At 26.7% G+C, this 42,021-nt stretch carries 57 protein-coding genes; 13 read left to right on the top strand and 44 right to left on the bottom strand.

What is annotated here, in order from left to right; all coding sequences use genetic code 11:
- Nucleotides 1-878 precede the first annotated feature (878 nt).
- On the top strand, nucleotides 879-1,208 hold the full coding sequence (locus I4U89_RS14365) for an HTH domain-containing protein (RefSeq protein WP_195940973.1): 330 nt from the start codon (nucleotides 879-881) through the stop codon (nucleotides 1,206-1,208).
- A gap of 173 nt (nucleotides 1,209-1,381) precedes the next feature.
- On the opposite strand, the gene I4U89_RS15900 is transcribed toward I4U89_RS14365, so the two are convergent.
- From I4U89_RS15900 to I4U89_RS14165, 42 genes are all read right to left on the bottom strand, one after another.
- Nucleotides 1,382-1,504, bottom strand: coding sequence for a hypothetical protein (locus tag I4U89_RS15900; protein ID WP_279311333.1), 123 nt, complete (start codon nucleotides 1,502-1,504; stop codon nucleotides 1,382-1,384).
- A gap of 1,219 nt (nucleotides 1,505-2,723) precedes the next feature.
- Complete coding sequence (locus I4U89_RS14360) at nucleotides 2,724-3,554, bottom strand: N-acetylmuramoyl-L-alanine amidase (RefSeq protein WP_195940972.1); 831 nt, start codon at nucleotides 3,552-3,554, stop codon at nucleotides 2,724-2,726.
- Between the two features lie 49 nt (nucleotides 3,555-3,603).
- Complete coding sequence (locus I4U89_RS14355) at nucleotides 3,604-3,858, bottom strand: BhlA/UviB family holin-like peptide (protein WP_195940971.1); 255 nt, start codon at nucleotides 3,856-3,858, stop codon at nucleotides 3,604-3,606.
- Between the two features lie 72 nt (nucleotides 3,859-3,930).
- Nucleotides 3,931-4,071, bottom strand: coding sequence for an XkdX family protein (locus I4U89_RS14350; RefSeq protein WP_195940970.1), 141 nt, complete (start codon nucleotides 4,069-4,071; stop codon nucleotides 3,931-3,933).
- Nucleotide 4,072: 1 nt separating this feature from the next.
- Nucleotides 4,073-4,507 carry a hypothetical protein gene (locus I4U89_RS14345; protein WP_195940969.1) on the bottom strand — a complete coding sequence of 145 codons (435 nt, stop codon included), beginning with the start codon at nucleotides 4,505-4,507 and terminating at the stop codon, nucleotides 4,073-4,075.
- An 11-nt stretch (nucleotides 4,508-4,518) separates the two neighbouring features.
- The gene (locus tag I4U89_RS14340) at nucleotides 4,519-5,064 is read right to left on the bottom strand and encodes a hypothetical protein (protein ID WP_195940968.1); all 546 of its coding nucleotides are present in this window, start codon (nucleotides 5,062-5,064) and stop codon (nucleotides 4,519-4,521) included.
- 16 nt (nucleotides 5,065-5,080) lie between these two features.
- A complete protein-coding gene (locus tag I4U89_RS14335) occupies nucleotides 5,081-5,749 on the bottom strand; it encodes a phage tail protein (protein ID WP_195940967.1) in 669 nt (222 codons plus the stop codon).
- Entirely contained in the window at nucleotides 5,746-6,405 is a 660-nt protein-coding gene (locus I4U89_RS14330; protein WP_195940966.1) for a phage tail protein I, read from the bottom strand. The genes I4U89_RS14335 and I4U89_RS14330 overlap by 4 nt, the downstream gene beginning before the upstream one ends.
- Nucleotides 6,405-7,565, bottom strand: a complete 1,161-nt coding sequence (locus tag I4U89_RS14325) for a baseplate J/gp47 family protein (protein WP_195940965.1) — start codon at nucleotides 7,563-7,565, stop codon at nucleotides 6,405-6,407. Before I4U89_RS14325 ends, I4U89_RS14330 begins: the two co-directional genes overlap by 1 nt.
- On the bottom strand, nucleotides 7,558-7,860 hold the full coding sequence (locus I4U89_RS14320; RefSeq protein WP_195940964.1) for a hypothetical protein: 303 nt from the start codon (nucleotides 7,858-7,860) through the stop codon (nucleotides 7,558-7,560). The genes I4U89_RS14325 and I4U89_RS14320 overlap by 8 nt, the downstream gene beginning before the upstream one ends.
- Nucleotides 7,860-8,480 (bottom strand): phage tail protein, encoded by a 621-nt coding sequence (locus I4U89_RS14315; protein ID WP_195940963.1) that lies wholly within the window; start codon nucleotides 8,478-8,480, stop codon nucleotides 7,860-7,862. The genes I4U89_RS14320 and I4U89_RS14315 overlap by 1 nt, the downstream gene beginning before the upstream one ends.
- The gene (locus tag I4U89_RS14310; RefSeq protein ID WP_195940962.1) at nucleotides 8,471-8,668 is read right to left on the bottom strand and encodes a hypothetical protein; all 198 of its coding nucleotides are present in this window, start codon (nucleotides 8,666-8,668) and stop codon (nucleotides 8,471-8,473) included. Before I4U89_RS14310 ends, I4U89_RS14315 begins: the two co-directional genes overlap by 10 nt.
- A 1-nt stretch (nucleotide 8,669) precedes the next feature.
- Nucleotides 8,670-9,578 (bottom strand): phage late control D family protein, encoded by a 909-nt coding sequence (locus tag I4U89_RS14305; RefSeq protein WP_195940961.1) that lies wholly within the window; start codon nucleotides 9,576-9,578, stop codon nucleotides 8,670-8,672.
- Nucleotides 9,579-9,582: 4 nt separating this feature from the next.
- On the bottom strand, nucleotides 9,583-9,792 hold the full coding sequence (locus I4U89_RS14300; RefSeq protein WP_195940960.1) for a tail protein X: 210 nt from the start codon (nucleotides 9,790-9,792) through the stop codon (nucleotides 9,583-9,585).
- Complete coding sequence (locus I4U89_RS14295) at nucleotides 9,770-11,056, bottom strand: hypothetical protein (protein WP_207744198.1); 1,287 nt, start codon at nucleotides 11,054-11,056, stop codon at nucleotides 9,770-9,772. Before I4U89_RS14295 ends, I4U89_RS14300 begins: the two co-directional genes overlap by 23 nt.
- 444 nt (nucleotides 11,057-11,500) lie before the next feature.
- On the bottom strand, nucleotides 11,501-12,127 hold the full coding sequence (locus I4U89_RS14290) for a hypothetical protein (RefSeq protein WP_195940958.1): 627 nt from the start codon (nucleotides 12,125-12,127) through the stop codon (nucleotides 11,501-11,503).
- A gap of 172 nt (nucleotides 12,128-12,299) precedes the next feature.
- Complete coding sequence (locus I4U89_RS14285) at nucleotides 12,300-12,617, bottom strand: phage tail assembly protein (protein ID WP_195940957.1); 318 nt, start codon at nucleotides 12,615-12,617, stop codon at nucleotides 12,300-12,302.
- Nucleotides 12,618-12,857: 240 nt separating this feature from the next.
- On the bottom strand, nucleotides 12,858-13,367 hold the full coding sequence (locus I4U89_RS14280; RefSeq protein ID WP_195940956.1) for a phage major tail tube protein: 510 nt from the start codon (nucleotides 13,365-13,367) through the stop codon (nucleotides 12,858-12,860).
- 1 nt (nucleotide 13,368) lies between these two features.
- Nucleotides 13,369-14,808 carry a hypothetical protein gene (locus I4U89_RS14275; RefSeq protein ID WP_195940955.1) on the bottom strand — a complete coding sequence of 480 codons (1,440 nt, stop codon included), beginning with the start codon at nucleotides 14,806-14,808 and terminating at the stop codon, nucleotides 13,369-13,371.
- A 12-nt stretch (nucleotides 14,809-14,820) separates the two neighbouring features.
- Nucleotides 14,821-15,315, bottom strand: coding sequence for a hypothetical protein (locus I4U89_RS14270; RefSeq protein WP_195940954.1), 495 nt, complete (start codon nucleotides 15,313-15,315; stop codon nucleotides 14,821-14,823).
- A complete protein-coding gene (locus I4U89_RS14265) occupies nucleotides 15,312-15,881 on the bottom strand; it encodes a phage tail protein (RefSeq protein WP_195940953.1) in 570 nt (189 codons plus the stop codon). The genes I4U89_RS14270 and I4U89_RS14265 overlap by 4 nt, the downstream gene beginning before the upstream one ends.
- Nucleotides 15,881-16,189, bottom strand: coding sequence for a hypothetical protein (locus I4U89_RS14260; protein WP_195940952.1), 309 nt, complete (start codon nucleotides 16,187-16,189; stop codon nucleotides 15,881-15,883). Before I4U89_RS14260 ends, I4U89_RS14265 begins: the two co-directional genes overlap by 1 nt.
- A complete protein-coding gene (locus I4U89_RS14255; RefSeq protein ID WP_195940951.1) occupies nucleotides 16,189-16,509 on the bottom strand; it encodes a DUF2190 family protein in 321 nt (106 codons plus the stop codon). The genes I4U89_RS14260 and I4U89_RS14255 overlap by 1 nt, the downstream gene beginning before the upstream one ends.
- Nucleotides 16,510-16,543: 34 nt before the next feature.
- Nucleotides 16,544-18,472, bottom strand: a complete 1,929-nt coding sequence (locus I4U89_RS14250; RefSeq protein ID WP_195940950.1) for a prohead protease/major capsid protein fusion protein — start codon at nucleotides 18,470-18,472, stop codon at nucleotides 16,544-16,546.
- Nucleotides 18,438-19,862, bottom strand: coding sequence for a phage portal protein (locus I4U89_RS14245; protein ID WP_243279223.1), 1,425 nt, complete (start codon nucleotides 19,860-19,862; stop codon nucleotides 18,438-18,440). The genes I4U89_RS14250 and I4U89_RS14245 overlap by 35 nt, the downstream gene beginning before the upstream one ends.
- A gap of 56 nt (nucleotides 19,863-19,918) precedes the next feature.
- Nucleotides 19,919-20,113, bottom strand: a complete 195-nt coding sequence (locus I4U89_RS14240) for a peptidylprolyl isomerase (protein ID WP_195940948.1) — start codon at nucleotides 20,111-20,113, stop codon at nucleotides 19,919-19,921.
- Nucleotides 20,113-21,951 (bottom strand): phage terminase large subunit family protein, encoded by a 1,839-nt coding sequence (locus I4U89_RS14235; protein WP_195940947.1) that lies wholly within the window; start codon nucleotides 21,949-21,951, stop codon nucleotides 20,113-20,115. Before I4U89_RS14235 ends, I4U89_RS14240 begins: the two co-directional genes overlap by 1 nt.
- Entirely contained in the window at nucleotides 21,917-22,456 is a 540-nt protein-coding gene (locus tag I4U89_RS14230) for a hypothetical protein (protein WP_195940946.1), read from the bottom strand. Before I4U89_RS14230 ends, I4U89_RS14235 begins: the two co-directional genes overlap by 35 nt.
- Nucleotides 22,457-22,588: 132 nt before the next feature.
- Nucleotides 22,589-22,849, bottom strand: coding sequence for a hypothetical protein (locus tag I4U89_RS14225; protein WP_195940945.1), 261 nt, complete (start codon nucleotides 22,847-22,849; stop codon nucleotides 22,589-22,591).
- A gap of 366 nt (nucleotides 22,850-23,215) precedes the next feature.
- Entirely contained in the window at nucleotides 23,216-23,788 is a 573-nt protein-coding gene (locus I4U89_RS14220; protein ID WP_195940944.1) for a hypothetical protein, read from the bottom strand.
- Nucleotides 23,789-24,169, bottom strand: coding sequence for a VRR-NUC domain-containing protein (locus tag I4U89_RS14215; protein ID WP_195940943.1), 381 nt, complete (start codon nucleotides 24,167-24,169; stop codon nucleotides 23,789-23,791). It abuts the gene before it with no gap.
- Nucleotides 24,170-24,188: 19 nt separating this feature from the next.
- A complete protein-coding gene (locus I4U89_RS14210) occupies nucleotides 24,189-24,350 on the bottom strand; it encodes a hypothetical protein (RefSeq protein WP_195940942.1) in 162 nt (53 codons plus the stop codon).
- Nucleotides 24,351-24,480: 130 nt separating this feature from the next.
- Entirely contained in the window at nucleotides 24,481-24,606 is a 126-nt protein-coding gene (locus I4U89_RS15895; RefSeq protein WP_279311332.1) for a hypothetical protein, read from the bottom strand.
- Between the two features lie 31 nt (nucleotides 24,607-24,637).
- Complete coding sequence (locus I4U89_RS14205) at nucleotides 24,638-24,799, bottom strand: DUF6906 family protein (RefSeq protein WP_195940941.1); 162 nt, start codon at nucleotides 24,797-24,799, stop codon at nucleotides 24,638-24,640.
- Between the two features lie 10 nt (nucleotides 24,800-24,809).
- Nucleotides 24,810-25,067 carry a hypothetical protein gene (locus I4U89_RS14200; RefSeq protein WP_195940940.1) on the bottom strand — a complete coding sequence of 86 codons (258 nt, stop codon included), beginning with the start codon at nucleotides 25,065-25,067 and terminating at the stop codon, nucleotides 24,810-24,812.
- 2 nt (nucleotides 25,068-25,069) lie between these two features.
- Nucleotides 25,070-25,210, bottom strand: coding sequence for a hypothetical protein (locus I4U89_RS14195; RefSeq protein ID WP_195940939.1), 141 nt, complete (start codon nucleotides 25,208-25,210; stop codon nucleotides 25,070-25,072).
- The gene (locus I4U89_RS14190; RefSeq protein WP_195940938.1) at nucleotides 25,203-25,517 is read right to left on the bottom strand and encodes a hypothetical protein; all 315 of its coding nucleotides are present in this window, start codon (nucleotides 25,515-25,517) and stop codon (nucleotides 25,203-25,205) included. The genes I4U89_RS14195 and I4U89_RS14190 overlap by 8 nt, the downstream gene beginning before the upstream one ends.
- A gap of 17 nt (nucleotides 25,518-25,534) precedes the next feature.
- On the bottom strand, nucleotides 25,535-25,771 hold the full coding sequence (locus tag I4U89_RS14185) for a hypothetical protein (protein WP_195940937.1): 237 nt from the start codon (nucleotides 25,769-25,771) through the stop codon (nucleotides 25,535-25,537).
- A 113-nt stretch (nucleotides 25,772-25,884) separates the two neighbouring features.
- Entirely contained in the window at nucleotides 25,885-26,661 is a 777-nt protein-coding gene (locus tag I4U89_RS14180; RefSeq protein WP_195940936.1) for a hypothetical protein, read from the bottom strand.
- Between the two features lie 1,934 nt (nucleotides 26,662-28,595).
- Entirely contained in the window at nucleotides 28,596-28,781 is a 186-nt protein-coding gene (locus I4U89_RS14175; protein WP_195940935.1) for a hypothetical protein, read from the bottom strand.
- Nucleotides 28,782-28,918: 137 nt separating this feature from the next.
- Complete coding sequence (locus tag I4U89_RS14170; RefSeq protein ID WP_195940934.1) at nucleotides 28,919-29,791, bottom strand: rolling circle replication-associated protein; 873 nt, start codon at nucleotides 29,789-29,791, stop codon at nucleotides 28,919-28,921.
- A gap of 120 nt (nucleotides 29,792-29,911) precedes the next feature.
- Nucleotides 29,912-30,055, bottom strand: coding sequence for a hypothetical protein (locus I4U89_RS14165; RefSeq protein WP_195940933.1), 144 nt, complete (start codon nucleotides 30,053-30,055; stop codon nucleotides 29,912-29,914).
- A 157-nt stretch (nucleotides 30,056-30,212) separates the two neighbouring features.
- On the opposite strand from I4U89_RS14165, the gene I4U89_RS14160 reads away from it, so the two are divergent.
- Entirely contained in the window at nucleotides 30,213-30,572 is a 360-nt protein-coding gene (locus I4U89_RS14160; protein ID WP_195940932.1) for a helix-turn-helix domain-containing protein, read from the top strand.
- Between the two features lie 103 nt (nucleotides 30,573-30,675).
- Here I4U89_RS14160 and I4U89_RS14155 read toward each other — a convergent pair whose 3' ends face one another.
- Nucleotides 30,676-30,801, bottom strand: coding sequence for a site-specific DNA-methyltransferase (locus tag I4U89_RS14155; RefSeq protein WP_195940931.1), 126 nt, complete (start codon nucleotides 30,799-30,801; stop codon nucleotides 30,676-30,678).
- Between the two features lie 375 nt (nucleotides 30,802-31,176).
- On the opposite strand from I4U89_RS14155, the gene lexA reads away from it, so the two are divergent.
- The 10 genes from lexA (at nucleotide 31,177) to I4U89_RS14105 (ending at nucleotide 38,107) form a co-directional block, all read left to right on the top strand.
- Nucleotides 31,177-31,809, top strand: a complete 633-nt coding sequence (gene lexA / locus I4U89_RS14150) for a transcriptional repressor LexA (RefSeq protein ID WP_195940930.1) — start codon at nucleotides 31,177-31,179, stop codon at nucleotides 31,807-31,809.
- 246 nt (nucleotides 31,810-32,055) lie between these two features.
- Nucleotides 32,056-32,868 (top strand): hypothetical protein, encoded by an 813-nt coding sequence (locus tag I4U89_RS14145; protein WP_195940929.1) that lies wholly within the window; start codon nucleotides 32,056-32,058, stop codon nucleotides 32,866-32,868.
- 11 nt (nucleotides 32,869-32,879) lie between these two features.
- Nucleotides 32,880-33,059, top strand: coding sequence for a CopG family transcriptional regulator (locus I4U89_RS14140; RefSeq protein WP_195940928.1), 180 nt, complete (start codon nucleotides 32,880-32,882; stop codon nucleotides 33,057-33,059).
- A gap of 136 nt (nucleotides 33,060-33,195) precedes the next feature.
- Nucleotides 33,196-33,405: a hypothetical protein gene (locus I4U89_RS15750; protein ID WP_243279222.1), complete on the top strand. Its 210-nt coding sequence runs from the start codon at nucleotides 33,196-33,198 to the stop codon at nucleotides 33,403-33,405.
- A 12-nt stretch (nucleotides 33,406-33,417) separates the two neighbouring features.
- On the top strand, nucleotides 33,418-34,062 hold the full coding sequence (locus I4U89_RS14130) for a hypothetical protein (protein ID WP_195940927.1): 645 nt from the start codon (nucleotides 33,418-33,420) through the stop codon (nucleotides 34,060-34,062).
- A gap of 313 nt (nucleotides 34,063-34,375) precedes the next feature.
- Complete coding sequence (locus I4U89_RS14125) at nucleotides 34,376-35,518, top strand: replication initiation protein (RefSeq protein ID WP_195940926.1); 1,143 nt, start codon at nucleotides 34,376-34,378, stop codon at nucleotides 35,516-35,518.
- A 186-nt stretch (nucleotides 35,519-35,704) separates the two neighbouring features.
- Complete coding sequence (locus I4U89_RS14120; RefSeq protein WP_195940925.1) at nucleotides 35,705-35,875, top strand: AbrB/MazE/SpoVT family DNA-binding domain-containing protein; 171 nt, start codon at nucleotides 35,705-35,707, stop codon at nucleotides 35,873-35,875.
- 69 nt (nucleotides 35,876-35,944) lie between these two features.
- On the top strand, nucleotides 35,945-36,697 hold the full coding sequence (locus tag I4U89_RS14115) for a ParA family protein (RefSeq protein ID WP_195940924.1): 753 nt from the start codon (nucleotides 35,945-35,947) through the stop codon (nucleotides 36,695-36,697).
- The gene (locus I4U89_RS14110) at nucleotides 36,697-37,860 is read left to right on the top strand and encodes a ParB/RepB/Spo0J family partition protein (RefSeq protein WP_195940923.1); all 1,164 of its coding nucleotides are present in this window, start codon (nucleotides 36,697-36,699) and stop codon (nucleotides 37,858-37,860) included. The genes I4U89_RS14115 and I4U89_RS14110 overlap by 1 nt, the downstream gene beginning before the upstream one ends.
- A gap of 19 nt (nucleotides 37,861-37,879) precedes the next feature.
- Nucleotides 37,880-38,107, top strand: a complete 228-nt coding sequence (locus tag I4U89_RS14105; RefSeq protein ID WP_195940922.1) for a hypothetical protein — start codon at nucleotides 37,880-37,882, stop codon at nucleotides 38,105-38,107.
- 515 nt (nucleotides 38,108-38,622) lie between these two features.
- On the opposite strand, the gene I4U89_RS14100 is transcribed toward I4U89_RS14105, so the two are convergent.
- The gene (locus tag I4U89_RS14100; protein ID WP_195940921.1) at nucleotides 38,623-40,191 is read right to left on the bottom strand and encodes a P-loop ATPase, Sll1717 family; all 1,569 of its coding nucleotides are present in this window, start codon (nucleotides 40,189-40,191) and stop codon (nucleotides 38,623-38,625) included.
- 290 nt (nucleotides 40,192-40,481) lie between these two features.
- Between I4U89_RS14100 and I4U89_RS14095 the strand changes: the two genes are divergently transcribed.
- Nucleotides 40,482-41,258, top strand: a complete 777-nt coding sequence (locus I4U89_RS14095; RefSeq protein ID WP_195940920.1) for a hypothetical protein — start codon at nucleotides 40,482-40,484, stop codon at nucleotides 41,256-41,258.
- The last annotated feature ends 763 nt before the right edge of the window (nucleotides 41,259-42,021 follow it).

The raw sequence follows: 42,021 nt of genomic DNA, 5'->3' as shown, positions 1-42,021 counted from the left end.
TAAAAAAGGAGCAAGAGTTATACTTTTGCTCCTTTTTCATGATGAAAATTTTAGAGTAATAAAAAATTTAAATGTATAATATCAAAAAAAATTTAAAAAATCAAATAAAACTACCTATAGTTATAAAATATTTTTTATTAAATTTATACTATGTCAAAAAGTCTACTTTATGAAATGCTTTATTTTTTATAAAGTTTATATTTCAAAAAAACTAGAAAAAATATATGAAATATTTCAAAAATAATAATACTATTTTTGACACAAAAATATAAATAAAAAAGGTAAATGAATTCATCAGAACTCATTTACCTTTTTGAGAAAAAAATAGATTAAATAATACATTTAATAAAACGACATTTATTTTGATAGTTAGCAACTATTTATTTAACATAATATCAAAATAAAATTTTAATGTCAAATGATTAAAAGGATCAGGTATATTACCTAATCCTTTTAATCACTTAACTATTTAAACGTATATGTTATGGAGATTTAGACTATTTTATTTTATATTAAAAAAAAATTAAATTCAATTAAAACAACATATCAAAAAAATAAAAAGGAAAATAAATCTTTAAACTTATTTTCCTTTGAAGTAAAAATCCATAGAAGATAATTCAAAAGTGACTTTAAATTACAATTTTAATACTATCAAAAAATACTTTTAAAGTCAAATACATTGAAATGACTAGATGATATACCAAATCTTTTATAAGATGTGTAAATATATAAAGTTCACATTATTTTATTATATAAAAAATCAATGAAATTAATATATTAATTTCAATTGTCAATAATTGTAATTAAAAATAATTTACTGTAAAAATTTGTAATGTTATACTTTTTTATAATAAAAATAAACTATAGGAGGATTTATTATGATTGATGATGAACGATTTTTATTTAAAAAAGATGAAGAAATAGCAATAAGTTTTTTAGAGAAACTTTATTATTTCATTGAAGAGTATAAATTTTCATTAGAAACTATTTCAAGACTAACTAGAATTGATTTAAAAAAATTAAATGAGTTTTATTATAATTCAGGTAAATTACATTATGATGAATTAAGCTTGATAAAGAAAGTTGTTGTATTACCATTTGAAAATGTTTTTGAAATTGCTGAACATAATTATGTACATGTTATAGAAATACAGAAAGAATTAAATAATTTGAAAAAACTAAATAGTTTAAAAGGAGAATTATCATGAAAAAATAAAAAGCACTAAGAATATTATTAGTGCTTTTTAATCTAAAAACTATAAAAATAAGAATATATTATAAAATAACTAGCATAAATATATTTATCTAGTGTATAATATAATCATAAAAGAAATTACAATCTTTTAGCCTAGAGTGTGATTTCTATTTAATTAGTTAAAAATTATTTTTCAGAATCACTCTTATTGCCAGTAAGAGTGATTTTTAATATATCATATATAAAAGCTCCAAGTATACTAATAAGTATAGCATCAGAGTTTTTTAAAAATAATATTAATATTTCCATACTTCCTCACCTCCTTCCTGTAAAGAAGTAGGTGATTTTTCTTTAGTATAGAAACCATCACTCTTAGATTGTAATTTCTATGTGTATTATATCATAAACATTATAATAAATAGAATATAAAATATTTCTATACATATAATATATATATCATTGCAAAGGACTTCGCCATTTGAAGTAAAAAGGACTAGGGGTGTACGACCTAGTCCTTTTTGTATTTATGTTAATTCGCAAATTTTGGGCTTAAGTATATTTTAGAGTATAAATATATATAGTTCAATGAAAACTACTTATAAAAAATAAAAAGGAGTAAAAATCATAACTTTTACTCCTTTTAGCCTATTACTAAATTTCAAAATACTACATTTTACTTCTATAGTTTGAAGGTTGATAAGTTCATTCTTATCAGGTTTCTCAAAATATATTATCCAAAATAGTATCTAATATTTATTTTAACTTCAAATATTCAATATGTACATACTAAACATATATTTTTAATAAAAAAGAGACTATACAATATATGGATAGTCTCTTTTTACTACATATACTTATGCAAAATACTTATAGCAAAAAATTACATCAAGATTATATACATAATATAACAACATTTTACAAAAAACAATAATATAAAGTTATTTATATATATTCTTTTTATAATATAATTATTTATAAAAAAATAAATGACTACCCTATTTAGGATAGTCATTTATTCCTCATAACAAATTAAGAAAGTATATAGTATGATTTAAAAAATACTATAAAAAATAAATAATGATTGTCTACAATATTATCAAAAGAATATTTTAAAGTCAAATGTTTTAACCTATTTTAAGATGCACAAAAAAAGGCTCGGTATATAAATATAATACCGAGCCTTTTTTTGAGAATATTTTCTAAAAAGATTTAATTTTTATATATAAAATAATATTATATTCTTAGATATTATTCAAGCAAAATAATAAACAAAAATAAAAAGGAGCGAGAGTTGGGCTCTCTGCTCCTTTAATGTTAGTTACTAGGTCTAACAACTACTACATTTTATTTCTGCAGTTCGAAAAAAACAATTCACCTTAGTTATAGATATTATTATAACTTATATAAAATAAAAAAGACTACTATTATATAATAGCAATCCTTTTTATTTTAATAGTTAAAATTAACTAATGTAGGAATATAATATTATCAAAAAAATATTTTTAAGTCAAATATTTTAACCTATGATCTATAACAATTCTATATAGTCTGTATGGATGTACCCAAGGCCTTTATTTCCTTTGTATCCTTCTATGCTTACCCATCCACTCATACAATAATTTAATTTAACAACATCATTTTTTTTCAATTTACCTATAATATTAAAATTAGTTCCTCTATCCCATCTAACATTTAATACATTTGCTGTAACTCTAGCTTTCTTACCTGTATAATCTCCATTTTTAAACTTATTTGTTGATGATACTTGACTAGTGTTACTATTTATTTTATTATCTAATTTTTCATTTAATATACCTTCAACTATTGCTTTTGCCATTGCTTTATATCCTACCTTTTTGTATAGTAAAACATCATCCTTATCATCTATAAAACAACATTCTATAAGTATTGCTGGTGCTTTTGTTTTTCTTAATACATAGTAATCTTTTTTAATTTTAACTCCTCTATTATCAAAACCTAATTTTGATATATTTTTACATATTCTTTCTGCAATATCTTTAGTTTTTTCATCATAGCAATATACTTCAACCCCTGCATTATCACCATCTCCGTCTTCATCATCTCGTCCAGAGTTAAAATGTATAGATACGTCTAAATCAACATCATGTGCATTACATTTGGCAACAATTTGAGATAAATTTTTATCCTGTGTTCCTGCTGAATCTACAGTACAATCATATGTAATATTATTTTCTTCTTTTAATAATCTTATAACTTCATCTTTTACATTTCTATCTTCAATAGATTCATGTATCCATCCGATACCATCGATATAAGAACTAGCTCCACTTGCTCCTTTTCCTTGTGCATCATGTCCTGCATGTATATTAGACTTCATAATCAATTACCTACCTTTTCTAAAATTTTATTTATTAAAAAAGAGCTACTTAATTAGTAGCTCCATCTAATTTATTTATTATTTCTTTAACATCTTCTTTTACTTCTTCTACAGTTTTAAGTTTCTCTGCCATTTCTTGCATTATTTTTTGATTATTAAATATTATACTTTGTAATTTATCTTCTCTTTCTTGTGCTTTTAATTCTCTTTCTTTATCTTCTTTTTTACTATAAAACAATAACCAACAGAACAGTATTGCAAAAATACCTTGTGTTAGCACAACATCATTAAAAAACTTATCCATAAATAAATTTACCCTCTCTACATCGTATTTAAAAAGGCTAGAAATTTAATAATTCTAGTCAATAAAAAAAGACTATGCTATGTAGTCTTCTCCTGTAATTTCTTTATATTCTTCCTCTGTTATTTTTCCACTTATAACAAACATTTTTACTTCTTCTTTAGTATATTTCTTTTTATCATAATATCTTTTTACTTTTTCAAACCAATCAATCATTTTAATTACCTCCCATCATAGCTATTTCTAAAGTTAAATCTGCTAAATCATTTTCTAGTGTCTCTAATCTTAAATCTTTCATTGCATTATCTAATAATAAATCAGCATTTTCTTCTTCTAAAGCAGATAGTTTATTATTTACCTCATTCTCCCAAGTTAAATTAGATGAATTATCAGGCATTGAAGGAGTTAAAAATATTAATTCTTTAGTTTCTAAATTAACACTAGTACACTCTTTACCATTAGCTAATTTATTAAATTCTCCATAGTTTAATTGTATTGATGATATTGTGTTTTTGTTTCTTTCACTAAGCTCAGGATATATACAACAATCTTCATCGAAAGTTGTATCTCTTGAAACATTAACTAAATCACCTATTACTAATAATGTATTTCCTGTTATGTTACAATAATATATTTTTGTTCCTACATTCATAAGTTACCTCCTTATTCAACTGCAATCCATTTTACAGTTATTTTTTTAGGACTATCTCCTCCAAAGCAAACAGGTATTTTAAATCCACCTTTAAATAAAGTTTCCTGTGTAATATTATATTTATGAAACAACATATACTGATTATCTGTATATGTTATGTAGCTATAATTTGAGTTTATATCTAGATCAAGGTAACATATAAGTATTTCTTCATAAATTGCCCCTAAAGGAGGTATTGTATAAAAGTAAACTTTACTAGGCTTAAAATCTAAATTTGTTACATTAGCTATATAAACATTCCTATTTATGTTACCTGAATCAGGACGTGAGTACGTTTTTCCTATAGTTAATGAACCTGTTGCTACTTTTTTTCTAGTATTAATTTCTTCCCTAACTTTTTCAATTAATACACTTAATTTTGAACCTGGTACAACATTCACACTTTTACCAATAAGTATACTTTCAAGTGTATCTCTATCTGCATTAGCTCGTGCAGCCTTTTTATCTATAGCAACAAGAACATCTTTCAAAGGTGTACTTATATCTAATTGAGCCACAATTATCACCTCCCTATTATAAGCATTTATCTAACTTATTGTGTATTGTTATAGCCTTTAATCTTTGACCGTTTAAATCTTCTTCAATTTGGTTAGATTTATTAAATAATTTTATTAATGCTTGATTTATATTAGCATCTTCTCCAAGTTCAAAGAGATTACCTAGGTCAGTTAATTTAACTTTTGTATCAACTAATTCAATATTATTTATTTTTTCCTCTAAATCTAAGATATCTTTTTTAGTTGCTAGTATAACTGTAGGATCTATTTTAAGAGTTACACTAGAGGTATTTGAGATTTCTAATACCATTTTAAGTATTAAATCTTTTACACTTCCATCTCCAGCAATAGGTTTATATGTTTCAGGAAACTTTCCTATAGCTATTAAGTTACCGTCTGAATCGACAGCCCCTACTTCCCTAACCATAAATCCACCATCAGAACCTGGTATTACAGCCTCTAATATTACCCAATTTGGGTTTTCGTCATCAATTCGTATTGAGCTAATATTACCTTCCCATAGTTTATTTTTTAGTTGTGTTTGTTCTTCAGTAGGATTATAATATGATCCATTACCATCTCCTACATGAAATTTAACTATATTTAGTTGTGTTCCTAATGCTGTAGCATTTGCTATCTTAGCTTTACCTATCTTAGTTAGAATTGTATAAAATTGCTCATTCATTTAATCACCTCTTTCTTAGGATATATAGTTGTGTTTTCTATACCACCATTATTACCTATAGCTATATGTAAAGTACCTTTTGAGTCTAAGTCCTTAGGGGACCAAGGAAAAGTAGTTACTTTTTCTCCAGATAGCAAAGAAGATGCTATATAAGTTGTATTTCTAGACACAGAGTATAGTTCTATTTTTTCTAAATGTGATCTAGTATTTTTTACAACATTAATAGACTCTTCAAACTTATCTAATAATAAATTTATATTGTTTTCTACTTCTATTCGTACTTTAAACATAAAAGGATCACCATCATACTCAAACCATTCTTTTAACACAGCATTACCAAATATAGATGTTAATAAAATTTCAACGGCAGCAGGTGTTCCTTTTAATTTATGTATTTTTTTTGCATTTTTTATTAGATTCCTCTTAACACTAATAGGAAAATCAACACTATAGAAATCAACATAAAATTGCCACGCCAATTCGTCTAAGGTATCATCATCAAGTTGATCTATTCTTCCATATATAAACGCAAGTTTAGCTTCTCTAGCAAGTTTTTTAAAAACAGGATTTAATGCTTTACACATAGCTATAGTAGAAGGATCTTGTTTCATGTGACTAGTTTGAAGGTCTAATAAATCTACATTATTAATATCCATTAGTCTAATCCTCCATAAACAACATTTATATTTCTGGCCTTAGCTACTTGAATATCCTTAATATCTATATGAGTAGGTGATATTAATTCTATTTTTCTAACTGCAGTAAATTTATCATTAGTTGTAGTTGAATAGGTTGCTGCATCTTGAATTCTGTATCTAAGTTCATCTGGGTTGATTGATTTCCCTAGATTAGATTGTTGCCAATTTATATATTCTCTTATAGCTCCTGTAGTTAGATCTAAGTTTTCACCTTCAATGGCTTTCCTATATATAGCTTCTTTATATGAGTGATTTCTATCTAAGTAATATGTCAAGTTAATATCATATTGTACTTCCTCACAACCTTCAACTTCAACATTATCAGTTAAAGGTCTTCTATCTCTTCTAGAGCAATCTTCAAGAACTTTATTAATAATCTCTTCTGTAGGAGTAACAGCTCCATCTAATAATATAACTATTTTAACAACTCCTGGAGATGGTGAAGTAGGTTTTGCATCAACAATACTTGGATGAGCACCTTTAGCGAAAGCTATATAAGCATCATCTGGTCCTGCTGTAGATAATGCTTTTTGAGATAGTCTACAACGTTCTCTATACCTTTCATCAGATTCAATATTCGAACCTCCTGCTGACATTTCAATATTTACTATTGATTCAACAAAAGGAATTAAATCCACCATTAAGTTTATTTGTCCTGGTATAAAACCATTAAACTCTGGACCTACTTTTTCAGCATCTAATATTCCTATAGCTTCTAATTGTCCTGAACATATAGTTATTTTTTCTCTAGTTTTAAAATAAATATTTCCATCAGGAGAAACTCTTGTATTAGCTGGTATTACTATATCAGTATCTTGAATTTTGCTTAGTTTACATTTACATTTACAACTAGCTTTTTGAGCTTCAAGTCTTTCTGTAAAAAATAAATCTTCTCCTATACCATCAAGTTTTTCACCTCTTGAGTATCTGAGAAGATTTTGTTTTGCAGAATCATTTATTTCATGTTTTATACCAACGATTAAAGGTGTTAATTGTTGTAAGAAAATACGCCTTTCATCTCCTGGATATAAAGGTTCACCAATTAACTCTTCAAAATCATTAATAATTTTTAAATTAATAGCTTTTGCATCTATATTTACAAAATTTATATCACTCAATATCTACCACCACCTCAATATCTATTTCTCCATTTGGAAGTTGCTTTACAAATACATTTTTAATTTTTGCCCTTGGTTCATATTCTTCTATTAAATCATATGTTTCTGATATTAATAGGCTTTGTACATCTAAAAAATTTCTATCTAAGTTTTCTGGGTTTCTTCCCATTACTCTATCGTATGCAACCTCATATCGTACTGTATTTAATATATTAATTATATTTTGTATAATTCTTTCATCATCAGTAGCATTCCAGTTTATATATGATTTATTTGAATTAATATTATAAAGCATTATCCATATAACTCCTTTTCTAGAGCTTCTATTTTACTATTATCACTTTTACTAGTTTTATTTTTGGATTTAGATTTTGATGCATTTTTATTTTTTCTTTTCTTACTTTTTTTAGATGACTTAGTTGTTCCAGCAGTAGATTTTTTTGAAGTACTTTTCGTACTACTTTTAGTAGTATCATTACTTGAACTAGATGTAGTAGTATTTTCTTCTTTCTTTCCTGCTCTTACATATTCTGAAAATTGAAGTTGAACTTTAGCTTTTAGATACTCTCCTGAAACACCTATTTTTGTTTCACTAACATCAACATTAGTTAGTAGAAATTTATATGTTGCTAAATTTCTATTACCAATTATTAGATGATATGGTATTTTAGAATCTTTTATTTTTTTCCATTCATCTATTTCATTTCTTACATCAATATTTTTCTGTTTTATTAATGAGACATTTAAAGACACTTTATCTAATCCAGGACCTTTTATATAAGTAGATGGTTTACTACCGTCTACTTCTTGTTCATCAATTTTTAATTCACTATTCATAGTAAATTCATCAAAAGTATATAAATGATTAGAGCTTACTTTAAATACTTTATTGGCAAAACTTCCTATTATTGACATTTTGCAATAATCACTCCTTCAGTATCAGTATAAAAAGCAACTACAACTCTATCACCTACACTTAATGTATTTATATCTATGTGGTATGCTAATTCAAGGTTATAAGAGACGGTTGACTCTTGAGTAGGCATTACGACTCTTATATTATTTGAATCAGTTATATTTGATATAACTCCTCTAATAATCATATCAATCCACCTTTCTAGCATATATATAGCTTCTATTTTTTATAAAATCATGCTTTATACTTTCTATAAAATATTTTCCTGAAAATGCTCCAACTTCTTTTATTTCAATAATACTTGAACCAGCTAAATTAGTATTTAAGTTTACACAAATATTTAAGGTATTAATATACTTGTTTTTATATTTAAGTATATTCTCACAAAATCTATTACCTTCTACAACAGATGAAACTCTTACTTTTGGCTTAAGAACACTTGCATTATCCAATGTATTGATAATTTCTGATTTTATATATTCTTTAGCAAAATATTGTATTTCACATTTAGAATAAGTATCTAAGTTACTTTTTCTAAATTTATATTTACCTATAAAGTCTTTTGGAGTAAATTCATCAATAGGATCTTTAGCTTCAAATAGATTTTCATTATATATAACGAGTTTATTATTAGTAACCTTAGCTCTATATCCTTCTAAAATACATCTAGACACTAAAAAAGAAAAATCTGTCTTATTAATCTGATCCAATCTATTATACGTATAGTTATTTATTTCATAAGTCTCAATCTTTAGATTTAATCTTTCAGCTATAGTTGATGCAAATTTCAAAAATGTTATATTTTCTAAAGTAGAGCATTTTATTTCTTTATATTTTCTTTTGAGTGAATTTGCTTTTATTATACATTTCCCACTATTTATATAAACAGTATCTACATACATTAAACCACTTGAAAATCCATCTTGGATTATCTCAATTGTTTCATCAGTATCTATATTCCATATTCTCCAGTTATTTTCTATATCTGATATACAGATTTCTAAGCTATCATAAATATCACCAGCATTATCGTTTATAATAGCTCCTATTACATTTAAATCATGAGATATATTTACTCCGTTAATTTTAACTATCATTTAATCACCTCTTCCAAGGTGGTAAAGATGAATTAGCTTCTATATCAAGTATAGGAATATTAAGTTCTACACCTTCATCAAATACTAATATAGTTCCGACATCTGGATTAGCTTTTATTATTTCACTAGCATAGTATTCATCATCATAAAAGTCTAAGGAGATACTATCAAAAGTATCTCCTTGTAATGTACTATATGTTAAATATTGTTTCATCTATATTTACCCTTTCACCATCTTCATTCATATTATCTATGAAATCCTTGAAGTCTTCAAAGCCAGATAATATCATTTCTTTTATTTGCTGTTTGTCATTACCTCCTGCATATATTGTAGGACTGTAAGTATAATAATTACCATCACCATTAGAAGATGTTGATCTTTTGCTTTTTAAAGAAATATTTCTAGGTTTTAAAGTTCCTAAAGGTTCTCTAGATACACCTTGATTAACTCCCAATATTCTACTAGTTTGTTCTAATAGTTGAATACTTCTAGGGTTATTTTTCTTTAAAGGTATTACAGCTTCTGGACCTGCTTCACCACAAATAGATGGTCGTGTTGCAATACCACCTTTTGCATACTTTTTCATTCCTTTTGATGATTTACCACCTTTTGAGTCTCCTCCTACATTAGGTATTTTAGGGATATTTATTAGTGGTATTTTATTTATAAGGTCTATAAGTGAATTTAAAGCGTTTATAACTGCATTACAAGCATCCACACCCCATTGTTTTAAGGTGCTAAAAAAGTTTGTAACAGAAGTTCTTACAGTTTCTGATGTATTCCATAGATATATAAGTCCTGCAACTAAGAGTGTTACTCCAATAATAACAAGTCCTATAGGAGAAGTTAAAAAGGCCATTACAGCACCAAAGGCTCCCATTACACCAGTACCTATAGCCACAGCTACGTTTAAAGCTCCTTGAGCTCCTGCTAATAAGAAGGTTTTAATTGCTGAGGCACCTTTACACACTGCATCCCAGGTATATAAACCAATAATACCTGCTGTTAATGCCATATCTTGCATTTTAGCAAATAATAAAGGTAAATATTGTGTTCTAGCCAACCTTAACATGCCTGCTAAATTTGATATAGTAGTTACTGCATTAGATACAAAACTTATAGCTTTCCATGTTAAAAAAGACATACCTATAAATCTAGCTATATTCATTATTTGTGGTCCATGAGTTAACATATAGTTACCTAAATTCATTAATTTAGGTAATGCTATATCTATACCATTTGATATATCTGTAGCAAATTTACCAAAACTCTTTTGTAATTCTTCAAATTTACCACTAGCTTGAAGTCCTTGTAATTTTTCACTTATTTGAACAGCCTTATCTTTAATAACATCAAAAAAACTACCCTTTACAACAAGCCCTTCATCACTTACACCAGCCATTTGAGCTAATCCTGACTTCCATACACCAGATATAGTACTCATAACTCCTTTAAAGCTATTCGCTTGTATTTGCATACCACCTTCAAATCGTTCTTTCATAAGACTCATTAATGAAGCATTAAAGGCTCTTTGATTTGTTATTTGACCTTTGTTATTTACAACTTCAAGGTCTCCAAGTTTTTTATTCGCTTGTTTTACTATTTGCTCTTTGGTAATTCCAAACTCTTTTACAAATTGTTACTACACTTTTTAAGTGTGAATAGGACATTTCTGCCTATTTCTATACATCACTGCATAGTTCGGACTATATCTTCATCCGTTCTGGATGCTCGGCGTATTTTATCTAATTACTTAAATAAAATGGGTGTTATCACCATATCTTTTTATAAAAAACTTAGGCTTCCCCTAGTCTCTACACCTTCCTAAAATTTCTTTATAGGCTTGGATCGGTATCATCTTTTATCTTTCGTAATAAAAAGACTTCCACCGAGTTTACCGAGTTTATTTTTTAGCATATCCCTATGCTACGAGGCTAAAAATTAACCTCTCGAGTTCTCCAGTTTGAGCATCAGCTACAGCTTCAACCGCTTGATCCATTCCTTTACCCATGGCGGCAGCCATATCTCCTATATAAGGTAAAACTTTTTGAGCTTCAAGACCATAACTTTGAAGTTTTACTGTTCCATCTACTATATCTCCTGTTTCAAAAGGTGTTTTATTAGCATAATCAACAGCCCATTTGAAGGTTTCCCCTGCTTTTTTGTTATCTTTCATAACTATGTTTAATGTGTTTCTATACTGCTCCATTGATGATGCTTCAGACAACATATCTTTAGAACCTTTGACGGCTAATGCAGCACCAGCAGTTGTTCCAGCTAATGCCATAGTTTTTACAGTTTTCTTTGCTTCACTAGCTGCATTTCTTAAATTTTTACTTAAACGAGAGGCATTATTAGATGCTGTTATAAGTCCTCTAGAGCATGAAGAGGTTCTACCTAAGGAGCTATTAAGTCTAGTTGAACTATTAGTAACAGTCTTAAAAGCATTTGAACTTTTAGATGCAAACTTAGTTACAGCATCAAAAGCTCTTTGAAGAGATGGATTAAGTTTACCACCAATTATTATATTAGTATTAAAACTTTTCATTATTCACCTCACTATTTTGATTTATTTCTAGCCTCTAATTCGTCGGCCAAATCAAAATAATATTCAACTAACTCTTTTATAGGCATTTCTAAACAGTCTCTTCTTGAGTTAGATGTTTCTAATGTTATTTGAGCTATTGATTTTCTTATAAAATCAGGTGGAGTGAATCCACCTAATTTATGAAAAAATCCCTTATTATAGCCGTTGCCTTTGCATAATCTTTCATTGAAAGTCTATTTATATCTAAATAATCTAACCCACTTGCAAATGCGAATAATTGAGCATGTAAAACTGTATCTATTTCAGGTGATACTACAAATACTTGTCTTTTAACTAGTTCTTGTATAGCTTTCTCTATTGATCCACCTGTTAATTTGTCTGTATCATAATCTATATACTTTTTTTCTTCACCATCAATCATTATAGGTTTACTTAAAGTTAATCTATTTGGATGTTCAATAACTTCTATTTCTACTACATTTTCATTCATAATTAAATACCTCCTAAAATATAAAAGAAGCCCTTAAAGGACTTCCTTTTTTTAATTTATTTTATTTTTTATATCTTGAGTAATACATATAAATAATGACTCCTGCTAATAAAATTATTAAAAGAATATAGTCATATTGAGTAAATGGTCTATACTCCATACTATCACTCCTATTTATTATATTAATATAACAAGTATTTTAACAGGATTTACTATTAAATGTCTAATAATATAAAGATTTTATAATAATGCATTTATTGGTTGAGTTTTATCTACTCCATTTACTTTAAAAATACCATTTAATTTATCTATTTCTAATACGATTTTACCATTTGTTACACGTTTATATGATAAGACTTCGTATTCAAAACTTCCATCTTGTCCAGAACCAGGTTCGATTTTACCCTCACCGATTTTCTTTGGTATACATTTCATAAATGCTTTATGACCTATAATATCTGTTGATGAACTAGAGCTATCTAAGGCATCTGTTACCCATCTAACCTCTATATCTTTCCCATCCATAAGTAAGGCTAAGTCATCTGGATTATTAGATACTCTTGTAGATATTGATAAAGTCATACTTCCTGCTTGATATGGAGAAGGTAAATCTATTTCCCCTATTATTCCAGAACCTTTTATTGAATCCGTTAGTATTTCTATCTCAGGAAGTTCTACACTTGCTGTATCGCCTACTTTTTTTCCCTGTACATAAACAGAATAGTTTATAACTTTATTTCCTATTTTCATTTTATTCACCACCTATCATGTCTAATATTCCTTGAGAGCTATATTGAACTCTTTGAGTAAGAGATTTAGCAGGAATAGTTGTAGTTGTTAAAGTATCAAATACAAAATTTCCTTGCATTAAATCAGAAACAATATTATCTGTATTTCTAAATTCTATCTTACCAAATAATAATTTACCTTCGCTAATTAAAGAATTTAATCGTATTTGTTCAGTATTAAGAAGAGCGTCTATGTCATTTCTAGTCATAGGCTTATCAACTTTTTCAGCATTTCTTTTTTTAAAGTCATTGTTTAAATATATATTCATTCTTCTATTAATATCAAACATTTCTTCAGGTTTATTAGTTTTACCATGTTCAAAATTACTCATATGAGAACCCCATAAAACCCATTTACCTCCATAAAATAATGCTGTTGTTATTCCTTTTGAATTTAAGATATTGGCTGTATCTATAGTGAGCTTTATATCTTTATCAGAGTCATTTACTAGTCCTGATATATCTATTGCTTTATTTGAAGGAGTTTCACATGGTATCCCATTATTTTTTACATCAGTTTGTTGAGTTCTAACTATAGCTAAAATAGACATATACATTCTCTTGCCTTGCATCTTACCCATTGGCCAACAAAGTTTTTCGTCTATAGAGGATAGTCCATCAGATTCCTTTTTTTCTATAGCTTGACTATAGTTATTTAAAGATGTATCTAAATCAGTATATATAACACTATCCCATAATCCACTTATGCTTTTTGATACTTCTAATAACTTATTTCTAACTATAAGATTTTTACCATACTTAGGTACACATAATATATTAGGTGCTATATTAAGGTCTTCATATACTGCGTGAACACAATATATACCTTTTCTTTCACCTGTACCAGCATCATATGAGCCTATTATATCTTGAGGAGTTGTATTTATTGTAACAGTACTATAACTTAAGCTAACAGTACTTGGTGCCTCTGTAATAAATGTAATAATTATATTACCAGTTGTTGAATCTACATCTATTTTATAATCTGTATCTAATACTTTATCTGCTATTTTTATAGAGCTAGATATTGTATTTTCATCAAGAACTATTCTTTTATTTAAGACAGGAGTGTCTTTTGCAGATACATTTTTCTTGCTTAGGCTAGGATCTAAAACATTTATCAATATAATTGGTCCTATACTTTGTATTTTGTTTTTAAAATGTGCAAATACAGCTGCCGATAACGTATATTTATCAAAATCATCATCAGAACTATATCCCATTTCAATCTGAGCTTCATCTAAATTAGATATAATTATTGGTTTATTTACTTTGCTTTCACAGTTTAAAACCCTGTGTACAGGTGCAACACCTATATATATAGGTATTGTGTTAGATGTAGTAACTATCTGCTCATTTGATGGAATATATTCGCCATATACACCATGTTTGTATGAAGTCATATCATACACCTCCTATAAAAAATTATTTATTATTGGTAATGGACACATTTTAACTTTAAATGTTATATATCCAGCCCAATAAGGATATATTTGTTCATCATAAAAGCCCCACTCAATAGGTTTTTCTACTATAATTCCTATATCAGAAGGGCTTTCATTTAGTATCATTCTTATTTTAGTTATTAAATTTAATATGTCAGTATATCCTTTAGAATTAGGTATAATTCTGTCTTCTAAAGTTAATCCTATATCATACGTTTGTATGTTTAATCGTATATTTAAAAATACATCATCATCATCTTTTCCATTATCGGAACAAATTACTATTCCTGGTATATCATATCCATATTCATGAAGGCAGTTTTTTGGAGGAACCCAGCATATATATATTGCTGGTGGCACTAGTTCATACTCTTTATTATCATCACTAGCTTTTTCTAACTTTATGTCTTTAAGTCTTTCATCTAGCAAATCTTTTATTTTATTTAATATATCTTCGTCTGTCATAGTTTATTTAATCTCCATTCAATTTCATGTTCTATCCTCTCCTGTAATTTTTCACTTGCTTTTTTTTCTATTGCCTTTATTACTTTCTCATTTGAAATCATTTGAGGTACTGACAATGTTCTTAAAAGCCTTACAGGAGTTCTTTTTTTGCCTTCTCTCATCCAAATATGAGTTGCTCCATTCATAGTTTGAACAAATGCTGTAGGTGATGTTTTTATTACTTTATACCCTTCTTGCTTTTTAACTTTAACCTTAACTTTTTTATTTCTTTTTTTATATTTTTTGGGGTTATATGGGAATTTACTTAAAGCTATAGTACTTCCTTTTGATTCAATATAGGCATTTAAACTTCCTTTACTAGCTCTTTTTTTCTTTAATGTAGCTCCTACATCTTTTTGTTTTATAGAGTATTCATTAGTAACTTCTTTCTTTGTTTGAGTAATTGTATATGTAAGAGTTCTATTTATCGCTGCTGCTGTAGCTGCTGGAACTTTATTTGGAAAATCCTTAAACTTTATAGCTATCTTTTTTAGCTCTTTATCGTTTATAAAAGTATTATTAGCCATTAACTACTTGCTCCTTTTAGGATTATTTCATATAGTCCTAAGTCTTCTCTTACATCAAATACTTTATAACTTCTTTTATTAAGCATTTGTACTTCTCCTACCTCTGGAGTATGTGGGAAGTCATTGACTTTGCAATAGTACAATAAATCCCCCACATGTATTCCATCATACTCTTTTTTACTTCTATCTTGTAATCTATCAAGATCTATTACTATATCTATAGGGATACCATTTAAATATACTTTTTCTGAAAAATCTTCAAAAAATATTTTTAAATCATCTATCGCTTGATTAGATAAATTACTCATTACCCTATTTTTACTATAGCTACTGGTGTACCTGATGGCTTATCTTCTACAATCCATCCTGCGATAGTATCTCCTTTAGTTTTAGTTATGTTGCCTGATTCATTTAAATAAGCAGTATCACCTATTGAAAATACTTCTGTCTTTTCTGCTGCCATTTCATAAACACCTACAACACTTATAGAACCAATTTCACCAGGACTTATATTAGATGCTGCTATTCCAACTCTAGTTCCTAATTTAACAACATCTCCATATAATATGGTTGCTCTTGAATCATTTGATTTACATATCGTATTACCTTCTTTTATATATCTAGCCATTATTATTTCACCATCCTATTTTATATTCTTATCTCTATTTACCTGCATTTTTATATAATCCTTTATAGTCTATTGCTGTAACTCCATAATCGATAAATATTCTCCATTTCATACCTAAGTTATCAAATGATATAGCACTTTCTAATGTAGGCATATCTGAACCATTTAAATATGTTACCTCTATAGTGTCGCAATCAAATGGACTTGCTGCTAAATACCAAGCATCTTCACTATATACGTCTAGCTCTGGATCTACAATTAACTTAAGCTTATTTCTAAATGGGTTTATTATATTAGCATTATTAAATGCTGGGTCAGATATAGAGTTTAAAAATTGTTCTGCTTGTGTTTCTAATGCAGCAGGTACTATTAAATATTGTGGTGATATATTTAATGTTTCTAGTCCTCTTAAATTCTTTTGACTTCTCATAGCTCTTCTTGCTTCACCCATAGTTCCTACATTTATTGCTCCTGATGTCTTAGCTAAGTTAGCATGTTTACTATGAAATAGTTCAACATTATCATATATCTTAGGATTTGTACCTAACATTTGATAAACAAGTTTATTTATACCTCTATCAGCTGCTCTTACATAGGCTTGAGGTAATTTAGTTATTATAGATATATCGTCATTTATAAGAGCTTGTCTTGATATACTGAAAGATTTACCATAAGTAAGTAAGCTTGTTTTAACTCCTTGGTCTTTCATTTCATCATGTTCAAACTCACCATTTTCAGGTATTAACTTTAAGTCTCCAGCCTCACTTATTTGATACTTTGTAGTTGCTTTAAAGTCTGGATTACTACCTGTACTTACCCATTCTTTATATGTTGATGATTGAATTTTATATGCTGTTTGCATACTTTTATTTACTGTATTATCTAATATAGCTGAAAAATTACTTCCTGGAGTAAATGCTTCTCTAAATAATCGTTCATTATCATATCTAGATGCATCAACTTTTCCATCCATTCTTAAACATTCAACAGCTATATCTCTTAATCTTAAACCTCTTAAGTCTCTAGCTCCATCGGTAACATTTTCTAATCTTGTTCCAGATCTCATTAATATTGAATCTGATGCAGCATCTCTAAACTTATCTGTCTCATCCTTAATAACTTGAATATTTCCTGGTAACGGTGCCTTTTCACTTCTTAACTGGTTCAATATGTGACTTCTAACTTCATCTACACTTGTACCATTTGATATAAATTCTTGTCCATCTATATTAAATTCCCTACATAGTGTATTTATTTCTGATGCCCTTTGTCTTTCGGCCTCTAATATTTGTCTTTCATCTTCATTTTTATTTGTATTTTTAGACATGTCTCTCTCACCTTCTCCTTTATTATTTTCTGTTTGTATATTTATAAGAGTAGTATTTTTATTATCTCTTTGTGTATTTGTTACAGTAGTATCTTCCCCTTCTGAAACACCTTCTAGCTCTCTTCCTACACCTACCGTTTCATCTGCTGGAACAGATACAATTGATATTTCATTCGGTATCCATTTAGTAGCTATCTCACAAGGTCCCATAAATCTACCATCACTAGACATTTTACCTGCCTTTACTTCTTCCCAGGCATCTACTGAATAACTAACAGATACTCCTCTTAAGGTTTCACTTTTAACTTTTTGAAAAATTATTTCTGACTCTTCGTCAGAATCAAATCGTACTATAGCTCTTCCTTTTTTCTCTGCTTCATCTATCCATGCCTTTTCAACTTTTCCTATTACTTTGCTTCTATTGTGGTTAAATAAAAGTACTCCTATCTCATTTAGTCTTGTTAAGTCAACTGCATTTGCACTATGACTTAATATTTCATTTCCAAACCATCTAGCAACAGGTTTTTCAGAACTAAATGAAAGTTCTATACTTCTATCATCTTCGTTTACTTTTATTTCGCCTGATATAGATCTTATATTGTTATTCTTTTGCTTTAATTTTGCTTGTTGTGGCATTATCTAAGTCACCTCTATTCAATTCTTTTAAATATTCAGTTTCTCTTGCTCTTTGCTCTATAACCTCTCTCCAGTCCTCACCCCTTTCAGCACAAACTCTTGCTAATGTATCTATATTTGATTCTATAGCCGTTTGATTGGCCTTAACTTCTTTTAGTGGATCTATCCATCCCCAACCTGCTGGTATCCAATTGTGCTTTAAGTATTTTCTTTTATTTTTATAAAAATCTTTTATATTAATATTTTTATTAAGTATTGCTGCATTTAAAAATTCCTCATAAACCTCACTTAAAAAATGGTCTATAAGGAAATCTTGTATTTCTTTATATGTTTTTTGATCTTCTAGTAATCCTTGTCTTGCACTAGAATAATTTACTTGAGACATATCTCTACTAATTGCTTCATAACTTAAACCTTGTCCAGATCCTACAAGTCTTAATTGAGACGTTATAAAGTCTTTAGCACTTGACCCTGTATTTGAAGGATTTACAGCCTTTACATCTTCTCCTGGTTGTAATTCCATTATCATACCTGGTGTTAGTGTTTTTTGTTCATATCCTGATTTAGTATCTCTTTGTACTCTTCCTCTTCCTATAGGAGAACTTCCTGGATCTACCTTAGTTATAAATGCACTTAAACAAGCAGTTACTCTTTCTTTTACAGAAACTGCTTCAACAAATTCATTTATATCTCTAACTCTACCAATAGTTCTAGATAATAAGGACATTTCTCTAATTTGAGATGGCCTACTCTTTTTATATAAATAGATTACTCTATCAGCCTTAACTCTTATTGTCTTACCAGTATAATATCCATCTGGTGTATATTCTTTAAAGTGATAGGCTATCGGCTTGTTATTAGTATCTAACTCTATACCACCAACAATTCGATTATTATTTTTTTCATTTCTCCAATTAAGGTTGGTATCTAGTTCATCTACTTCTTTAGCTTGTAATTTAAATGGTACTATACCATCTTTTGTATAACTTTTTATAAAAATAATGGCTCCATCAACCTTCATTCGTCTTACAGCCATTGTACATAGTTCTTTAAAACTTTGTTGTGCTGTTAAATCACAATTTTTAGGTTTTTGCCATTCTTTAAATAGTTCTTCAATTTCTTTGTTTAACTCTTCATCTTCTTTACCATCTTTATTTAAAATCTTGGCTTGAAGTTTAAATCCTCTACCTACTACATTTCTCTCATATGCATTAATAATGGCCTCTGCTACATCTGAATTTCTTTCTAAATCCCTAGCTCTCGCTCTTATAGTATCTCTTTGCATACTATCTGTTTGTTCTGCTGTTCCATTTACAACATTCCAATTTAAATTACGCCTTCCATTATCTCCTGCATCATATGACCTTTGAGCTGCTTCTCTCCATGCCATCCTTTGATAACCTAATTTAGGATTTATATAAAAAATAGTTTTATCTAGTAAATTCATTATCTGCTATCAAATACAGCTACTTTTGTACTGCACCCTTCACTTGAATTTAACTCAGCTCTTAGTCTTCTTCTTTCATCATATAATGTTTTTAGGTCGGCTCTTTTTACTCTTCGAGTTCCTATTTGGTATTCTTGAGCTCCATTTTCAATAGCGTCAATAGCATTTTCTATTGAATTTAACCTATCTCTCATCAAATCCAACCTCCTTTATTATTAATCCATCCGTTATTATTATTGTGTTCATCTTTATTTTTTTCTTGTGCATTGATAACTATAGGTTCTTCTTCATCTTCTTTGAGATATCTTATATTTAATAAGTCTGCTGCTGTACAGGCATAGACTTCACAGTCTAAATAATGGTTGTCTGCATGAGCTGTTTTTGTTTTCCAAACTTCAACTTCTCTACCACCTTTTTTAACTTTAACCTTATGCTCACTAGTTATTTGTTGCGCATAATCTAGATCACATTTTTTATAGACCATAAAACTTCCTGTTCCATTTGACCTAATAAGCCTACTTGCTATAGTATCTTTATATTGATTAGTATTTACTATTACTAATCTCATACCATGTGCTTTAGAACTTATTTTATCTATTGTGCTTATTTTATACCTAGTAAACATTTGATTACTAGCACCTTTAACAGGCATAACCCAATCGCTATTTGAGTAACAAAAGTCATAGACTTCCTCTGTTCTATCCCCTGAGTCTATACAACAAAGTGATATTTGAAATACATCTCCATTTTTATTTTTATATATAGCATTCATTCTTTCTTCTATGTCTTCAAAGGTAAATACTTCACCATGTGTTATATTCCAAGATGTATAATTTGGTCCCCAAGCTCTTATTGTGTAATATAGTTTTTCTTTTTGAACGTCTACACCAGCTGTAAGTACTTGAGCCTTATCTGGAACTATAAACTCCTCATATTCACTTTGTCTTTCCATTACAACATCTGAATTAAGTTTTAGTTGAGTTTCTTCCCAAGGTTCTGCAAGCCATGAATTTACAAAGTTTTGAAGCATATCAGGAAAGTTTTTAGATTTTAAAAACTCATATGCTATATCTCCAAACCTAACCCAAGGAGAGTATATTGTATTTAAATGAAATGCTAGTTTTTTTCTACTTGAGCTTTTATTTTCAGCTTTCCATTTACCATTTCTAAGCATATTCATTTTATGACCATCATTAATTTTTCCTTTACATTTCTCACACTCATAATATGTTAAGTTTATTACTTCGCTTACATCTATACCTTTAGGCCATTTAATTTGTTTAAACTTAAATTGTTGATATGTCGCACAGTGAGGACATGGTACATAATAGTATCTTTTTTCATCTGCTCCTTCAAATGCCTTCCACACATTACCATCTCTTACAGTAGGCGTTGATGTTAGGAATATCTTTTTATTGTATGCAAATGTCTTCGTTCTTTCTCTTGCTAATGAAATAGGGTCAGCTTCTTTTCCAGAGTTAGGTGGATATTTGTCAACTTCATCTAAAAATAAATATCTTATTGGCCTAGATGCTAATGATGCAGGGGAATTCGCTCCAGATAAAACAACATACATTCCATTGAATTGTAATTCTAAAACTTTAGAATCTTTTTCTTGAAATCTAGATTTTAACTGTGGTGCTAATTCCACCATAGGTTGAATCCTGTTTTTACTAGCATAGTCTGCTAAATCCAAAGTTGGATAAACAACTAATGCTGGAGCAGGATCTTGTGCTATTACATAGGCTAACATATTATTCATAGCCTCTGTACCTCCAACCTGAGTAGGTTTACAAAATATAATTTCTTCTACTTCATTATCATTAAAAGCATCCATAATTCCTTCTAAATACGGTGTTGTACTAGTTCTCCAAGGACCAGGTGCTGCCGAAGTCTTTGAATCTAATATTCTATGTTTATCTGAGAATTGACTAACACTTAGATTTTCAGGTGGTTTTAATATTTTTAGACTCTTAGAAAGCCATGTAGACCATTCATCAGCCTTTAATTTTTTTAGATTTTGGTGGCTCATAAACTCCATTTATGCACATTTGACTTAATGCATCTTCTATAACTTCTTTTATTTGACTTTCTATCTTTCTTGCAGTTGTTTGGCCAACAATTAAACCTATATCTGTTACTATCTTTCTACTAAGTCCCATAAGACTTCTTTTTAATACAACAAAAAAGCGATTGAGTTCATCTATTACCTCATCTCGCTTTAAATACTCACCTTTAGCTATTGAATTTTTTAAATACATATTTTCTGCTTGAGCTTCTTTGTATTTCATCTCATAATATAACTTCTTCTCTTTAAAACTCATGTCCTTAGAATCTTTAACAGATTTTAGGTTTCCAGTCCCAACCATACCTTTCCACTTTAAAACATCAGCCAAATCCCACCACCCTCGGCTGTGCTTTGGACATCCTTCATCGGCCCATCTTTTTACTGTCATTCGTGTTACAGAAAGCAATGCACAAAGTGCTTCGGTGTTTACGATTAACTTTTCGCCTTCTTCCTTGTATTTAACTGACATACAGCCTCCTCCTCACCTAAATTTTCAAGTTATTTTTTGTAACGTTGTAACGTATTTTTTTTTAATTTTACTGAGCCTTACTTTGGGGTTAGCTATACCCGCAAGGCCTCCACCCCCTCAGAAGGACCCAAATTATTTTTTTATGTCTTTTAAATATTTATTTAACTGTCTTATAGTATGTTCATCATCTCTCAGTATAGTTGCAATACCTTTGTTTGATGTTGCTATACATTCTATTGATACAATATGATGTGTTGCTATACTTAAATGTTCATTGATACTTATCCATCTCATATGATCTATATATTCACATAGATCTTTAATATCAATACCTTCATAATGCTTTATATGTTCTTGTCCATCACTCATACTTATTCTATATATATATGTCATTATCATTATCCTTTCTATATCAAACTTATATTTATATATATTTAATATTAGACTCTAGATTTTAGTTTACATATTGTAAATTAATATAATACTTAATTCTATTTTTACAATATATAATATCTTTCCTATGTAAAAATAAAGCCTAGCCTATATTTACTTTTATTAATGATCTATTTTTGAAAATAAAAAAAGACCAGATTATATTATCTCGTCTTTTAATTAGAAACTTAGTTTTAAGTCTATTATTACCCTAATCGACTATATAGACTAAAACCTCTATTTCTCTTTTTCTCATTAAGTATAATTTTGCTATATTATCATATTAACATTTTAAATTCCCTAAGTAAACTCCCACTTGTCCCCAACTTATCCCACATGCATACAAATAGCATCTATTCCCCAAAGAAGTACACTAAGCTCTCTAACCACTTCATTAGTCCACTTATTTGGCATATTCTTACTGCATCCTATTTCTCTTTGCATCTCTATATTACTTTTACCTTCTATTAACAATAACTCAAATGCTTTATATCTTTCATATTGTTTTCTTTCTTTATATTTTCGCTCTAAATACTCTAATTGTTCATCTACATATTTTAAAATTTGAATAGTCTTTCCTTTGCTTTTTATAATACTTTCTAACCACATATAATCCACTTTTACATAGTCTTCATCCATATCTGCATAAAGTATTTTTATTTCATCTTTTTCATTTAAGATATGTTGCTTTAAACTTTTATAGTTTCTCATTAGCAACTTGGTATTCTTAAATCTCCAGTCTTTGCCTCTATTTAATATCTTATATACTGCCCTTTCAGCTACTTCTCCAGCCATTTTATTTATGTATTTTTCATCCATAGTCTCTTTCATAACTTCTTTAACTACTTCTTTTGATATTTCTTTAGCTCTATTTTCTACATTTATATCAAATGCTTTCACTTATATCACCTTCTTATTATCTAAGTATTCTTTTATTGTGTCTCTAGCTTCTTCAAATCCATTGCATACTACTGCTTTATATCCCTGATCATTGAGCTTCTTTATCCATTCTTTTTGTTCTTTGCTAGTTATACCATTTCCATATTTCAACTCAATATATAAGCCATGATATATCCCACTAGGAACTGGAAGGCATAAATCAGGTACACCCTTTTTTAATCCTTCTCTTTTAAACTTCTTACCTTGATGCACACTTCTTTTTCCTTCATTAGATATTTTATATATTAGATCTAATTCAGGATAAACACATCTATTAACATTGCACCAGTCTATCAGAGCCATTTGCTCTGTAGATTCACTTCTTTTCATATTGCTATACATTATCTATCACACGTCCTTACTATCTATACTGTATTGGATTTTGATATCTCTTCTTTTCAGTATCTATTTTTAATATATCTACAATAAGTTTTGCATTATAATAATCATTTACTATTAAAACTAACTTATCATTTTCATATATTCCATAATCGCAAACAACTTCTTTAACTTCATATTTCATTTCTAATCACCGACTATTTTTTCTTTTATCACTTATAGCTACCAATACCTCTAAACCTCCGAGTACAATTGCTATTATATATACAACTCCTAATATACTTCTTATGTTAATATTCACCTCCTCCATATATTTAATCTAAATATCGCTTCTCTAGTTCTAATATCTTAGCTTCACATTTCTTTTTTATTCTTACATCTCTTATTTCTATCTGATTTTCATAGTTACTTATTAACTTCTTTTTTGATATTCCAAACATTTTTTTCACCTCGTTTCATATTGTAAAGATACTATTTGTAACTTAACTCTAGTTTTTCTTTTGTTTCTCTATGTACAAATGTATATATACTATTTTTATCATCTTGTCTTTCTAATAAATATTCTCTAGGATCTAATTCATTCTCCATTAATATTTCTTTCTGCTTTCTAGTCAATTTCTTAAGCTTCTTCATAATCTTTCTCCTATTTAATATTTTTAAACTCTTCTTCTAGCTCTAACTTATATTCCCTTAATACATCAAGTACTCTATTTTTTATATCAGTATTCATTTCAAATTCTTCCGAGGCTATAGCTCCATACGAATTAGATATAAATTTAAAAATACCACCCTTACTTTCTAATTTCCCAGTCCATACTTTACTAGCAGCATTTATGAAACTATCTAATTCCTTTATTTCTTCATGTAGTTTATTTGCCTTAGCAAGTTGCTTAACATCCATTTTTATATCTCTCCTTTCGCTATTTTTTTATATTTGTTTATCGCTATCTCTATAAGCTTCTTATCTTCTTCTTTTGTATATGTATTAAGTAATTCTTTTTGCTTCTTTAAGTGTTCACTTGCTTTATTTTGTATGCTATTCATTTTCTTTTACCATATTGAAATTAACTTCTGGATTAATAGAACAAGCATCATGGAAATAATGTGTCTCACCATTTATTGTCATTTCTACTGGTTCTGTCTTTATAGCTACTCCACATTTTGAACATATTTTACCTTGTAGTTCTTTTTCTGCCTGTTTAATAGCTTCTATATCACTTATGTCTTTGTTATTTTGCTTTATTTGTTTCGCTAAGTCTTTTATAACCTCTGATTGATCTAATGTAGTAAATTCACTTATTTCAAATTCTTCATCTAATATAGATACTGTAGGCTTATGTTTATTACTCAAAGCTACTCACCCCTTTATTATTTTTTATTTACTAGTTTATGTACTAACCCAGTAGAGCATTTAAATATACTAGCAATCTCTCTATATGATTTTCCTTGAAATCTATAGAATTTCATTGACTCTATATCATGAACTTCAAACTTATTTTTTCTTCCTCTTTTTTTATTTTTAAATTTACTTAGTTCTTCTTTTAACTCTTTATTTTCTTTTTCAAGTTCTTTAACCCTATGTTTTAATGCTTCTATACTGTCCATATTTAATTCTCCTTGTTCATTTTTATTAATGAACGTATTTTAATTTTCTAAGATATTAAAATTCATTTTTAAAACTGAATTTATGAACATTTATTTTTATATTTTTAATTTTTTTAACTAGCATTTTTTAATATTTCATTTACTTTATTAAAACTCTCTGTACCATAGAGCTTGTACAATTTAGCTCTTATTTGCTTAGTCGTTTTATTTATTTCTTTTGATATAATTTCATATGGAATTTTTTCTTTTATACATTTATTTAATATTTCTATTTCTTCTTTACTCCATCTTGTTGTTGCAGTTAATGGTCTTTCCTTTATTCCTTTGTGTTTTATCCTACTTGCAATAGTTTCTATTCCTCTGCCTAATCTAATAGATATATCTTCATATGTATATTTATGCTGCCTTAGTAAAAATACTAAGTATTCATCTTCTTTAGGTGTCCATCTATGATATATCTTAGTTTTTTCATTTATCTCAATATCTTCTTTTCTCTTTTGGTCTACCCAGTTCGGCTCTTTACCTAATGTATTTCTTTCTAATTCAGACAAATCTAATATATGTTTATTGTTTTCTGCCCACTTCCAAAAATCTTTTATATATATGATTTTGAATTTGTTATTCTTAACACGCTTATATTTTATTGGGCATCCATTTTTTATTAATTTTTCTCTCAAAAATCTTGGTTTTGTACTTAATGCATTTAATAATTCATTAAATGTTATATAATCTCCATTTTCTAAATATGCTCCTAACTTTAAACGATTAGCTTTTGTTACTATAGCTAATTCTGTCCTATTAAACTTCTTTGCCATATTTTTTATGGAATCAATTCCCCATTTATCTTGTAGGTATTCTATTTCTTCTTTACTCCATTTTCTATTTTCCATATATTCACGACCCTTTCTTTGTTAATAATAAATTTCCTATAGGTACTTTTTATTGATTTTATTTTTTTCAATTGGTATAATTTGGATAATATCTTTTATTAAGATATTGGTGTTTATTACATGGTATTTGTAAATACACTTCTTACTTTTTGTAAATATTTAACTCATTAATTTGAGTTGAATTATTCGTTTTTGTCTAAAGAGCAGGTATATTTTATATACCTGCTCTTTCCATTTCCTAAATAAAAATATATATTATGGGTATAATTCTTTGATTTTATTTAATGTTATTGATATAATACTTTTTAACTTTAGGTTTTCTTAAAGTTTATATATATTTCATATTTTGCTGAACTGAGAGAGCAGGTATATTATTTATATCTGCTCTTTCTCTTTTTAATAAATCTCCTATAGATACTTTTAATTGATTTTATTTTTTTCAATTGGTATAATTTGGATAATATCTTTTACTAAGATATTTGGGTTTATTGTGTGTTGTTTATATACACAAACTTCTCACTTTCTACTTTTTAGAGACTTAAATTCATAATTTAAGTTGCATATTCATTTTTCGTTATAGAGCAGGTATATTTTATATACTTGCTCTATCCATTTATAAATAAAAATTATATTATAGGTATAATTCTTTGATTTTATTTAATGTTGTTGATATAATACTTTTTAACTTTAGATTTTTTTAAAGTTTACAAAGATTCATATTCTACTTAATTTAATTTTATTTAGCCCAGAGAGCAGGTGTATTATATATGCCTGCTCTCTCACTTTTCTAAATAAAAAAATATATTATAGGTACTTTTATTTGATTTTAATTTTTTTAATTAGTATAATTTGGATAATATCTTTTATTAAGATATTGGGGTTTATTACGTAGTATTTTTATAAATACACTTCTTACTTTATGTAATGTGCAAATCATTTAAATTGCATTGTTCATTGTTCTCTAGGGCAGGTATATTTTATATACCTGCTCTTTCACTTTTCTAAATAAAAAAATATATTATAGGTACTTTTATTTGATTTTAATTTTTCCAATTGGTATAATTTGGATAATATCTTTTATTAAGATATTGGGGTTTATTACGTGAAGTTTTTATTAATACACTTTTTACTTTGTGTAGAGATTTAAGTCATTTATTTGAGTTAAGTCGTTTGTTCTTTTATGGAGCAGGTATATTTTATATACCTGCTCTCTCCTATTTATAATAAAAAATATACTATAGGTACTTTTATTTGATTTTAATTTTTTCAATTGATATAATTTCACTAATATCTTTTCATTTAAGATATTCAATTCATTTTTTGAATTGAGTCATTTATTAGTATTTTTATAAAGAATAGTTGCTGAAAATAGTCCAGAAAGCAGATATATTATTTATATCTGCTTTCTCCCTTTTTATAAGCAGATAAATAAAGTCTATTATTTCTTTCATTTAGTTTGAATAGATAAAATCAACGACATAATTAATATAACTAAAGAAATAACAGATATTGTTAAATCAAATCCATTTCCATTCACTCTTTAAACTCCTTTTAATAAATTTCCTATAGGTACTTTTATTTGATTTTAATTTTTTCAGTTGGTATAATTTGGATAATATCTTTTTATTTGTATTCTTTTTAAGATATTTATGTAATGTTAAACATTTTACATTATCATTAATTTTGTCTTTAGAGCAGGTATATAAAATGTACCTGCTCTTTCACTTTTATAAATAAAAAATATATTATAGGTACTTTTATTTGATTTTTATTTATTCAATTGATATAATTTCACTAATATCTTTTCATTTTAGATATTTTGTGTAATATATTTATGTAATGTTAAACATTTTACAATATTATTATTATTTATTTTTTCTTTAGAGCAGGTGTATTTTATCTACCTGCTCTTCCTCATTTTTTAACTTATTTTTCTAAAATAACATTTCCTCTTTTCTAGGTTCCTCGGCTATTTCAGCTTTTTCTCTTTCTTTAGATTCTTCAATTAACTTATTTAACCAAATTAAATCATCTTCTTTATTGTTTGTTTTTATATATATACAATCTGTATATCCTTGATCTTTTGCCATTTTTGAGCATATTTCTTTTTTTACCTTCATCTATTTTGCAAGTAGAAATTTTATTGTCATTTTCAAATAAACAACTCATCTATAAATCATCCTCCTTTTTATATCAATTCAAATTATAAAGAGCTTTATATATTCAATTTTCAAGGTTCTTCATTTCTTTTTCTATATCAATCTAACTTTCTCATTAAAGCATATATGTAGGGCTTTCCATTATAGGTATTTATTCTTACTTCTGAGCCTATAAAAATATATCCTGGATTTGTTTTTAGCATTTCTTCTTCGATTAAATGATTGTATCTAGTCATGTTATTTATTTTTTTCTTTGAGAATTTAGATGCACTTACTGTTAATTTTGGATTCTTTAAATTTCTACTGCTAACCCATCTTTTTTTACCTTTTGGGTCTTTAGATAAATATTCAGCTACTCCAGTTAACCATTTTTCATCAGGATCTAAACGTCTAATATTATTCCTTCTTCCAAATGTCCATTGAGCCTCTACAACTTCCATAGGCAAAACTGAGTTCATAATTAAGTGATAATGACATCTAATTTTATTCTTCTCTACTGAATGTTCTATTACATAGATATACTTAATTCTTTTTATCTTTGACTTTGGTATACCTAGACTTCTTTGTTCACTTTCATACTTTCTATTAAGTCTACGTATATAGGTTTTTATATTTTTCTTAGCTTCTTCATACGCCTTAGGCTCTTTGCCTTTTTCATATGTTAAAGTTACAAAATAATCTCCTCTTCCAAAATTTGTATTTATTTTTCTTATGAAATACTTTCTAGCTTCCTTATCATTAAATCTTTTTTTAGCTTCTCTATCTTTTTTTATTTTCCATTCAGAAGGTATTTCATTTTTATTAAATGTTGGATATATTTCTATCTCTCTAATAACTCCACTTGTTATAGTTTTTGCTTCATAAATACATCCTTTTGTTACATCCATAACTTCTATTTCATTACAATCAATTAATTCTTTATGCAATCTTTCATAATCATATCCAGCATACTTTCTATTTTTCTTTCTCATTTAGTTCACCTATTTTATATAACTTGGTTCTTTTGTTAGTATCTATAACAAGACCGAAAAAGACCCCTACAGTCCTTGGTTTTTCAAACTTCTTATGTACTTTTAGTTAGTGTGTGATTTTTAAGAATCACACACTTTTCTTTTCTTATTTTTCCTATCAAAAACTTCATCAATTCTCCCTGCAATATACCAAAATTCTTCTTTAGACTCTTTTTTTAAAATTTCTAACTTTTTAGCATATTCTTCAGCTTCATTTTTTTGCATATTATCACTTCTTTCTACTTTATTCGCTATGCGTATATCTTATTTTAAATAATACTACGCTTTGCATACTCAGTCAAGTTTTTTTAGCTATTTAGTTTTACTTTGCGTACATTTTATGTTATAATTACGCATAACGATAATATAAGGAGGTTATACTTTGAAAAATCGTTTAAGAGAGTTAAGAGATTATTTCAATTTGTCTCAAAAGAAATTAGGCGAAAAACTCAACCTCTCTGTTAGCCAAATTTCATCATATGAAACAGGACATAGAAATATACCTGAACGAACTATTTTAGACATATGTCGTATTTTCAAATGTAATAAAGAATGGTTTGTTAATGGTACAGGTGATATGTTTATTGATGATTTGGAAGACTTAGATGTAGAAGAGGACATAAAAATACTTTTAAGCAAATTGAAAGAATTAGATGAAGAGGATAGGGTTGCTATTCAAAAAATGATTGATAATGCCTATTATAAAGTTTTATCTAACAAAAAAGAAAGAGACGAGGAATAATCCTCACCTCTTTCTTTTTTCTATTTCTTTCTTTATTTTATTAAATTCACTTTTATTATCTTTATATATTTCTAATAATTTTTTCTCTATAGATTCCATTATTCTATTCCTCCATATATGATTTTTCTATTCTATTCTTTGCTATCTCAAAATATGTATTATCTAATTCAATTTCTACGAACCTACGATTAGTTGTTGCACATGCAACACCAGTACTTCCACTTTCCATACTTTCATACCTCCAACTAAACTATTAATATTAATTCGGAATGTGCTTAAAACCGAAAATTTCACCCCTATAAGCCTTTATATTTGCTTTCTAAATATTTTTATCATTAAATGAATTTAAACGCTTATAATGCCATTTTTTAAATTTATTTGCATTTATTTGTAATTTTTTATAAATAAACTTTTTTATCAAATTATTTTATGATATACTTTAATCGAACAGTTATTCTCTATATATAAGAATTTCTGTTTAGATTATAAAACGTTAGTTGCTAAAAAACAATATAGAACATGCTATTTTTTATTATTTATATGTATTTATTAATAAGTATAGTCGTTTTTTGTCGAACATATATTTTAATCAGGAGGTTTTTAAATGAACTATTTAGATTTATCAAGTAAGCAAATTTTAATTTTAGAATTCATAAAGAGTGAAATAGCATCAAAAGGCTATCCACCATCAGTCAGAGAGATGTGTAATGCTGTAGGCTTAAAATCAACTTCTACTGTTCATTCACATCTAAATAAATTAGAAAAATTGGGGTATATAAAAAGAGATTCTACTAAGCCTAGAGCTATAGAGATATTAAGCAAGTCAGAGTTAGAATCAGACTTTCCTACACCTGAAATACTAAGTATCCCCTTAGTTGGTCAAGTTACTGCAGGTATGCCTATACTTGCTAAGCAAAATATAGAAGATTATATTGCCCTTCCAGCTAACTTAGTCAAAGGATCTAATAATTTCATATTAAAAGTTAAGGGTAATAGCATGATTAATATTGGTATTCTCGATAGTGACTTTATTATTGTTGATAGAAAAAATACTGCATCTAATGGTGATACTATTGTTGCTCTAGTACACAATGAATACGCAACTGTTAAAACATTTGAACAAGATGGAGATCAGATAAGACTAATACCTCAAAATGATTTTATGGAACCTATAGTTCTAAATTCTAAGAATGTACAAATTATAGGTATCGTTACTGGAGTATTTAGAGTTTTATAATACTAAATAACCATCGGAAAATAATTCCGATGGTATATTCGCTTATTGTATATATATCTTTGTAATTTCAACATTTTATGTTAACGGAAAATAATTCCTATGACCAACGGAAAATAATTCCGATATATTATTTATTTTTATTATTATTTTTTATTATTATAAGCAAAAAACTCTTTACAAAAAAACTTACGTAAGGTAATATAAAAATATAACTTACGTAAGTTTAAGTCGCCCAAGGAGGAAGTTATGAGTATATTTAATTTTAATCAAACAGTAGCACTTGATTTAGGTTTTGATTTAAATCAGTTATATATTTTAAGATATTTAACTAATATTTCTAAAACAACTAGAGTTGAAACTAAGATAATTAATGGCAAAGAATGTTTTCATATTAATTATTCTAAACTATTCAATGATAATCCATTTGCATTTACACAAGTATTAAATAAAGATTTAGAAACATTAGATGATAATGAAAAAAAAGAGTACATAAAAAAAATATATGACAGAAACAATAAAAGGTTTATAAAAATGTTATCTGGTGCTTTAGGTAAGGTAATTAAAAAAGAAAAAGTTGAAAAAGTTGATGATGGTAAAAAAATATATTTTTCTATAAACAAAGTTATTTTTACTAATCTATTAGATGGTTATCCTACAAAAGAATCATTAGATCTTACTGAAAATGAAAAAATAGTAATTGAAAAATTAAAAATAAATAAGTTGACTGATAGTATAACTAAACAACTATCTAACATGGATACAAAACTCCTTTTACAGTCATGTGAAATTGCTTCAAATACTGGTATATTAGATTTTCCATATATGAAAAGTATTTATAATAACTTAAAAAATAATAATAAAAAAGACCCATCTGCTCCAACAGATGAGTCATGCACTATAAAAAGTGCATCCTTTAATGATAATATGATTATACCACAAAAAACTTATTTCAATGCATCTAAAAATAAATTTAGAAATTTCACAGAAACATTTGATAAGTATTCAGATGAGGAATTAGATGCAATAATTGAAAAGAGTCAGAGGGAGAAATTTAAATAAGGAGCTTCAAAATGGCTGATTTAAAAGCAAAAAGAAATAGTGATTTAAAGAATAGAATACGACTAAGTTCATCTATTTTAATAAGTAATGAAGAAAAACTATTAGAAATGTCTAATAAACTTAATTTACCTAAGTCTAAAGTACTAGATCTTTGTGTAGAAGAATATTATAAAATTTTTAATAAAAAATAAAATTTTTCTTTTAATGAGAGAGGAATTTGAGAAAATTCCCCTTTCTTAGTATTTAGATATACTTGTATTAATTGCAAATAATAAAGTATATGAGTTTAAATATATCAAAGTAGTATATAAAAATTTAGAGATAGAAATGAAAAAACCTCAAGAGTCCGCCAACTCTCAAGGTTCAAGTACATATAAAAATTTTAGATCAATTTTTAATAATAATATTATAACACAAAATCAATACCTAAATACCTATAAAAATAAGTTTCATAATTTCGAAGAAACTTTTACTCAATATACTTCAGAAGAATTAGATAGAATTATAGAAAAAAGTCAAAAAGAAAAATTTAAATAGAGAGGATATAAGATGGCAGTTCAAAAATCAAATATAAAAGAACTATTAGATAAAGAGGTAAATTTTAAAGATAATTACTTTACATATAAAAGGACTTTGAAATTAGAAGAATATGATAATAATGGCAATTTGATAGATGTAATAGAATTTGAACCGCATGAATTAGATATGTTCTGTAAACATATGGCTTATTATAAATGCAATGGATTTAAAGTCGCTAGAAAAGAAGATAGAGAATATTTTAAAGGCGAAAAATTAAAACTCGCTAAAAAAATTCTTTTCAATTTACAATGTGAAATTTTTGATGACGGTATTAGAGAACTTATTAATAATATTTTTAATCTTTACACTAAAGAACAAATAAATTTTGCTTTAAATTTTAAAGATTACTTTTATAATGAATCCATTTATAGGTTTTCTATATCTGAATACCATTATATATCAAAAAAGAATTTTATTGATATATTAGACTGGATTAAGGAGTCAAAGGGATTTTGGTATGCTATTGATGATAATGGTAAAAAAGGTATGGCTTATTTAAATCAACCAACTAAAAAACAAGCTCTTTATCAAAAGTATAAAAATAAAATGAAAATTGTGTTTTTAAATTTTCAAGATATGAAAGAGTATATGGTAGATGAAAATGTATTATTATAATCGTAGTTAAATTTATATGTTAAAGGAGAGAGGAATTTGTAAAAATTCCCCTTTCTTAGTATTTAATAGTATTTAATAGTATTTAATAGTATTTAGAACATGGGAAATATTTGCAATAACTGTTATTCAAATGGGAAATATGGACAAATGGGTACCTTAATATGGACAAATGGGTACTTTAATATGGACAAATAGGTACCTTAATATGGACAAATGGGTACTTTAATATGGACAAATGGGTACTTTAATATGGACAAATAGATAAAATTGTCCATATTAAAGATTTATGCTATTATTTATTAGAGGTGATAATATGGATAGTAAAGTTTTAATGAAGCATAATGATTTAGTTAATGCTAAATATGAATCTAAGCTAGTTCATAATAGGGTATTTGTATATTTATTATATGCTTTTCAAAAGTATACAGATGGAGATAGATTAATTCATGAAGTTAGTAGAGAAGACTTATGCAAACTTGTATTAAAGCAAAATGAGAGAACTATAAAAGGATTAAGGATAATGTTATCTGATTTGAGAAAAAAAGAACTATTCTTAGTAAATGAAAATGATGATGGGAGTATAGATTATATAACCGCAGGTTTTATAGATAAGTTTAGTTATAATGATAAGACCGATAAATTTACAATAACAGCAGATGCTCATGTACATAGGTTATTGCATAGATATTTAAAAGATGGATATACACCTATAAATTTAGAAATTTGGATGTCTCTAAAAAATTCATATGCACAAAGATTTTATGATTTATTGAGATCTTGGAGTGGATCTAAAAGAACTATTAATTATACTTTAGATTATATAAGAAAAGTTATGCTTTTAGAAAATAAATATAAAGTATATGCGGATTTTAAAAAAAGAGTATTATTACCAGCTATAGAAGAATTAAATTCAACTGGTTTTTTTGAGATAGAGTTCGAGGAAAAGCGAGTTGGTAGAACTATTCATTCGATAGATTTCATAGTGAAGGATTTAGACAAAAGAGTTTACTTTGATAAAAAAGAAAGCAAAAAAATAATAGAGTTAGAACAAAGAGAGTCTACGGCAATTCCCGCTGATTCTAACTCCAGAAAAAAAATTAGTGATGATTTTTATATTCCAAATAAAAAGCTTTTTACAGCAAAAACTTTAGAGAATTTTAAAGAGGATTTTAAGGAATATAACTTTAAAGATAGTATATATAAAAAATTATTACAAGAATCAATCCTAATAGCTTTAGAGAAAGATGATGAAGAAAAGATAAAGGTTAAGTCTTATAATTATTTCAAAAAGACTTTAGAAAATAAGATTGATTCATTTGTTTCTTCTCGAATTGAAACAAATAACGAAGGAACTAAGAAAACGAAGTTTCATAATTTTGAAGAAACTTTTACTCAATATACTTCAGAAGAGTTAGATAGAATTATAGAAAAAAGTCAAAAGGAAAAATTTAATTAAAAAGTGTCCCCCGGGGGCACTTTTTTTATTAAAAATAATTGACTGAGTTATTGACGGGACGTTATAAAGGTGCTATAATTATATTATAGAAAAAATTAAAAGACTGGATTTATAAGATAGGATTGATTTTAGAATTATATTATGTGATTAAATTAATAGCCAATAACATTGGAGGAGTTTAGATTTATGGAAAAAAGAAAATTAAATATAAGTTTTAATAAGAGTGGAAGTGGAAGTTACACTCCAAGAATTTCACTTCCTGCAACTTGGGTTAAAGAAATGGGATTAGATAAAGAAAATAGAGAAGTAGAGGTTATATTTGAAAATAGTCAAATTATAATTAAGAAAGAAAAATAATAAAAAGTGCCCCCGGGGGACACTTTTTACTAAACATAAGGATGAATATAAATAAAAGGAGAATGTATTATGAAAAAAATAAGTATTCTTAATATAAAAGGTGGAGTTGCAAAAACAACAAGTGCTATAAACTTAGCAGCAATTTTAGCCGATGAAGGAAATAAAGTTTTAGTAGTTGATGTTGATGCTCAATCAAACTCTACAATGTCATTTAAAGCATATGATATAGATGATCTTAGTGTATCAGATGTTTTACTTAATAAGGATATAGATATAGAGGATGTTATAAAAGAAACTGAATATGAAAATATAGATATTTTACCAAGTAATATTTCGTTAGCTTTTGCAGAGAAAAAAATATTATTAGATGTAACTAGAAATCAACAGAATAGGCTTAAAAGGGCTTTAGAGCAAGTTAATGATAAATACGATTATTGTATAATAGATTGTCCTCCTAGTCTAAATATGATAACAATAAATGCATTAGTTGCTAGTAATGAAGTTATTGTTCCTATAAAAATAGATAAATTTGCATTAGATGGATTAGAGTACTTACTTGAGAGTATAGAAGAAATCAAAGAGGAGTTTAATTCAGATTTACAATTTAAAGGATGTTTTGTAACAATGGATACTGCAACAGTAGTTAATAAAGAGATTAAGAAGGCTTTGAAGTCGATTCTAAAAGATAAATTATTTGATACAACAATAAGACAAAATGTATCTGTAACAGAAGCATCTTTTGAACAAATGCCAGTTGTTTACTACAAAAAAAGTTCTAATGCAAGTAAAGACTATAAGTCTTTAGTTAAGGAGGTATTCTAGTGGCTAAAAGGTTTAGTATAAGTGAAAGTATGTTAAATGGTATATCTAAAAATACTGAAAAAGTATCTACTATTGAAGCAAAAGAAAACTTTAAACTAGAATATATAGATATTGATAAAATAGTTAGAAATAAAAAAAACTTTTATGAAATAAGCAATATAGAGGATCTAGTTGAAGATATTTCTATAAATGGTCTTAACCACAACCTTGTGGTTAGACCTATTGGCAACGAACAGTATGAATTAATAAGTGGAGAAAGAAGATATACTGCTCTTAAAGAACTAATAAGTAAAGGTAATGAAAAGTTTAGAAAAGTTCCATGTAAGACTTTAGAATTAAATGATTTAGATAGTGAAATTGTGCTTATACAAGCAAATGCACAAAGTAGAGAATTATCTGAATCAGATAAGTTAAAACAAGTTCAAAGGCTAACTGAACTTTATAATATGAAAAAGAAAAAAGGAGAAAAAATAGGGAAAGTAAGGGATATAATTTCTAAGGATACAGGATTAAGTCCAACACAAGTAGGGAGATATACAACTATAAATAAAAGTCTTATACCAGAGTTGAAATCGGTATTAGAGCAAGGAAATTTAACAATAGCAAATGCAAGTGAATTTGCAGTTTTAAGTGAAGAAAATCAAAATATTATATTAGATATTATAAAAAATAATGTAAGCATAAATAAAAATGAAGCAAATGAATTAAAAAATAAATTAAAAAAAATAGAGCAAGAAAAAGAAAGCCTAATAAAAAAAGAAGAAGAGCACTTAAATGAAATAAAAAAATTAACTTTAAAAAATGAAGAGATTAATAGAGATCTAGATAAAAAAATAGATGATATAAATAAAATTGCTAATAATAAGGCAAAAGAAATTGCTATTGAATTTAAAAACGATAAAAATAAAATTAAAAAAGGTAATGTAGAACTAAAAAAAGAAATAAATGAAATTAAGAAAGATGAAAGTAAATTAGAATTAAACCAAGAACTTAAGATAAGACTTAAAGGTATAAGAAAAGAAATTGGTAAAGTTGCAGGGTTAATGGCTAATAACACGATAATAGATGATGGCACTCTTAAAGAAGTTAACTTTTTAAAAGAACAATTAAGATTTTTAAATGAGCAAGTGGATTTATATACGAATCAAATTAAACATGATTAATTGGAGGAGAAAGTTTTTAGTGAGGAATATAGACTTAAGGGAAAAGTATGTTAATAAATTTTTATCAGATAGAGAAATAAAAGAAATAGTTTCATCAAAAAGATATATAAATAAAAGAGGAACGACAGGAAATATAGATCTTCTTTTTTATATTTTAGAACCTGAACATGAAGATGATAAAAAAGTATATGTATGTATTCAAGGAGTTTTCTTTGAACATGAAATACCTAGTAATATAAGTTTTTAGTTAAAAAATAATAAAATTTTTAAATTAAATTTAGAACTTGCAAAAAATCTAAAAATAAATATAAAATATATAGTGTAAGTAAATGTACAAAAGTGTATTGTAATAAATATAGAAACGCAATTAAAATATAAGTATATTACAATAATATACATTTTGATGTAAGTAGCATAAAAAAGGACTAGATTAATTTAAATCTAGTCCTTTTTATAATGGATTATGCGATGAATGAAAAAGTAAATATATAAAATGTTTTGTTTTATGCCTTTTTATTTCAAAGTATTAATTTAGAGTAAAATTTTGTAAAAAAAATTGAACATATATATATTGATAATGATATTTTTATAAATTATAATATACTTATAAAAATATTATTGTAATTGATTAAGACATGTATTATAATAGCTAATTGTGTTAATGCTATAAATAAAGTTAATATATATTTAAGGACATAGGAGCCTTGTAAAATATTTTAGGGACGTAGGAGCCCTGTTAAAAGACACTATATAGTGTCTTTTTTAATTTATATTAAATTTAGGTTTAAGAGCACTATGAACTAAAAATGTTTGATCAATATCTATATGATCATCTCCATCTTCTCTATATCCCCAAGAGACTCTATGTCTTTTGTCATCATCTTTTATATACATTCCTATTACACCGAATGAATACATAAGATTTAAACTATTATCTACATTTGTTATATTTTTATATTGGTTTTTATTTACATTATAATGAGCTAATATTTCACGATATTTAAACTCTGGCTTCCTCAAGTCTCTAATTAATTTTAGAGATTCATTCAATTCTTCTTTATTTTCAAATACTGAAAATTCATTTTCTAAGTCTTTATACAACTCAATAGAGAAATATTTAAGACAAGATCTAAATTGCCTTGGTGTAAACTTAATCTCATTTCCATAATTTCGTATAATTATATTTAAAAATTCTATTATTTGTCTAGGTCTTCCCATACTATTGTCTAATAAATAATGAACAGTAAGTTTACTGGAAATATCCTTTGGAAATAAACTCTTAAATAATGTTTTTTTATCGATATTTTTATATTCTGGAACAGATGCTTGAATTTTACTTAAAATTAAGTCGATTAGTAGATTATCTGTAACATGACTACAATCCTTATTAAGCCAATATAAATTAACAGAGTTATCTGAAATTATTTTTCTTAGATTACTAGAATGCTTATTTAAAGAGTCTAAAATATCACTTCTAATAGATATAATTACTTTACTATTTTCGTTAACCTCTTGAATCTTATTGTTTAAATCTTGAATTGCAAATATCATTCCAAGTATAAGTCTTTTGTATTTTTTATGTTCATCAAGATTATCACCTAATTCATCTAAATCATCATAAATGATCATATAACCATACTCTTCTTTTGATAAAATGTTAAGAATTAACTTCTCCAAATTTTCAATATCTGAGAAATATCCCTTTACTTCATATTTTTCTGTTATACCAGAATTTTTCTCTCTTGATACACCAAATCCAAAATTCTTACTGGATGATAGGTTTTTATTTTTGATGCTATCAACAGATTTTGCATCAAAACTTTTTTTATTAGATGTATTGTATACTTTATTCACTTCCATTAGTTTTAGAGATGATGAGTTTCTAGAATCTATAATCTTTTTTAATTTCCTTAGCTTAGGATTTAATAATATATAAAATGAATTATATTTTTCTAATATAGATCTACCTAACTCAACTAAAACACAATACCTCCAAAATGACTCATACTCTTCATCTAAAAATTCTCTATTTTCAAGATGAACGAGTTTTTGTAATTCTATATCTTTTAAAGTATTTATTTTGCAGCTACAAATACCGTTTTGTTTTGACTTTTTCTTTATATAATAAGCTAAAATAGTTTTGCCAGTTCCTTTTCTTCCTCTGATTATAAACTTTTCTTTTTTACAAATCTCTGAATACTTTTTATTTCCAGTATAAAATAAGCTTTCAAATTGTGGGTTCCTAGCCTCATTTTCACCAGAAGTTTGACCAATATTAATATTTTCTAGTTTGACACGCGGTACAAATTTATTAGTTGATATATTACTCAAATTCAGTTTTTCCTTTCAATAATATTATACTGTAACATTATACCATATCATTATTAAAGTGATAAATGATTTTACTATATAATGAAAATATTTAAAATGAAAGGTATAAAACTTTATTTTTTATACTTTATTTATTCTCTAACCTTACTAAATTCGTCTGATTTTAAAATAACAATTCCTAAATTAATTAGGCTTATTACTAATTATAAACTTAATTACTTGTAAAGAGATATAGTAAAAATAAGCTTGTTAATTTATAATAAAATGTAGATGTACATAAGGGGGATTAGATGAAAAAAGGTAAGAAAAAAAATGGATTTGATAATAAAGTCGCAAAATACTTAGGGTGGATGTTTATTTTAAGCATAGTTTATTTAGGAATATCAGTAGGCATGTTAATTCCGGCTGGAATCAAACTTCTCAATAATTACTATATAATAGAATCTAATGATTTACCTAACTTTTCAGATGTATTTAATTCAATATTTACTACTTTAAATATTATAATAACTACAGTGGTAAGTTATATGATATATCGACTTAATAAAAGCCAAGATATAGATAGATATAACAAAGAAATTGCTGGACCATCTTTATTACTATTATATAGTATCAAATATAATATAATGCGAAGTATAAGTATTTTTTTAATAAATAATATAGATGAACTAGAAGAGTCATATTATACCAGAAAAGTAGATAATAAAAAAGTAAATTCAAAACAATATATAAAAACTACTACCTTTCCTAAATTCCCACAAGAAGAATTAAAGGAAAATATTCCGTCAATAATAGGTCATGTAACAGATGAAAAAATAAAGACTAAACTTTATATGCTATTTTTAGATATAAATAAAAGATATAAAAGTTCAAATAAAGATATAGGTGATATACTAATATACACTTTAAAAGAAGATCTCATTAAAGAAGGACATTTAATAGAAAAAGATAGTAAAAAGTGGGTTTATATAATTAGCGGTATGCAAAATAATGATTGGAGCTGTTTAAAAGATGATTACAGAGAAATAATGAATCAATTATCAAATATAAGTAAATCAAGAAAATAATATTAATGATAATTTTAAAATAATAAAAAACAACTGGGTTATCATGTATTGACACATGACTAATCTGGTTATTTTTTATTTGATTTTAAAAGGCATAAAACTTTCTATTTAATGTATTTTTATTTTAAATATCTCATAAAAAAGTAATACTGATATATGTCAGTTATTGAAAAATATCAACGTAAAATGTATGTTTATTAACAAAATCAACAGATTTATCAACAGAAAACGACAAGTTACTAACATTTATTATTGTCGGAAACGATTTGACTGTAAGTCATATAAATATTTATACGGTTTATATTAAGAATATTATGTTTTAAATATTTTTTCAAATAAAACTACCTATAATATAAAAATAAAAAAGGAGCAAGAGTTATACTTTTGCTCCTTTTTTATGATTTAAAAATTTTAGAATAATAAAGAAAAATTTAAATATATAATATCAAAATAAAATTTAAAAATCAAATAAAACTACCTATAGTTATAAAATATTTTTTATTAATATTATCCCATGTCAAAAAGTAACAAAATCAAAAGACTAGGAATCGCATTACGAAACCTAGTCTTTTGATAATAAGTTAGAAATTATTCATTGATTTTAAGGTTGTATAAACACTTATGTTCAATAAAATAATATTATATTTTTAAAATTTTTTCAAATAAAACTACCTATAATATAAAAATAAAAAAGGAGCAAGAGTTATACTTTTGCTCCTTTTTCATGATGAAAATTTTAGAGTAATAAAAAATTTAAATGTAT

The sequence above is a fragment of the Romboutsia sp. 1001713B170131_170501_G6 genome (genome assembly GCF_015668195.1).
Taxonomy (GTDB): Bacteria; Bacillota; Clostridia; order Peptostreptococcales; family Peptostreptococcaceae; genus Romboutsia_C.
The sequence above is the reverse complement of the archived record's forward strand: the minus strand, read 5'-3'. Positions and strand labels throughout refer to the sequence as shown.

Excerpts from the sequence above, each read along its gene's own strand:
- I4U89_RS14290 (WP_195940958.1), bottom strand. The coding sequence starts at position 12,127 with ATGAAAAGTTTTAATACTAATATAATAATTGGTGGTAAACTTAATCCA.
- I4U89_RS14200 (WP_195940940.1), bottom strand. The coding sequence starts at position 25,067 with ATGGATGTTAAGCAACTTGCTAAGGCAAATAAACTACATGAAGAAATA.
- I4U89_RS14320 (WP_195940964.1), bottom strand. The coding sequence starts at position 7,860 with ATGCTTTATAATATTAATTCAAATAAATCATATATAAACTGGAATGCT.
- I4U89_RS14205 (WP_195940941.1), bottom strand. The coding sequence starts at position 24,799 with ATGAAGAAGCTTAAGAAATTGACTAGAAAGCAGAAAGAAATATTAATG.
- I4U89_RS15895 (WP_279311332.1), bottom strand. The coding sequence starts at position 24,606 with ATGTTTGGAATATCAAAAAAGAAGTTAATAAGTAACTATGAAAATCAG.
- I4U89_RS14250 (WP_195940950.1), bottom strand. The coding sequence starts at position 18,472 with ATGCCACAACAAGCAAAATTAAAGCAAAAGAATAACAATATAAGATCT.
- I4U89_RS14300 (WP_195940960.1), bottom strand. The coding sequence starts at position 9,792 with ATGAAACAATATTTAACATATAGTACATTACAAGGAGATACTTTTGAT.
- I4U89_RS14275 (WP_195940955.1), bottom strand. The coding sequence starts at position 14,808 with ATGACTTCATACAAACATGGTGTATATGGCGAATATATTCCATCAAAT.
- I4U89_RS14225 (WP_195940945.1), bottom strand. The coding sequence starts at position 22,849 with ATGACATATATATATAGAATAAGTATGAGTGATGGACAAGAACATATA.
- I4U89_RS14305 (WP_195940961.1), bottom strand. The coding sequence starts at position 9,578 with ATGATAGTTAAAATTAACGGAGTAAATATATCTCATGATTTAAATGTA.
- I4U89_RS14195 (WP_195940939.1), bottom strand. The coding sequence starts at position 25,210 with ATGAATAGCATACAAAATAAAGCAAGTGAACACTTAAAGAAGCAAAAA.
- I4U89_RS14315 (WP_195940963.1), bottom strand. The coding sequence starts at position 8,480 with ATGTCAATAATAGGAAGTTTTGCCAATAAAGTATTTAAAGTAAGCTCT.
- I4U89_RS15750 (WP_243279222.1), top strand. The coding sequence starts at position 33,196 with ATGAAAAAACCTCAAGAGTCCGCCAACTCTCAAGGTTCAAGTACATAT.
- I4U89_RS14155 (WP_195940931.1), bottom strand. The coding sequence starts at position 30,801 with ATGGAAAGTGGAAGTACTGGTGTTGCATGTGCAACAACTAATCGTAGG.
- I4U89_RS14350 (WP_195940970.1), bottom strand. The coding sequence starts at position 4,071 with ATGATTGATTGGTTTGAAAAAGTAAAAAGATATTATGATAAAAAGAAA.
- I4U89_RS14210 (WP_195940942.1), bottom strand. The coding sequence starts at position 24,350 with ATGAAATATGAAGTTAAAGAAGTTGTTTGCGATTATGGAATATATGAA.
- I4U89_RS14345 (WP_195940969.1), bottom strand. The coding sequence starts at position 4,507 with ATGAATGTAGGAACAAAAATATATTATTGTAACATAACAGGAAATACA.
- I4U89_RS14355 (WP_195940971.1), bottom strand. The coding sequence starts at position 3,858 with ATGGATAAGTTTTTTAATGATGTTGTGCTAACACAAGGTATTTTTGCA.
- I4U89_RS15900 (WP_279311333.1), bottom strand. The coding sequence starts at position 1,504 with ATGGAAATATTAATATTATTTTTAAAAAACTCTGATGCTATACTTATT.
- I4U89_RS14215 (WP_195940943.1), bottom strand. The coding sequence starts at position 24,169 with ATGTATAGCAATATGAAAAGAAGTGAATCTACAGAGCAAATGGCTCTG.
- I4U89_RS14245 (WP_243279223.1), bottom strand. The coding sequence starts at position 19,862 with ATGGCATGGAGAGAAGCAGCTCAAAGGTCATATGATGCAGGAGATAAT.
- I4U89_RS14360 (WP_195940972.1), bottom strand. The coding sequence starts at position 3,554 with ATGAAGTCTAATATACATGCAGGACATGATGCACAAGGAAAAGGAGCA.
- I4U89_RS14365 (WP_195940973.1), top strand. The coding sequence starts at position 879 with ATGATTGATGATGAACGATTTTTATTTAAAAAAGATGAAGAAATAGCA.
- I4U89_RS14095 (WP_195940920.1), top strand. The coding sequence starts at position 40,482 with ATGAAAAAAGGTAAGAAAAAAAATGGATTTGATAATAAAGTCGCAAAA.
- I4U89_RS14165 (WP_195940933.1), bottom strand. The coding sequence starts at position 30,055 with ATGCAAAAAAATGAAGCTGAAGAATATGCTAAAAAGTTAGAAATTTTA.
- I4U89_RS14140 (WP_195940928.1), top strand. The coding sequence starts at position 32,880 with ATGGCTGATTTAAAAGCAAAAAGAAATAGTGATTTAAAGAATAGAATA.
- I4U89_RS14175 (WP_195940935.1), bottom strand. The coding sequence starts at position 28,781 with ATGAAGGTAAAAAAAGAAATATGCTCAAAAATGGCAAAAGATCAAGGA.
- I4U89_RS14130 (WP_195940927.1), top strand. The coding sequence starts at position 33,418 with ATGGCAGTTCAAAAATCAAATATAAAAGAACTATTAGATAAAGAGGTA.
- I4U89_RS14260 (WP_195940952.1), bottom strand. The coding sequence starts at position 16,189 with ATGAGTAATTTATCTAATCAAGCGATAGATGATTTAAAAATATTTTTT.
- I4U89_RS14115 (WP_195940924.1), top strand. The coding sequence starts at position 35,945 with ATGAAAAAAATAAGTATTCTTAATATAAAAGGTGGAGTTGCAAAAACA.
- I4U89_RS14235 (WP_195940947.1), bottom strand. The coding sequence starts at position 21,951 with ATGAGCCACCAAAATCTAAAAAAATTAAAGGCTGATGAATGGTCTACA.
- I4U89_RS14335 (WP_195940967.1), bottom strand. The coding sequence starts at position 5,749 with ATGAATGAGCAATTTTATACAATTCTAACTAAGATAGGTAAAGCTAAG.
- I4U89_RS14145 (WP_195940929.1), top strand. The coding sequence starts at position 32,056 with ATGAGTATATTTAATTTTAATCAAACAGTAGCACTTGATTTAGGTTTT.
- I4U89_RS14170 (WP_195940934.1), bottom strand. The coding sequence starts at position 29,791 with ATGAGAAAGAAAAATAGAAAGTATGCTGGATATGATTATGAAAGATTG.
- I4U89_RS14285 (WP_195940957.1), bottom strand. The coding sequence starts at position 12,617 with ATGAATGAAAATGTAGTAGAAATAGAAGTTATTGAACATCCAAATAGA.
- I4U89_RS14330 (WP_195940966.1), bottom strand. The coding sequence starts at position 6,405 with ATGGATATTAATAATGTAGATTTATTAGACCTTCAAACTAGTCACATG.
- I4U89_RS14255 (WP_195940951.1), bottom strand. The coding sequence starts at position 16,509 with ATGGCTAGATATATAAAAGAAGGTAATACGATATGTAAATCAAATGAT.
- I4U89_RS14120 (WP_195940925.1), top strand. The coding sequence starts at position 35,705 with ATGGAAAAAAGAAAATTAAATATAAGTTTTAATAAGAGTGGAAGTGGA.
- I4U89_RS14310 (WP_195940962.1), bottom strand. The coding sequence starts at position 8,668 with ATGATTATTAGAGGAGTTATATCAAATATAACTGATTCAAATAATATA.
- I4U89_RS14265 (WP_195940953.1), bottom strand. The coding sequence starts at position 15,881 with ATGGCTAATAATACTTTTATAAACGATAAAGAGCTAAAAAAGATAGCT.
- I4U89_RS14230 (WP_195940946.1), bottom strand. The coding sequence starts at position 22,456 with ATGTCAGTTAAATACAAGGAAGAAGGCGAAAAGTTAATCGTAAACACC.
- I4U89_RS14185 (WP_195940937.1), bottom strand. The coding sequence starts at position 25,771 with ATGGACAGTATAGAAGCATTAAAACATAGGGTTAAAGAACTTGAAAAA.
- lexA (WP_195940930.1), top strand. The coding sequence starts at position 31,177 with ATGAACTATTTAGATTTATCAAGTAAGCAAATTTTAATTTTAGAATTC.
- I4U89_RS14295 (WP_207744198.1), bottom strand. The coding sequence starts at position 11,056 with ATGCAAATACAAGCGAATAGCTTTAAAGGAGTTATGAGTACTATATCT.
- I4U89_RS14180 (WP_195940936.1), bottom strand. The coding sequence starts at position 26,661 with ATGGAAAATAGAAAATGGAGTAAAGAAGAAATAGAATACCTACAAGAT.
- I4U89_RS14270 (WP_195940954.1), bottom strand. The coding sequence starts at position 15,315 with ATGACAGACGAAGATATATTAAATAAAATAAAAGATTTGCTAGATGAA.
- I4U89_RS14125 (WP_195940926.1), top strand. The coding sequence starts at position 34,376 with ATGGATAGTAAAGTTTTAATGAAGCATAATGATTTAGTTAATGCTAAA.
- I4U89_RS14240 (WP_195940948.1), bottom strand. The coding sequence starts at position 20,113 with ATGAGAGATAGGTTAAATTCAATAGAAAATGCTATTGACGCTATTGAA.
- I4U89_RS14280 (WP_195940956.1), bottom strand. The coding sequence starts at position 13,367 with ATGAAAATAGGAAATAAAGTTATAAACTATTCTGTTTATGTACAGGGA.